Raw genomic sequence first — 57671 nt, forward strand, 5'->3', positions numbered from 1 at the left:
ACGAGGACGACGATCGCCGCAGCGATCCAGGCCGCGATGGCGACGGGCGTCGACTCGGGCTCGCCGCCGAACCGGCCGACGCCGATCCACGCGAGACCCCACGCCGAGGCGAGCGCCGGCGCGAGGCGGGCACGGGTGCCGATGGCACTGGCGGCGGCGATGAGGACGACGACGGCCAGCACCGCGATGCCCCATGCGTCGGCGGCCTGACCCCAGGACTCGGGGACGACCTCGGCCTTCAGCCACGCAGTCGTGTTCGCGACGGTCGCGAGGGTCACCCAGCCGAGGTGCAGGCCGACGGTGACGTCGGTGAAGAACGTCTCGGCGAAGGTGCGGGGCGGGTTCCGGACGAGCAGGCTGATCGTGTAGCCGAGTGCCGCGAGCAGCGCGACGATCGTGATGACCGTCAGCAGCAGCGTCGTGTACTGCGCGGCGAGCAGCCACAGTCCGTTGAGCACGGCCGTCAGCGCGATCGGGTAGCCGACGATGCGCTGGCGCGCGCTGCCCCGCTGCGAGGGCAGAGCCTGCCAGATCGTGTAGGCGATCATGAACAGGTAGATGACGCTCCAGATCGAGAACGCCGAGCTGGCGGGCGCGAGGATCGTCGCCGTGGCCGACAGCGCGCCGCCCTGCAGGTCCTGCACCGCCGTGCCTCCGAGGACCCCCGCGCCGAACAGCGCGGCGATGATCATGAACGTCACCGCCGAGATGACGACGACCTGGCGGGCGATGTCGGATGAGGCGGTGGCGGTGCTGGTGCTCATGGCGTCACGGTACGTCCGCGTCGACGCGCGCGGCGAGCTCTTGACAGCTGCAGCGCGGCGGCATCCACCCACCCCTGTCACGGACTGCAGGCGCACGCGGCGCGTCGCGACAGGGAAAGCAGCGACAGCGGAACGGGGATGCGGCGGGTCAGCCGACGACGACCGCCGAGTCGGGCGGGAGGACGAGGTGATCGCCGGATGCCTCGGGCTCGACGGTCGCGATCCAGACGTCGCCGCCGGGCACCGTCCAGGGCTCGGTCGAGAGGTTCACCAGCACGCGCGCGCCGCCGCGGTACAGGACGTAACGTCGCCCCGTCGCGTCGCCGACCTCTTCGGCGCCCCGGCCGCCCGGACCGGGATGCGTCAGCTCGGGGCGCTCACGACGCAGACGGGCCAGGCGCCGGTAGAGATCGAGCAGCCGGGCGTGATCGCCCTGCGAGACCTCGCCCCAGTCGAGCTTCGACCGTTCGAACGTCGCCGGCTCGTTCGGGTGCGGCACGATGCTCTCGTCCCAGCCCATCTTCACGAACTCCTCGATGCGCCCCTTCGCGGTCGCCTCGGCGAGCTCGGGTTCGGGGTGCGAGGTGAAGAACTGCCAGGGTGTCGACGCGCCCCACTCCTCGCCCATGAACAGCATCGGCGTCCCCGGCGCGGTGAGCGTCAGCACCGCGGCGACGGCCAGCCGATCCGTCGACAGCGTCGCCGTCAGTCGGTCGCCCGCCGCGCGGTTGCCGATCTGGTCGTGGTCCTGCGCGTAGGTCACGAGCCGCCAGGATGCCGACTGCTCCGGCACCGGCTTGCCGTGATCGCGCTCGCGGAACGACGAATACGTGCCGTCGTGGAAGAAGCCCTTCGTCCAGGCCTTCGGCAGGGCCTCCGGGTCGGCGAAGTCCTCGTAGTAGCCGACCGCCTCGCCCGTCAGGGCGACGTGCACGGCGTGGTGCCAGTCGTCCGACCACTGCGCCGTCAGCCCGTACCCGCCCGATTCGCGCGGCAGGAACATGACCGGGTCGTTCATGTCGCTCTCGGCGATGAGGGTGAGGGGCCGTCCGACGTGCGCGCTCAGCGCGTCGGTCCGCTCCGCGATCTCCTGCAGGATGTGCACCGGCTGCGTGCCCGACTCGTGCAGCGCGTGCACGGCGTCCAGGCGCAGCCCGTCGACGTGGAAGTCGCGCATCCACATGAGCGCGTTCTCGACGATGAACGACCGCACGGCCGCCTCGTCGAGGTTGAGGCTGTCGCCCCATGTGTTGCGGGAGCCGTCGCGAAGGTACGGACCGTACTCGGGCAGGTAGTTGCCGCTCGGCCCGAGGTGGTTGTACACGACGTCCTGGATGACGGCGAGTCCGGCGGCGTGCGCGGCGTCGACGAAGCGCTGGTAGGCAGCCGGCCCCCCGTAGGTCTCCTGCACGGCGTACCAGAGCACCCCGTCGTAGCCCCAGTTGTGGGTGCCGTTGAAGGCGTTCACCGGCAGCAGCTCGATGTGCGTCACGCCGATGTCGACCAGGTGGTCGAAGCGGGCGATCGCGGCATCCAGCGTCCCCTCGGGCGTGAAGGTGCCGAGGTGCAGCTCGTAGATGAGACCGCCCGCGAGCTGCCGCCCGGTCCACGCCTCATCGGACCACGCGAAGGATGCCGGGTCGAACCACGCCGACGCCTCGTGCACGCCGCGCGGCTGCCGGCGCGACCGCGGGTCGGGTCGCAGGTCGTCCCCGTCACCGAGCACGAAGCCGTACTCGTCGCCGTCCGACAGGTCGACGTCGGCGCGCCACCAGCCGTCCCCGGTGGCGGTCAGCGCGACATCCGACGCGCCCGGACGGCGCAGTCGCACGCGCTCGACGCGCGGAGCCCAGACCTCGATCACGATGCGTCCCCCTCGGTGACATCCGCCGGCGCGAGGAGCGCGACGGGATAGGTGTCCAGCAGATCCGCGAGCCGGATGGGCCCGCCGCCGAAGCGGCGCCCGGTGAGCACGTCGACCGTGGGGCCGTGGTGCCGCAGCAACACCGTGTCGCCCCATCCGCCCCGCCGCGCGAGGCCGGCAGGCAGGCGCGTCGCGACCGCGACGGCGCCGCCGCGGTCGAAGGCGACCGCGTGCTCGGCGGCCTCGCCGACGACCGTCATGGGGGTGTAGCGGGTGAACAGCTCGGGACGACCCCGCCGCAGGCGCAGGGCGCGCGAGACGACGAGCAGCTTCGCCGCACCCGACGCGTCGACCGGCGGCATCCACCCCTCGTCGAGACGGGCGAGCAGGCGGCGGCGCTCCGCGAAGTCGACCTCCCGGCGGTTGTCGGGGTCGACGAGCGAGTGGTCCCACAGCTCGGTGCCCTGGTAGACGTCGGGGACGCCCGGGCCGGCGAGCTGCAGCAGCTTGAGCGAGAGCGAGTTCGAGCGGCCGAGCGCGGCGATCTCGTCGACGAATCCCTCGACGATCGACCGCGCGTCGCCGAACGCGGCGTCGACGACGGCGTGCATCCGCTCCTCGAACGCCTCGTCGGGGTCCGACCACGTCGTGCTGTCGCCGGCCTCGCGCGACGCCTTCTCGGCGTACGCGTGCAGCCGCTCACGGCTCGCCGGCCACGCGCCGACGATCGCCTGCCAGAGCAGCGTGTCGAACGGCCCGTCGCCCGTGGACGCGACCGCGCGCAGGTCGCCGAGCACCTCGGCCCAGCGGTCCGGGATCTCGGCGAGCACCGACAGCCTGGCGCGTACGTCCTCGCTGCGCTTCGTGTCGTGGGTCGAGAGCGACGTCATCGCCGCCGGCCACGAGGCCTGACGGTCCGCGGATGCCGCGTGGAACCCGTCGACGCCGAGCGAGAAGACCGTCGGGTCGCCGCCCACCTCGGTGAGGGTGCCGAGCCGGTTCCAGCGGTAGAAGGTCGTGTCCTCGACGCCCTTGGCCATGACCGGACCGGTCGACTGCATGAACCGCCGGGTGAACTCGCCCTCGGGGTCGGCGACGAGCCGAGCCGCGATGGCGTCGAACGACCCCGCCAGCTCAGGGCGTCGGCCCGAGGCGAGCTCCACGGCGTGGTCGAGATGCTCCCGCCCCGCGGGCAGGTACGCGCGGTACACGGGGAACGCCGCGAGCAGCTCGGCCACGGCGTCGCGCCAGGTGCCGTCGTCCGCGCCGCCGCGCTCGCCCTCGGGGACGAGGGCGGACAGCCGCCGCACCTCGGCGCGGAATCCGCGGGTCGCCCAGTCGAGCTTCGCGGCGTACATGACGTCCTCGTACTCCGGGGCGTCGCCGCCGCGCAGATCGGCGTCGAGGCGCGCGAGCGGCTCGGCCCCCGCAGGATCGATGAGGACCCGGTCGAGGGCGGCCATCGCGTCGTACCCCGTGGTGCCGTCGGTCGCCCACCAGGCGGGCAGCTCTTCGCCGTGCTCGAGGATCTTCTCCACCAGCACGTACGCGCCACCGGTGGCATCCGACAGCATCTCGAGGTAGCCGCCCGGGTCGGCGAGGCCGTCGGGATGGTCGACCCGCAGTCCGTCGGCGAGCCCATCGCGGACCCACCGCAGGATCTCGGCGTGACTGTCCTCGAAGACCGCCGGGTCCTCGACACGGACACCCGCGAGGGTCGTCACCGCGAAGAAGCGCCGATAGTTCAGTTCCTCGTCGCCGCGGCGCCAGAACAGCAGCTCGTAGTGCTGACGGGCGAGCACCTCGCGGACGTCGCCCTCCGCCGTTCCCTCTGCGAGCGGGAACTCGTGGTCGAAGTAGCGGAGCACACCGGCATCCGCGTCGACCTCGATCTCGCCGTCCTCGATCGCCTGCTCGAGCTCGCCGCCGAGGATCGGCAGTCGCACCTTGCCGCCACCGAGCGTCCAGTCGATGTCGAACGCCGACGCGTGCGGCGACGCCTGCCCCTGGCGCAGCACATCCCACCACCACGGGTTCTCGCGTGGTGCCGAGACGCCCTGATGGTTCGGCACGATGTCGATGAGGATGCCGAGACCCGCCGCGCGTGCCGCGTCGGCGAACCGCTCCAGCCCCTCCGGACCGCCGCGCTCGGGGTCGACGACCGTCGGATCCGTCACGTCGTAGCCGTGATCCGAGCCGCTCGTCGCGCGCAGGAGCGGCGACAGGTAGGCCCAGTCGACGCCGAGGTCGCGCAGGTAGTCGGTCAGCTCCGCGGCGGCATGCAGGTCGAAGCCCTTGCGGATCTGCAGGCGGTAGGTCGATCGGGGGGCGACGGCCCGGGCGTGCTCGGTCACGGCATCCTCTCCTCTGGCGGTCAGTGCGGGAGCTCGGCGGGCGGCGCCTGCGCGGGGATGACGTCGATCGTCCCCGTCAGGGCGGCCAGGGATGCGGCGACCGACGGGTCGGGCTCGACGGTCTCCTCCTCGTGGTCGCGGAGGACGACGAGCGCACGTCCGCCGACCGAGACGCTGCCGCCGGGGTCCACGATGGGCGCGTCGGCGGCACCGCCGGCGGTGTCGACGATGATCTCCCACCGCGGACTCGCGGTCGCCGTCGGGATCGTGAAGTCGATCGCCTCGTCGCCCGCGTTGAAGAAGACGAAGAAGTGCCGGTCGTGGATCTCCTCACCGCGGCGGTCGCGCTCGCGGATGCCGTCGCCGTTGAGGAACACACCCACCGCGCGGCCGAAGCCGGAATCCCAGTCCTCGGGCTGCATCTCGGAGCCGTCGGGGCGGATCCACGCGATGTCCGGGAGCGGCGCGCCCTCCTCGCGGCGCACGGGGCGGCCGTCGAAGAAGCGGCGACGGCGGAACGTCGGATGGTCGCGACGCAGCCGCGCGAGCACCGAGGTGAACTCGATGAGCGGCTGGTCGATCGAGGTCCAGTCGATCCAGGTCAGCTCGTTGTCCTGCGCGTAGCCGTTGTTGTTGCCGTTCTGCGTGCGGCCGAGCTCGTCGCCGTGCGAGATCATCGGCACGCCCTGGCTGAGCAGCATCGTCGCGAGGAAGTTCCGCTGCTGCCGCGCCCGCACCCGCAGGATGTCGGGATCGTCGGTCGGTCCTTCGACGCCGTGGTTGTACGACCGGTTGTGCGATTCACCGTCGTTGTTGTCCTCGCCGTTGGCCTCGTTGTGCTTCTCGTTGTACGAGACGAGGTCGCGCAGGGTGAAGCCGTCGTGCGCGGTCACGAAGTTGATGGATGCCACCGGCCACCGCCCGTCCTGCTCGTACAGGTCAGCAGAGCCCGTGAGACGCAGCGCGAACTCGCCGAGCGTGGACGGCTCGCCGCGCCAGAAGTCGCGGACGGTGTCTCGGTACTTGCCGTTCCACTCCGTCCACTGGGGCGGGAAGTTGCCGACCTGGTAACCGCCGGGGCCGATGTCCCACGGCTCAGCGATCAGCTTCACCTGGCTGACTACCGGGTCCTGCTGCACGAGCTCGAAGAAGGCCGACAGGCGGTCGACGTCGTAGAACTCGCGGGCAAGCGTCGAGGCGAGGTCGAAGCGGAACCCGTCGACGTGCATCTCCAGCACCCAGTACCGGAGCGAGTCCATGATGAGCTGCAGCGTGTGCGGGTTGCCGACGTTGAGGCTGTTCCCGGTGCCGGTGTAGTCGGTGTAGTACCGCTTGTCGTCGTCTTCGAGCCGGTAGTAGGCGATGTTGTCGATGCCGCGCATGGACAGCGTCGGGCCCATGTGATTGCCCTCGGCGGTGTGGTTGTAGACGACGTCGAGGATGACTTCGATGCCCGCCGCGTGGAGCGCGCGCACCATCGCCTTGAACTCCTGCACCTGCTGCCCCACGCCGCCCGCGGACGAGTAGGTGTTCTGGGGCGCGAAGAACGCGATCGTGTTGTAGCCCCAGTAGTTGGAGAGGTCCTTCTCCTGGAGGGTCGAGTCGTTGACGAACTGGTGCACCGGCATGAGCTCGAGCGCCGTGACGCCGATCTTCTTGAGGTGCTCGATGACGACCGGATGCGCGATCGCGCTGTACGTGCCGCGGATGTCCTCGGGGATGTCTGGGTGGGTCATCGTCAGGCCCTTGACGTGGGCCTCGTAGATGACGCTCTCGGCGTAGGGCGTCTTCGGCTGGCGGTCGCCCTGCCAGTCGAAGTACGGGTTCACGACGACGCCCTTCATCATGGCGGCGGCGGAGTCGTCGTCGTTCGTCGAGTCGGGGTCGCCGAAGGTGTAGCTGAAGACCGACTGGTCCCACTCGATCTGCCCGTCGACCGCCTTCGCGTACGGGTCGAGCAGCAGCTTGTTCGGGTTGAAGCGCTGCCCCTTCTCGGGGTCGTAGGGACCGTGCACGCGGTAGCCGTACCGCTGCCCCGGCTGCACCGAGGGGAGGTACGCGTGCCAGACGAAGGCGTCCACATCGATCAGTTCGACGCGCGTCTCCTCGCCGCTCTCGTCGAACAGGCACAGCTCGACCTTCTCGGCGCACTCGCTGAACAGGGCGAAGTTCGTCCCGTTCCCGTCGAAGGTCGCTCCCAAGGGGTAGGCGGATCCGGGCCAAACCTGCATGCGTACTCCTGAGATAGGTGGAAGGCCACACTATCCAGGGGGTGTTTCCGGTCCCGGGCCCTTGACAGGTGGGCCCGCCGAGCCCGTTCCGCGGCGAGGGTCAGCGCAGCGAGAGCATGTCGTCGAGGTAATCCTCGAGGGGTCGCGGGGGGCCCGTGTGGCTCCATGCGACCTGCGGCACCCCGTGCGCGAGCGACAGGATGCCGGAGGTCTCGCCGCGGTCGACGGCGGCGGCATCCATCTCCGTCCAGCCGAGGTGCAGCACCTCGCCCTCGGCGAACCCGCCGCGGAAGGCGGCCGCCGCACGCTCGGACCGCGCGCGCTGCGCTTCGGCGGTGTACCCGCGGACCGCCTCGTGCCGCGCTCGCAGCACCTCGCCGGTCGCGAAGACCCGCTCGTCGCCGATGAGCAGCACCCCGACGTGCCAGGCCTCGGTCACCGGGAGGATGCGCGGGGCCCGGCCGATCCCCAGGATCCGGCGGTTCGACGCCCAGTCGCCCAGCCGCTCGCGCGGCGACCCGGCGAGCCGAGCGCGCGCCGCGTCGAGCAGGCCGCTGGTGGAGGCATCCGTCACCGTCCCATTCTGCGGGGCGCAGGGCTCGTTCTGCGTGGCGCAGGGCTCGGCGGCGTCAGACGAGGGTGCCGGGGCCGCCCGCAACCGAGCCGCGAATCTGCTGATGCAGGTCGGTCATGCGCGCGTCGAGCTCTGCGGCGGTGTCGGCGGCGTCCTTCAGCTGACCCAGCAGGTGCGCCGGCACCTGGCGCTCGAACTTGTAGTAGATCTTGTGCTCCAGGCTCGCCCAGAAGTCCATCGCGATGGTGCGGAACTGCACCTCGACGGGGACGTCGACCCGACCGGTGGAGAGGTACACCGGCACCTCGAGGATCGCGTGGAGGCTCTTGTAGCCGTTGACCTTCGGCTCGGCGATGTAGTCCTCGACCTCGCGGACGGTGATGTCGTCCTGCGCGGTGAGCAGGTGGAACAACCGGTAGACGTCGCTCACGAAACTGCAGGTGATGCGGATGCCGGCGATGTCGGTGATGTGCGACCGGATGGACTCGAAGTCGGGTTCGATGCCCCGGCGCTGGATCTTCTCGACAAGGCTGTCGGGCGACTTCACGCGACTCGAGACGTGCTCGATCGGGTTGTAGTCGTGCATCTCGTGGAACTCGTCGCGCAGGATCGAGATCTTCGTCTCGATCTCCTGCAGACCGAACCGGTACTCCATCAGGAAGCGCTGGAACTCGTCGCGCATGGATCGGAGGGCGGACGCGGACACGGTGATCTGCTGCTCGTCGAGCGGGGTGGACATGCGCCCGACGCTATCGGGATCCACTTCGAGCGCGCTGTGAGACGACGCCTCAGCTCGCCGGCGGCGCCGTCGTCGCGCGCGGGACGAGCGCCGTCGGCAGCCGCAGATGGGTGCGCGACGGCATCCCGCCACCCATCAGCTCGAGGAGCATCGTCACGGCTTCGGCGCCCAGGCGCTGCATCGGCTGGCGGACGGTCGTCAGCGCGGGCTCGGACTGGGAGGCATCCGGGATGTCGTCGAAGCCGACAACCGACAGGTCCTCCGGCACGGACAGGCCGTGCTCGTGCGCGACGCGGATGACGGTGAGCGCCGACACGTCGTTGGCCGCGAAGACGGCGGTGGGGCGGTCCTCGAGGCGCAGGAGCCTCGTCGCGGCCTCGCGCGAGATGTCCTCGTCGTAGCTGCCCACGCCGACGAGTGCCGGGTCGAAGCGGATGCGGGCGTCTTCGAGCGCGCCGCGATATCCGCCCGCCCGCAGCATCGCCGAGCGGAGGTCGGGTCGCCCGGCGACGAAGCCGATGCGTCGGTGCCCGAGCGAGACGAGATAGGCGACGGCGTGACGCGCGCCCGCGAGGCTGTCGGACTCCACTGTCGGCAGGTCGGCGGGACCCGTGTGGGGGTCGATGGCGACGACCGGCACGTCGGCGCGGACGTTCACGACCGTGGGCGTGACCATGATGACCCCGTCCACGAGGGTGCCGCTGAGCCGGCTGAGCGACCGCCGCTCCCAGCCGTCGCTCGACACCTGCCGCGAGCCGCTGTAGGCGAGCAGGTCGAGCCGCGAGTCGCGCAGCGCCGCGCCGACCCCCTTGAGGACTTCGGCGGAGAACGGCTCGAAGTCGGCGACGAGCACGCCGATCACACCGGTCTGCCGCGACCGCATGCTGCTCGCCACGAGGCTGGATTCGTAGCCGAGCTCCTCGACGGCGGCGAGCACGCGCTCGGCGGTGGCCGTCGCGACGCCGTATCGACCGTTGACGGCCTTGGACACGGTCGCCACCGACACACCCGCGGCGGCGGCGACGTCGTGGATGGTGGGGCGGCTTCGCACGGACCGAGCGTAGCGCGATGGAAAACCTTTTCGAAAACGTTTGACGTCGCTGGCAACAATTCCGACACTGGCTGAGCACCCGGCACGCACCGCCGGAACCACCCGCACCTCGATGACCGAGCGTGCACTCAATGAGGAGATTGGTGATCACATGAGGACCACACGGTTCGTCGCGGGGGCCGCAGCCTTCGCAGCCGCCGCGCTCGCGCTCAGCGCGTGCTCCCCCGGAAGCGGCGACTCCGCCGGCGGGGCCGTCGAGATGACCCTCTGGCAGAACTCGACCACCGGACCCGGACAGCAGTTCTGGACCGACGCGATCGCGGCGTTCGAGGAGGAGAACGAGGGCGTCACGATCACGATGCAGTCCGTCCAGAACGAGGACATGGACGGCAAGCTGCAGACGGCGCTCAATGCGGGCGATCCGCCCGACATCTTCCTGCAGCGCGGCGGCGGCAAGCTCACCGCCATGGCGAACGCCGGCCAGCTGATGGACCTGACCGACCTCATCTCGGACGACATCCGCAGCGAGATCTCCGAGGGCTCGTTCGCCGCCGAGACCTACCAGGACAAGGTCTGGGCGATGCCGCTGTCCGTGCTCCCCGGCGGCTTCTTCTACAGTCAGGACGCCTTCGACGCCGCGGGGATCGCGGAGACCCCAGCGACCATCGACGACCTGACGTCCGCCGTCGAGGACCTGAAGGGCACCGGCATCCAGCCGATCGCCCTCGGCGCGAAGGATGCCTGGCCCGCCGCCCACTGGTACTACTTCTTCGCGATCCGCGAGTGCAGCCCGCAGGTGATCGAAGAGACGGGCGACTCGAAGGACTTCAGCGACGAGTGCTGGACCCGCGCCGCCGAGGACCTCGTCGACTTCGCCGCCATCGAGCCCTTCAACGAGGGCTTCCTGACGACCGCCGCGCAGCAGGGCGCCGGCAGCTCGGCGGGACTCATCGCGAACCGCCAGGCGGCGATGGAGCTCATGGGCGCGTGGGACCCGGGTGTCATCGCGTCGCTCACCCCCGACGAGAAGCCCCTCCCCGACCTGGCATGGTTCCCCTTCCCCGAGATCGACGGCGGTGACGGCGAGCCCGGTTCGATGATGGGCGGCGTCGACGGCTACTCGTGCGCCGCGCAGGCACCGAAGGAGTGCGCCGACTTCCTGAACTTCGTGGCGAGCTCGGAGCAGCAGGAGGCGTACTACGCCGCGTTCCAGTCGCCGCCGGTCAACTCCGTCGCCCAGGAGGCCGTCACCGAGCCGTACCTGCAGCAGATCCTCGAGGCGTACAACAACGCCCCGTTCGTCTCGCAGTGGCTCGACACCGTCCTCGGCCAGAACGTCGGCAACGCGCTGAACGTCGCGGTCGTCGACATGCTCGCCGGCAACAGCGACCCGGCCGCATTCATCCAGACGGTCAGCGCGGCGGGCGCGCAGGGCTGACCGTGTCCACCCGCGAGATGTCCGACACGGACGCATCCGATCTCGCGCCGCACGACGGGGGCGGCAGCACGCCGCCCCCGTCCGTGCCGCGAGCCCGACCTCGTGCCCGTGGACTCGGCTGGACGGGCCGGCTCGAGGTGCTCCTGCTGGCCGGCCCGGCCGTGGTCTTCTTCCTGGGCTTCGTCATCCTGCCCGTCGGGATGGCGGCGTACTACGGCTTCTTCCGCTGGTCGGGCTTCGGTCCCGCGACCGATTTCGTCGGTCTGCAGAACTACGTCACGATCTTCAGCGACCCGAACTTCCAAAGCGCCCTCCTGCACAACGGGTTCATCGTCGTCATGTCGCTCGTCCTGCAGGGACCGATCGCGATCCTGCTGGCGCTCCTGCTGAACCGCAAGATGCGGGGGCAGTCCGTCATCCGCGTCCTCATCTTCGTCCCGTACGTCATCGCCGAGGTGGTCGTCGGCACCGGCTTCAGCCTGCTCCTGGCCACCAACGGCGCCGCCAACGGCATGCTCGACAAGCTCGGCCTGGGCGCCTTCACACAGGACTGGCTCGCCGACCCCGCGATCGCCATCTGGACCCTGATGGCGATCCTCACGTGGAAGTACGTCGGCTTCGCCGTCATCCTGTTCCTCGCGGGCCTTCAGGGCATCCCCGAAGAGCTCTACGAAGCAGCCGCGATCGACGGCGCCTCGTACTGGCAGATCCAGCGTCGCATCGCGCTGCCGCTGCTGGCCCCCACGCTGCGCATCTGGGCGTTCCTGTCGATCATCGGCGCACTGCAGCTGTTCGACCTCGTCTACATCATCTGGGGGCAGTACGTCTCGTCGGTCGCGGGCACCAACACCATGGCGATCTACATGGTCGTCACCGGCCGCAACGCCGGGAACTTCGGCTACGGCAACGCGGTCGCCGTCGTCATCTTCGTCATCTCGCTCGTCGTCGCGCTGATCTACCAGCGCGCCGTGCTGCGACGCGACACCGCCGGTGCGATCACAGAGAGGGGCGTCCAGTGAGCGCCACGATGACCCTGACGACGGCGCCGCAGGCGGATGCCCCGCGCCGCCGCCCAGCACGGCAGAGGCTCCCGTGGGGCTCACCCGCCGTCTACTTCGTCGCGCTGGTCGTCATCGCGCTGATGCTCGGCCCGGTGATCTACATCATCATCGGCGGCTTCCGCTCGAACTCCGCCATCACCGTCGACCCCGCGGGCTTCCCCGATCCGTGGAACATCGACAACTACGTCGGCGTCATCACGAGCGGACAGTTCTGGGGTCAGGTCGGGAACTCGACGATGGTCGCGCTCGCGACGACGGCGGGAGCCGTCGCACTCGGGCTCGCCGCCAGCTACGTCATCGCCCGCTACAGCTTCCGCGGTCGCGGCGCGCTCTACGCACTGTTCGCGGCGGGACTCATGTTCCCCATCACCGTCGCCATCACGCCGCTGTACATCGTGGTGCGTTCGCTGGGTCTCATGAACACCCTGCCGGGCGTCATCCTCCCGCAGATCGCCTTCGCCCTGCCGACGACCATCATCATCCTGGTCCCCTTCCTGAAGGCGATCCCGGATGAGATCCAAGAGGCCGCCTCGATCGACGGCTGCGGCCGGCTGTCGTTCTTCTGGCGGATGGTGCTGCCGCTGGCCGTGCCCGGTGTCATCACCGTCGGCATCCTCGCCTTCATCGGCAGCTGGAACGCGTACCTGCTGCCGCTGTTCATCCTGAACAACGAGGCGCAGTTCACCCTCCCCCTGGGCGTGCAGGCGTTCTCGTCGCAGTACTCCGTCGACACGGCGCGCGTGCTCGCGTTCACCTCGCTCTCGATGCTCCCCGCGCTGGCGTTCTTCAGCCTGTTCGAGCGGCGCATCGTGGGCGGACTCACCGGCGCAGTGAAGGGCTGACATGACCGATCCCACAGACACCGCATCCCCGCGCGTGCGCGACCTGCTGTCGCGCATGACCCTCGAGGAGAAGGCGGCGCAGCTCGTCGGCTACTGGGTCGACCAGGGCGGCGAGGTCGTCGCTCCGCTCGCCGACGAGATGGTGACCTCCACGAAGTACGCGGATGCCACGGCGCACGGCCTCGGCCACCTCACCCGTGTCTACGGCACACGCCCCGTCGACCCGATCGAGCGCGCCGCGTGGCTCTGGGAGGAGCAGCGCCGCCTGGTCACCGAGACGCGGCTCGGCATCCCCGCCATCGTGCACGAGGAGTGCCTCACCGGCCTCGCCGCGTGGCAGGCCGCGACGTATCCGACCCCGCTTGCCTGGGGCGCGTCGTTCGACCCCGATCTGGTCGCCGAGATGGCGGCCGCCATCGGCGGAACGATGCGGGAGCTCGGCATCCACCAGGGGCTCGCGCCGGTGCTCGACGTCATCCGCGACCCCCGGTGGGGGCGCGTCGACGAGTGCATCGGCGAGGATCCGTACCTCGTCGGCACGGTCGGGACCGCCTATGTCCGCGGCCTGCAGTCGAACGGGGTGGATGCCACGCTGAAGCACTTCGTCGGCTACTCGGCGTCGCAGGCGGCGCGCAACCACGCGCCCGTCCACGCCGGGCCCCGCGAGATCGCGGACGTCCTGCTGCCGCCGTTCGAGATGGCGATCCGCGACGGCGGAGCGCGCTCGGTCATGAACTCCTACGCCGAGATCGACGGCGAGCCGGTCGGTGCCAGCCGTCACCTGCTGAGCGACGTCCTGCGGACGCTGCTCGGCTTCGACGGCCCGGTCGTCTCGGACTACTTCTCGGTAGCGTTCCTCCACGCCACACACGGTGTCGCGGCGGATCTCGGCGAGGCGGCCGAGCTGGCCCTGCAGGCCGGGATCGACGTCGAGCTGCCGACGGGCGACGCGTTCGCCGCGCCGCTGCTGGCCCGCATCCGAGACGGTCGCACCGACGAGTCGCTGCTGGATGCCGCCGTGCTCCGCGTGCTGTCGCAGAAGGAGGGGCTCGGGCTGCTCGACGCCGACTTCGACGAGCCTCCTGCGCAGGCGGACCTCGACGGACCCCTCCACCGCGACCTGGCCCGACGCCTCGCGGCCGAGTCGGTCGTGCTTCTGTCGAACGACGGCGTGCTGCCCGCGGCATCCCCTCGGCGCATCGCGCTGATCGGCCCGAACGCGGACTCGGCCGAGGCGCTCATGGGGTGCTATTCGTTCGTGAACCACGTGCTCGCGCACCACCCCGGCACCCCGTTCGGGATCGAGATCCCCACGGTGCTCGACGCGCTGCGCGCGGAGTTCCCGGATGCCGCGATCGACCACGCGCGCGGCTGCGAGGTCGAGGGCGACGATGCGTCGGGGATCCGGGACGCCGCCACCCTGGCGGGCGGCGCGGACCTCGCGATCATCGTCGTCGGCGACCGGGCGGGCCTCTTCGGCCGCGGCACGGTCGGCGAGGGCAACGACGTCGACGACCTCGAGCTGCCGGGCGTCCAGCGCCGACTCGTCGAGACGGTCGTCGCCACCGGAACGCCGGTGGTCCTCGTCGTCTTGTCGGGCAGGCCGTACGCGATCGGGTGGGCGCTCGACGGGCCTCAGCCGGTCGCCGCAGCGCTGCAGTCGTTCTTCCCCGGCGAAGAGGGGGCCGACGCGATCGCCGGCATCCTGTCGGGGCGGACCTCGCCGTCGGGTCGACTGCCCGTCACACTGCCCCGGTCGGCGGGAGCGCAGCCGTACACGTACCTGCACCCCCGGCTCGGCGGCACGGTCGACGTCACGAGCGCCGATCCGACGCCCGTCCGGCCGTTCGGCTTCGGGCTCGGCTACACGACGTTCGGGCACGACGACCTGCGGGCGCCCGAGACCGCCGCCGCCGGGTCGACCGTCGAGGTGAGCGTCGTCGTCCACAACACCGGCGACCGCGCCGGCGATGACGTCGTGCAGCTGTACGCGCAGGACGTGATCGGCAGCGTGACGCGGCCCGTCGCGCAGCTGATCGCCTACCGCCGGGTCTCGCTCGAGCCCGGGCAGCGTGCGCGGGTGACGTTCGAGGTGCCGACGGCGCGGCTCGCCTTCACCGGGCGGGACGGCCGCCGTGTCGTCGAGCCCGGCCGCATCCACCTCTGGGTGGGCGGGTCCTGCGACGACCGCGAGACGACCGCCGCCCTCGAGCTCGTGGGCCCGGTGCATGCGGTCACCCCGGATGACGCGCGGATCGTGCCGTCCCGCGCCGAGGTGCTCGTCGAGTCGCCGGTCGGCGGCGCCTGACGGAAGCGCGGCGACTGTCGAGGTCCCCTTCCGGCCGGGAATGACGGCGTCATACCCGGCCCGATCGGGACCTCGACCGCACGGTCAGCGCAGGTCGGCCGCTCGCCGCTGCGCGACCGCGTCGTACGCGGTGCGGATGTCGGGGTGCGGGTCGGATGCCGCGGCGCGGTGCATCTCGACGGGCCAGTCCGGCAGCGCGCCCGCGAGGACGCCCGCTGCCTGACGCGCGGCGCCGAGGGCGACGTACTCGCCCGGCGCGGGGACCGCGACGGGGACGTCGAAGACCTGCGCGGCGACCGCCGCGACGGCGGCGTTCTGCGCGGCGCCGCCGACGAGCAGCACGCGCCGGGCCTCGACCCCCAGGCCGCGGATCGCGTCGACACCGGTGGCGAGCCCCGCGAGCATGCCCTCGACGGCGGCGCGGGCGAGGTTCTCGCGCGTCGTGTTCTGCAGCGAGAGCCCCTCGAGCGACGCGCGCGCCGTCGGCAGGTTCGGCGTCCGCTCGCCCTCGAACCACGGCACGAGGACCACGCCCCCCGAGCCCGGTTCGGCGGCAGCAGCCAGGTCGGTGAGGCCCGCGTGGTCGACACCCAGCAGCCGCGCCGTCGCGTCGAGCACGCGCGCGGCGTTCAGCGTCGCCACGAGCGGCAGGAAGCCGCCTGCCGCGTCGGCGAAGCCGGCGACCGTGCCGGTCGGATCGATCGTGCGCGTCTCGCTCACGGCGAAGGCGGTGCCCGAGGTGCCGATCGACACGACGACATCGCCGGTCGCGGCGCCCACACCGAGGGCGGCGCCCGCGTTGTCGCCCGCGCCCGGTCCGACGCGGCGACCGTCGGCATCCGTCACGTACTCGGTCGCACCCAGCACGCGCGGCAGCACAGCGTCGTGGCCGAGGGCCGCGGCGAGCAGCTCGCGATCGTACTCGCCCGTCGCGGGGCTCCAGTAGCCGGTGCCCGACGCGTCGGAGCGGTCCGTGACGAGCTCGCCGAGGTCGGGACGATCCGGACCGAAGCCGCGCAGGCGCCAGGTGAGCCAGTCATGCGGCAACGCGACAGCCGCGACCCGCGCGGCGTTGTCGGGCTCGGCATCCCGAAGCCATCGCAGCTTGGTGATCGTGAACGACGCCACCGGGACGAGCCCGGTCCGCTCGGCGAGGGCGTCCGCACCGAACTCGGCGATGAGATCGGATGCCGCGCCCCCCGACCGGGTGTCGTTCCACAGCAGCGCATCACGGATGACCGCGCCGCCCGCATCGAGCGCGACCATGCCGTGCTGCTGGCCCCCGACCGACCACGCCTCGACGTCGTCCATGCCACCGGCATCCGCGATCGCCTGCTGCAGCGCATGCCACCAGGCCTCGGGGTCGACCGACGTCCCGTCGGGGTGCGGAGCGCGACCGGAGCGCACGATGCGCCCGGTCGCGGCATCCGCGATCACGACCTTGCAGGACTGCGTCGACGAGTCGACGCCCATCACGAGGGTCACGTCAGCGCGCGCCCAGCAGGTGCTCGGTCGCCAACTGCTGCAGGCGCACGAAGCCGCCGCCCTTGCCGCCGAAGTACGCGTCGGCGTCGAAGTCCTCGTACGCCGACCGGTCGGCGAGGAAGTCGTCGTAGCTCTCGCCCTCGTGCAGCGTCGGGGTCGCGAGCTCGTCGACCTTGGCCGCGGCGAGCGCCTCCTGCACCTCGGGGTCGGCGCGGAACGCCTGCGCCCGCTCCTTCAGCAGCAGGTAGGTGCGCATGTTGGCGGCGGCGGAGTCCCAGACACCGGTCTCGTCCTCGGTGCGGCTCGGCTTGTAGTCGAAGTGACGGGGGCCGTCGTAGGCGGGCACGCCGCCGGGGCCGCCGTTCTCGAGCAGGTCGACGAGCGCGAACGCGTTGTGCAGGTCACCGTGACCGAAGACGAGGTCCTGGTCGTACTTGATGCCGCGCTGCCCGTTCAGGTCGATGTGGAAGAGCTTGCCGTGGTACAGCGCCTGCGCGATACCCGCGGCGAAGTTCAGCCCCGCCATCTGCTCGTGGCCGACCTCGGGGTTCAGGCCCACGAGCTCGGGGCGCTCGAGCGAATCGATGAACGCGATCGCGTGACCGAGGGTCGGCAGGAGGATGTCACCGCGCGGCTCGTTCGGCTTGGGCTCGATCGCGAAGCGGATGTCATAGCCCTTGTCGGTGACGTAGTCGCCGAGCAGGTTCACGGCCTCGCGGTAACGCTCGAGCGCCTGACGGATGTCCTTCGCCGAGTCGTACTCCGCACCCTCCCGGCCGCCCCACATGACGAAGGTCTTCGCGCCGAGCTCGGCGCCGAGGTCGAGCTGACGGAAGACCTTGCGGAGCGCGTAGCGGCGCACGTCGCGATCGTTGGCCGTGAAGCCGCCGTCCTTGAAGACCGGGGCGCTGAAGAGGTTCGTCGTCACCATCGGGACGATGAGGCCGGTCGCGTCGAGCGCACCCTTCAGGCGGTCGATCTGCGTCTGACGCTCAGCGTCGGTCGACCCGAACGCGAAGAGGTCGTCGTCGTGGAAGGTGAGACCGTAGGCGCCGAGCTCGGCGAGCTTCTCGACGGCGTGGACGACATCGAGCTGCGGACGGGTCGGTCCGCCGAACGGGTCGGTGCCGTTGTACCCGACGGTCCAGAGACCGAAGCTGAACTTGTCGGCGGGGGTGGGGGTGGGCATGACGCTCCTTCGCGGCGGCTGATGTTTGTTGCTGACAACAACCTATACCAAGCGCGTCGCCGCGCCAAGCATCGTCCGGTGGCTAATGTGGGGTCCGTGACCGAGCAGGGGCGAACCGTCGAATCCGTCCGGCGCGCGAACCTCGGGAGCATCCTCGGGACCGTGCACCGCGAGGGGCCGCTCTCGCGTGCGGCCCTCACCGAGGCGACCGGGCTGAACCGCTCGACCATCGCCGACCTGGTCGGCACGCTCGTCTCGTTCGGCCTCGTCGCCGAGCGCGCCCCCGACCCCTCGCACCGCGTGGGCCGGCCCTCACCCGTCGTGTGCGTCGACCCGTCCGTCGTCGCGATCGCCGTGAACCCCGAGGTCGACGCGCTCGAGATCGCCGCCGTCGGGCTCGACCGCGGCATCCGGGCCGTCGTGGTCCTGCCGCAGGACCAGCTGCTGTCCCCCGCCGCGACCGCCGCCCTCATCGCCGCACAGATCGACGCCTGGCGCACCGAGGAACTTGCGGACGCGCGCATCCTCGGCATCGGCCTGGCCGTCCCCGGGCTCGTCCGCACCGAGGACGGCGTCGTCCGCGATGCGCCGCACCTGGGCTGGATCGACGAGCCGCTCCGTGACGTCGTCGCCGACGCGACCGGCCTGCCCGTCGTCGTCGGCAACGACGCCACGCTCGGCACGGTCGCCGAGCACCTCTTCGGGGCGGCCCGCGGCATCCGTCACGCGGTCTACCTCAACGGCGGTGCGAGCGGCATCGGCGGCGGCATCATCGTCAACGGGATGCCGGTGGTCGGCGCCGGCGGCTACGCCGGCGAGTTCGGCCAGAACCGCCCCGGCATCGCGACCCTCGCCGACCGCCGCGCCCGCGACGGGGTGCTGGAGGACGAGGTCAGCCGCGCGCGGCTGCTGTCGGTCGTGGGGCTCGCCCGCGGCGACGATCGCGAGCTCGGGGACGCCCTCGCCGCAGGCCTCGACACCCCGTCGGTCGCGGGAGAGGTCGAGCGGCAGCGCCGCATCCTCGCCACCGCCCTGTCGAACGCGGTCAACGTCCTCAACCCGTCGGCCATCGTCCTCGGCGGCTTCCTCGCCGTGCTCGCCGGGCTCGACACCGCCGCCCTCGAGGCGGCCGTCCGCGCGCAGGCCATGCCCGCCTGCGGCGAAGACCTGCGCATCCTGCCCGCCGAGCTCGCCGAGCACCGGCTGCTCATCGGCGCGGCCGAAGCCGTCTTCGACGGCGTCCTGGTCAACCCGCAGCCGGTCTGACCGCCCGCACGCGTGCCGAGCGCAGGTGCAGCGCCCGCTCCGCGCTGCGAACTGCCCGGAACAGGGCCCTGACCCTGCATCCGGCACGCCGCCGCACCTCGACGGCATCGGGGTGCGGCCCGTTCTCCGGAGATTCCGGCCGGATCCGGGCGGCGACTGCCTCCGGCGCCCCGTTCTTCCGGAGAACGGGCAGCGCGCCGGTCAGCGGGGGCCGGGTTTGACGGACAGGTCGGTGATGACGGCGTCGCGCGGCAGGTCGAGGGCGGTGAGCACCGCGGCGACGACGGATGCCGGTTGGATCCAGGCATCCGCGTCGTAGTCCTTGCCCTCCTGCGCGTGGACCTGCGCCTGCATCGGCGTCGCGGTACGACCGGGGTAGACGGTCGTCACCCGGACGCCGGAGGCGGCCTCCTCGCCGCGCAGCGCGTCGGCGAGGGCCTTGAGCCCGTGCTTCGACGCGGCGTAGGCGGCCCACTGCGGGTGGGCCGTCAGCCCCGCGCCCGAGTTCACGAACAGCACCTGTCCGCGCGCGGCGCGCACGCGCGGCAGCAACAGTCGCGTGAGCTCCGCCGGCGCGACGAGGTTGACGGCGAGCTGGTCCTGCCAGGACTGCACCGGCAGGTCGGCGACGTGCCCGAGGTCGACGATGCCCGCCGCGTGCACGATCGCGTCGACCTCGTCGGGAAGATCGGATGCCGCGACCGCCGACGCGAGCGATTCGGGCCGCGCGAGGTCGGCGACGATCGAGCCGGCGCCCGGGTGCTCGGCGACGAGGTCTGCGGCCCGCGCGGCGTCGCGCGCGACGAGGACGAGGCGGTCGCCGCGCCCGGTCAGACGCTGGGCGAGGAGCTGCCCGATGCCCGATCCGGCACCGGTGAGGACGATGGTGTGCGGCATCCCCTCATCCTGTCATCGCGCGTCGCTCACTCGTCGAGGAGCGCACGCCGGGCCATGCCGGCGAGGATGCCGCCGGCCCGCTCACCGCTGGGGGCGGCGGAGTGCGGGGTCGAGTTCAACAGTCCGAAGGCGGCGAGCAACCGCGTCTCGCGCTCGGCGTCGTCGAGGTCGGGGCGGAGCGCCGCGAACGGCCGGTCCCACTCCTGGACGTACTCGCGCTGCAGCCTCCGCACCCGCTGATTCACCTCGGCGGGCAGGTTGGCGAGTTCGCGGTCCTGCACGCGGATGACGTCGGCGTCGCTCGTGGCGAAGTCGAGGTGGAACGCGATGAGCGCGTCGAACACCGCGCCCGGCTCGCCGCCGGCCGCCGTCAGCGCTCGCCCTCCCTCGAGCAGCCGTTCGCTCGCGTCGAGCAGCAGGTCGCACAGCAGCGCCTCCTTGCTCGCGAAGTGCCGGTACAGCGCGGGGCCGCTCATCCCGACGGCGTCGCCGAGGTCGGCGGTCGACACGGCGGCGAACCCGCGTTCGGCGAAGAGCCGCGCCGCCGAGGCCATCAGCTCCGCTCGCCGGTTCGCCTTCTGCGTCGCCCGCCAGGTGGTCATCGCGACAGCACCCGCCGCGCCTGTCGCAGCACCGGCTCGTCGATCATCCGCCCCCGGAACCGGAACACCCCGGGCTGCCGGGTCGCCTCGTCGAGCACGGCCTCGGCCCACTCGAGCTCCTCGGGCGTCGCCGAGTACGCTCGCCGGATCACCTCCACCTGGGACGGATGGATGCAGGCGGTCGCCGCGAATCCGGACGCCGCGGCATCCCTCGCCTCGTCCTCGAGACCGGCGGTGTCGGCGATGTCGAGGTGGACGGCGTCGATCGCGTCGATCCCGGCCGCGGCGGCCGCGACGAGCACGCGCGAGCGGGCATAGCGGGCGACGTCGCGGTAGCGGCCGTCGTCGAAGCGGCTCGAGCGACCGCCGATCCCGGCGACGAGGTCCTCGGCGCCCCACATGAGCCCGTCGACGAGCGGATGCCGCGCCAGCTCGCCCGCGTTCTCGACGCCCTGCGGCGTCTCGCACAGCGCCAGCACCCGGTACTCCTCGAGGGCGTCGATCTGGCCGGACTCCTCCGCCTTCGCGAGCATCAGCGTGGCGAACCGCGTGCCGCGGAGCGCCTCGAGGTCGCGTTCCAGCTCGGGGGTGGATGCCGGGTTCACCCGCACGATCACACGCCGGGGGTCGACGTCGGCCGCCACGAGCGCCTCGCGGGCGCCGGGTTTGCCCTCCGGCGCGACGGCGTCCTCGAGGTCGAGGATCACGGCGTCCGCGGCCGCGAGCGCCTTCGCATACCGCTCGGGGCGATCAGCCGGGCAGAACAGCAGCGCAGGTCCCAGGATCAAGGCAGCGACTCCGGCGACATCCGCATCAGCGTCGATCGACGCGCGGTCGCGACGACCTGGTCGTGCTGGTTGCGCATCGTGTGGACGAACTCGACGACGCCCTGTCCGGGGCGCGACCGCGACTCCCGCTTCGACGCGACGACGGTCTCGGCGTAGAGGGTGTCGCCGTGGCGGACGGGGGCCGGAAAGGTGACCTCCGAGAAGCCGAGGTTCGCGACGATCGTCCCCTGCGTGAGCTGGGCGACCGAGAGCCCGACGAGGGTCGACAGGGTGAACATGCTGTTCACGAGCCGCTCACCGAACTCGGTCTGCTCGGCCCACGCGGCATCCACGTGCAGGGACTGCGTGTTCATCGTGAGCGTCGTGAACAGCACGTTGTCGGCCTCGGTCACGGTGCGGCCGGGGCTGTGCACGTAGACCGTGCCCTGTTCGAGCTCATCGAAGTACAGCCCGCGCTGCACGATCCGGCGCGGCACGTTCTCGCTCATGCGACCTCCTCGGCCGTGGGGGTCACGACCGCGAGCGTCTGCCCGCGGCCCACGCTGTCACCCGTCGACACCCGCAGCGCCACCGTACCGGCGACCTCCGCCCGGACGACATGCTCCATCTTCATGGCCTCGACGACGACGACCGGGTCGCCGGCGGAGACCTCCGCGCCGTCCGCGACGGACGTCATCACCACCACCCCCGGCATGGGCGAGACGAGCTCGGGCACCGCCGAGGCGTCCGCGTCCCGGCGATGGTCGAGACGCGTGCGGCGCACCTCGAGGGCGCGACCACCCGTCGAGAGCCAGACGCCGTCACCCTCGACGACCGCGATGGCCGAGACGCTGCGATCCCCGATCCGCACCATCCACGGGTCGCCGATCCGACGGGCGGATGCCGGGACCACCGCGCCGTCGACGATCACCCCGTCGCCGACCAGCTCGACCACCTGCTCCTCGCCGCCGCATGCCAGCCCGTACCGTCGCGGCACGGGCGGGCCCAGACGCCAGCCGTCCGCGCGACGCCACGGATCGCCCGTGCGCGGCACCGCGGCATCCATCAGCAGCGCGGCCTCGACGAACACGCCCGCGTCGTCGGTCGCGGCGACGAGCCCGTCGAGCTCACGCGCGATGAGCCCGGTGTCCAGGTGACCAGCCGCGACCGCGGGCAGCTCGAGCAGCGCCCGCAGGAACGGGATGTTGGTCTCGAACCCCAGCACCGCGGTCTCGCCGAGCGCCGCGACGAGCCGGCGCCGCGCCTCGTCGCGGGTGGCGCCGGTCGCGATGACCTTCGCGAGCATGGGGTCGTAGTCGACCGAGACGTCGAGTCCGTCGGCGAGGGCGCTGTCGACCCGGATGCCGGGCCCCGCCGGATGCCGCACGGCCACGACGCGCCCGCCCGTCGGCAGGAAGCCGGCGGCCGGGTCCTCGGCGTAGACGCGCGCCTCGATGCTGTGGCCGGTGAGCACCACCTCGTCCTGCCCGAACCCGAGCGGCTCCCCCGCCGCGATCCGCAGCTGCGCCGCGACGAGGTCGACGCCGGTGACCTCCTCGGTCACGGGGTGCTCGACCTGCAGTCGGGTGTTCATCTCCATGAAGAAGAACTCGTCGGGGCGGTCCGCCGCGACGATGAACTCGACCGTCCCGGCGCCGCGGTAGTCGACGCTCCGCGCCGTCTCGCACGCCGCCTGCCCGATCCGGGCGCGGGTCGCCTCGTCGAGGAGCGGCGACGGGGCCTCCTCGATGACCTTCTGGTGCCGGCGCTGCAGCGAGCACTCCCGCTCGCCGAGGTGGACGACCGTGCCGTGCGCATCGGCGAGCACCTGCACCTCGATGTGCCGCGGGGTGTCGACGTACCGCTCGAGGAAGAGCGTGTCGTCGCCGAAGCTCGCCCCGGCCTCGCGGCGCGCGGCGGCGAGCGCGGCCGGGAGGTCCGCGGCATCCGTCACGACGTGCATGCCCTTGCCCCCGCCGCCTGCGGACGGCTTGATGAGCAGCGGATAGCCGACCTCCGGTGCCGCGGCGATCAGCTCGGCGTCGGTCATGCCGGCGCGGGCGACGCCGGGCACGGTGGGGACCCCGCGCGCCTCGACGGCGTGCTTCGCGGCGATCTTGTCGCCCATCGTGCGGATGGCGTCGGCGCTCGGTCCGATGAAGACGATGCCGGCCTCCTCGCACGCCGCGGCGAAGACGGTGTTCTCGGAGAGGAACCCGTAGCCGGGGTGGATCGCCTCCGCACCGGTGGCGCGGGCCGCGGCGATCACCGCGTCGATGTCGAGGTAGCTCAGCGCGGCGGGCGCGGGACCGAGACGCACGGCTTCGTCGGCGAGCGCGACGTGGCGGGCACCGGCATCCGCGTCGCTGTAGACGGCGACCGAGCGGATGCCGAGCTCTCGCAGCGTGCGGATGACGCGGCAGGCGATCTCGCCGCGGTTCGCGACCAGGACGGTGGAGAACATGCGCATCACATCCGGAAGACGCCGTAGCCCGGCGCGTCGTAGGGAGCTCGCAGGCAGACATCGAGCGCCAGCCCCAAGGCGTCGCGGGTCTCTTCGGGGGCGAGGATGCCGTCGTCCCACAGGCGCGCCGTCGAGTAGTACGGGCTCCCCTGCTCCTCGTACTGCGCACGAATGGGTGCCTGGAACGCCGCTTCGTCGTCCGCCGACCACTCCTCGCCGCGTGCCTCGATCTGCTCGCGGCGGACGGTCGAGAGGACGGATGCCGCCTGCGGACCGCCCATCACCGAGACCCGCGCCCCGGGCCACAGCCACAGGAAGCGCGGCGAGTACGCCCGTCCGCACATCGAGTACGTGCCGGCGCCGAAGGATCCGCCGACGACGACGGTGAGCTTGGGCACCGAGGCGCATGCCACGGCGTTCACCATCTTCGCGCCGTGCTTGGCGATGCCGGCCGACTCGTACTCGCGGCCGACCATGAAGCCGGTGATGTTCTGCAGGAAGACGAGCGGGATGCCGCGCTGATCGCACAGCTCGATGAAGTGCGCGCCCTTCAGCGCCGACTCGCCGAACAGGACGCCGTTGTTCGCGACGATGCCGACCCGGTGCCCGTGCAGGCGAGCGAAGCCGGTGACGAGCGTCTCGCCGTACTCCCGTTTGAACTCGTGCCAGCTGCCGCCGTCGATGATGCGGTCGACGATCGCGCGCGCGTCATACGGCGTCGTGAGTTCGACCGGGACGACGTCGACGAGGGTCGTCGGATCCGCCGCCGGTGCCGTCACGGGCTCGGGCTGCTCGCGGAGCGGCGCCGGAGCCGGCAGCGTCGCGACGATGTCGCGGACGATCTGCAGCGCGTGCTCGTCGTTCTCGGCGAGGTGATCGGTGACGCCCGAGACCTTGGTGTGCACGTCGCCGCCGCCGAGGTCCTCCGCCGAGACGACCTCGCCCGTCGCCGCCTTCACGAGCGGCGGGCCGCCGAGGAAGATCGTGCCCTGGTTCCGGACGATGACCGTCTCGTCGCTCATGGCCGGCACGTAGGCGCCGCCTGCGGTGGACGATCCCAGGACGGCCGCGATCTGCGGGATGCCGTCGCGCGACATCCGCGCCTGGTTGTAGAAGATGCGCCCGAAGTGGTCGCGGTCGGGGAAGACCTCGTCCTGCATCGGCAGGAACGCACCGCCCGAGTCGACGAGGTACACGCACGGCAGGCGATTCTCGGCGGCGATCTCCTGCGCGCGGAGGTGCTTCTTCACGGTGATCGGGTAGTAGGTGCCGCCCTTCACCGTGGCGTCGTTGGCGACGACCATGACGTGCCGGCCGTGGATCAGGCCGATGCCGGCGACGACCCCGCCGGCGGGGCAGTCGTCCTCGTACAGGTCGAGCCCGGCGAGCGCGCCGACCTCGAGGAAGGGACTGCCGACGTCGAGCAGGGTGTCGATGCGGTCGCGGGCGAGGAGCTTGCCGCGGGCGGTGTGCCGCTCGCGCGCCCGCTCGGGCCCGCCGCGCGCCGCCTCGGCGCGACGGCGCTCGAGCTCGGCGATCAGATCGGGATACGTCGTGGGGGCTGTCATCGTCGACGGCACCTCCGGGAGGATGCGATTCAGTTATCGAGTGATAACCGAAAGGCACGATATCACCGAGCGCACGCCGCGGGAAGGGCTCAGTCGTCGAGCGAGTCGACCCAGACCTGAGCGGCCTCGACGATCGTCGGCGGCGCGGCATCCACATCGACCTCGACGCCGATCTCGTCGTCGTCGAGGTCCTCGAGCGTCGCGATCTGCGAGGCGAGCAGGTTCGCCGGCATGAAGTGGTCCTTCCGGGCGGAGGCCCGCTGCTGCAGCAGCTCCCGTGAACCGGTCAGGTGGACGAAGACGGCGTCGGGGGCGTGACGACGGATGCGGTCGCGATACGCGCGCTTCAACGCCGAGCAGGCCATGACGAGACCGCCCGACGCAGCGCCCCGCTCGAGGCCCTGACCCACCAGGTCGAGCCAGGGCCAGCGGTCCTCGTCCGTGAGCGGCTCGCCGGCCCCCATCTTCGCGACGTTGGCGGCAGGGTGCAGATCGTCCGCGTCTGCCCAGCGGTATCCCAGCACCCGGGCGAGGCCCGCCGCGATCGTCGATTTGCCGGCGGCGGAGACCCCCATCACGACGATGGCGCGAGCGGGCGGGGGATCGGCGGGAGCGTCGGTCATGCCTCCATGATGGCCCGGAGCGACTCGAGATCGGCTTCGATGGCCGCCGCATCGTCGGCGAACTCCGCATCGCCGACCCCCTCCCGCCGGTAGAGCGTGAACACTACCTCGCTGCCCTCGTCGTTGCGGAGCACGCGGAGCGGATTGTGGACGACCACCCCGCCGGGGAGCGTCACGTCGTGGTCGAGCACCCCCGCCGCGACCGGCCCCACGAACGCGACCTCGATGTCGCCCATCGGCGACTCCGCCAGCCAACGGTCGTCGACCAGGCGGATCCCGCTGCTCAACCCGGCGGCCCACCTCGGCAGTTGGGCGGGATCACCGGCGAAGGCGACCACCTCGCGCGGCGAGCGTCGGATCGAGCGGGAGATGTGGAGTGCGGGCCAGGTCATGCCGGGAGGCTAGCGCGCAGCGGCGACACCCGCCTCGGGAGCGACCAGGATGGGTGCATGGCGAGTTCCCCCGATCCGGTCCTGCAGGCGATGGCGACGCGGCGTTCGCTCGCGAAGGTGGGCCCCGGAGCGCCGACCGACGACGAACTGCGCGAGTTGCTGGCCGCGGTCACGCCGGTCGCCGACCACAAGGCCCTCCGGCCGTGGCGGCTGCTCACCCTCCGCGGCGACGATCGGGTACGACTGGGCGAAGCGCTCGATGCCGCCGCCGGCACCGAGCGAGGCCCCGGAGAGCGCAACGGCAAGCCCTTCCGCGCCGACCTCCTGATCGCGATCGTCGCGAGCCCGAAGGCGCACCCGAGCGTGCCGGAGTGGGAGCAGCACGCGACCGCGGCGGGCGCCGCGCACCTGCTCGAGCTCGCGCTGTGGCGCGCCGGGTGGGGCGTCATGTGGCGAACCGGGCTGCTGGTGAACGCACCGGAGGTCCGCACGCTGCACGGTCTGCGCTCCGACGAGCTGCTCATGGGCTGGCTCTATGTCGGCAGCGTGGACGACGAGCTGCGAGCACGCATCGCCGAATCGCCGCGCAAGCCGCTCGACACCGCGCCCTTCCTCGCCGCGCTGCCGGGCTGACCTGCGCCGGCGCGACGCTCAGCCGCGCCGCAGCGTCGCCGCGGCCGGGCAGTCGAACGGGTCACGGGCGGCGAGGCCGACGCGGTTGAGGTAGTCGATCACGATCGCGTACGAGCGGCCGAGGCTCGTCTCCGTGTACGGGACGCCGAGCGTGCGGCAGTGCTCCCGCACGATCTCGCGCGCCTTCGCAAGGTGGGGGCGGGGCATGTTGGGGAAGAGGTGGTGCTCGACCTGGTAGTTGAGCCCGCCCATGAGCCACGTGGCCCACCAGCCGCCGCGGATGTTGCGGGAGGTGCGCACCTGCTTGCTGAAGAAGTCGAGCTTCGCGTCGGCGGCGATCACCGGCATCCCCTTGTGATTCGGTGCGAACGACGCCCCCATGTACACGCCGAATACCGCGAGCTGCACCCCGAGGAAGGCGAACGCCATCCCGAGCGGCAGGAGCAGGAACACCGGAACGAGGACGACGGCCAGACGCAGGGCGATCATGCCGATCTCGAGCCAGCGCGCCTTCACATCCTTCTCCGTGAAGAGGTACTTCAGTCCGAGGAAGTGGAGGTTCAGCCCTTCGAGGGTCAGCAGAGGGAAGAACAGCCAGCCCTGCCGCTTCGTGATCGCCCGGCGGAGCCCGCGAGCCGAGGCGGCGTCCGTCTCGATGAACGAGATGGTGTCGATCTCGATGTCGGGATCCTTGCCGACGCGGTTCGGGTTCGCGTGATGGCGTGTGTGCTTCCCCGTCCACCAGGCGTAGCTGATGCCGACGACACCGGCCGCGAGAATGCGGGCGAGCCGGTCGTTCCCCGGGCCCGAACTCAGCACCTGACGGTGCGCAGACTCATGCGCGAGGAAGGCGACCTGCGTGAAGATGATCCCGAGCGCGCCCGCGATGAGCAGCTGATACCAGGTGTCGCCGAGGAGGACGAAGCCGGTGACCGCACCGCCGAAGGCGACAGCGAGCGCGACGCCGACGATCAGGTAGAACCACGGTGTCCGGCCCAGGAGCCCGGTCTCGCGGACGATGCGCGAGACGTCGGTGAACGCCTTGGCCATCGGAGGGAACTGCGCTGTTCCCGCGTAGGTCTGACGGACGGGACCGAGACGTGATTCGGCGACGGATGAAGCGATGGGGGCACCTACTCGGGATCGGGTGTCCGCTGGGGCGGATGAAGAGCAACAGACGGATGCCGATCGCTGAGGGCTACGCTACGGCGTTCATCATGGCCGCGACGGTATGCGCCGACGATGCCCACGTGACTGCCAGTCACCGCACAGACTCGGACGCGTCAGCTCTCGCCGGATCGCGCCGACGCCGTCTCGGGGAAGTTCCGCACCGGGACGATGACGACGTCGTGCATCTTCCAGTCGAGGGCCCGACAATCGGCCTGCGCGCGCTCGATGTCCTCCAGCCGCGGCATCCGTCCCCGGCGGGGCCGGACGAACGCCTCGACATGGAAGAACTGGCCCTGATCCCTCGTCCGGGTGCGGACCTCGTCGACCCAGCGCAGGGAGGACAGATGATCGTGGATGCGATCGATGTCGGGATGCGGCTTCGCGTCGTCGAACGTCGTCGCGCGCGTGTCCATGAGGTCGGTGACCGCGCCCTTCGTGTTCTTGACGCCGTCCCACAGGATGCTGCCCGAGATGAAGATCGCGGCCGCGGCGTCCGCCCACCACAGCCCGAGACCGATGCCGCCGACACCCACGATGGAGCCGACCGCGGTCATCCAGTCGGCCTTGTTCATGTCCGCGTCGGCGTAGAGCACCTTGTTGTGCAGCCGGCGCGCCAAGCGCATCTTGACCCGTCCGAACCAGATCGGCAGCGGGATCGTGGCCGCCATGACGGCCATCATGAACCAGCCCAGCCACACGGACTGCCCGAACACCTCGACCGAGCCGATCGGCGGCCGCTCGCCGCGGATCAGGGTGAGCGCCGAGTCGACGAGGAGGAACGCGCCCATCGTGAACAGCGCCACCCCCGCGACCAGATGCGCGACGCCGACCGAGCGGAAGTATCCGTAGGGATAGCGCGGAGTGGCCGCGCGGGACATCACCCGTACCGCGACGAGGAACGCAACCGGCGGCGCGAGCGAGAGCATGTCCTCGATCCATGCCGCGCGCATCGCCTGCGAGCTGCCGGTCACGATGCCGACGACCGGGATGGCGACTGCGAGGAAGGCGATGGTCGCCCACTCCATCCGCACGGCGCTGCGAAGGGCTCGCCGCCCGTCGTCGTCGAGTCCGTCCCGGAGCGCGCTGCGGCCCCTCACTCCGCCTCCTCTCGGAGAAAGACCTCGAGCTCCATCAGGAGGCCGTTCTCACCGGCTCGGGTCAGCATGACGTGCTTCTCGACCTGCCCCGTCGGGCTCGGGGTCTCGAGATACACGTCGGTGACGGCTGCCTCGTCCTTCCACGGTGTCGAGTCGGTGAGCCCGCCCACGACGATGTCGAGACGTCCGGCGTGCAGCGCGTCGACGAGCACCTCCTCGGTGCTCTGACGCCATTCCACCTCGGCGCCGTGCCGGGCGGCGAATCGCTCGACGAGGGCGACCTCGGTGCCCGTCGGTCGCGCCTGCCCGAACGACGACCACGGCGGGTTGTGGGTCGCGCCTGCTCGGAGCACCCCGCTCGAGGCCACCCGCGAGAGCGTGTCATCGGTGTCGGCCGGCACGACCCCGCACCCCCCGAGAGCGAACAGGGCCACGAGGGATGCGGCCACCACCGCCCGCGCTCGACGCCCCATGACAGCCTCCTCGGCCGTCACCCTAGAGAGGGCGTCCCGACGCGTCCATCGGGGTTGACAGCGCCCCGGCCGGGCATCAGCCGACTCGCTGCTCCATGATGGGCGACGACGACGAGCGCCCGTTCACGTCGAGGTAGAGCTGACGTTCGGTCACCGAGACCGTGACGGTGTTGCGCCGTTCGAGACCGGATGCCGCGTCCTCCACGAAGTCGCGGTCGAAGCTGTACAGCGGGATGTCCGCCGCCCGGTGGATGGTCTTGCCCGACCATGCCTGCAGGAGACGGCCCGGCTCGCGCTGCGTGTAGACGGCGACGCGACCGGCGGCTCGGCTGCCCGCGTGCAGGCGCCCGGCATCCGGAGCACCCACCTCGATCCACGCCGTCAGCCGACCCGTGGCGTCGCGGACGAAGACCGCCGGCTCGTCCGTCGCGGCGACGCCCTCGCTCACGCCGATGCCCTCCTCGTACTCGAGCGCGTACGCGAGCACTCGAAGCAGCAGGTAGGACGCCGTCTCGGACGGATGCCGCGCCAGACGCAGCGACAGCTCGTCGTAGACGCCGCGGTCGACGTCGGCGAGGTGCACGGAGAACGTGTGCATCGTGGATCCGATGGCCATCCGACGAGCCTAGACGGGGTGACTCTCCAACCGCCGACAGGTCATAATGGTCATGGTCATCCGCCCGGCGAGACGAGACTTGGAGTCCCCGTATGCCGTTCCACAGCCAGGAGATGCTCGAGCAGTGGCTCGAGGAATTCGCTCAGCTGGGGTACTCGATCAGCCAGCGGGTCAAGGTCATCCCGCAGGACGGCACCGACGGCCTCGACACCGGGCTCATCGCGCTCAACCTCCTCGACTCGATGACCCTCACCTACATCCAGCCCGAGCCGCTCGGATCGGTCCACTGGGGGATCACGTTCGAAGCGCGCGAGGACGACCTCAAGCTGAACGCCGGACGCACGTTGGAGCTCGCTGGTGAGCTGACCATGGTGTCGGTGCTCTGCACGTTCCTGCAGACCAAGTCGATGGCCGAGGTCGACGCAGAGGCGGGCAGCGTCGCGCGCTGACCCGCCGACCCCGTCGCCGTGGAACTGTGCGACGATGCGGTCATGGACGATGACGTGCACGCCGAGCTGCGCGCGCTGCAGGCCCGAGCGTACGGTCCCCGCCCCGACATCGACGACGATCCGGGGGCGCGACAGCGGCTCGCAGAGCTCGAAGACGTCGCACGCCTGGGCCGCGCACCCGCCACCCGACCCCCGCACGCACCCGCACCGCTGCGCATGCCTCCGGCGGCTCCGTCCGAGCTCCCTCCCGTCCCGCCGATGCCGACGGCCGTCCTCGTGTCGGAACCGTCGCGGACGGTTGACGGGGACGCCGCTGCCGCGATCAATGGGAAGACCCGCGGCCTGCTGAGGGGCATCACCTGGGCGGGGTCGCTCGCCGTCGTCGCCACACTCGCCGTCGCGCTCACCGCGGCGTTCACGAGCCGCACCGCATGGACCGGGACCTCGATCTCCCCGGCGGCGGACGTCAGCCACGTCGCGACGCTCACGGTCGACGAGGGAGGGGAGCTCCCTGAGTACTTCGGCGGCTCCACCGACGACGCGACGGTCTACGAGGCGTTCTTCGGCCTCATCCCCATCAGCGCGGCGCTCGAGGGCGCGGACACGGAGCAGCTGTGCATGCAGGTGATCGACGAGCGGGCCTACCAGACGGGCGCGGAGGGATCGGCGACCTCCACCTGGTACTACGGATGCGGCTTCGCGCCCTTCTCGACCAACGTCTCGCTGCCGGTGACCCCCGACGCCCCGGCCGCGCTGCGCGAGCGATTCCCCGACGGCACGAAGCTGCAGTTCGTAATCGACGGCGACGTGGTCGACGTCTTCGCCTCGGACCCGCCGGTTGCGGAAGCCGCTCGCTGACCGCTCAGGGCGCAGCGTCCGCAGCGATGCGGTCGGCGATCGACGGCGCGACCGGTCGCAGGCGCGGGATCCAGCAGCGCACCCCGGCACGATAGCTGCGGAACTGCGCTCCGAACCGGTTCTCAAGATCCGCCTCCTCCTGCGGACGGATCAGCGCATTCCAGACCACCGACCCGCACACGGCGTAGAGCACGACGAGCCATGACGACAGCATGAGCCCGACGGCGACCCCCTGCGCGATCCCCGCGACGGCCATCGGATTGCGGACGAATCGGTAGGGTCCGCGGACGACGAGCCTGCGCGCGGTCGCCATCGGCAGCGGTGTGCCGTCGCCGAGCGACGACATCGAGACCGCCGCCCAGAGACCCAGCGCACTGGCGGCGACGAAGAGCGCGACCCCGGAGAGGGGGACGGCGCCCGGAACGGGGGCCGACAGCATCCAACGCCCCTCGAACCACGCGACGATCAACGGGACGACACCCAGACCGAGCCCCCAGAAGACGACGATCTGCAGGCCCGTCGCGGCGAGGTGAGCGCGGGGTCGTGACCCGGGCCGTGCGGGCCGGGTCCGGAACGGGCCGCGCATGACCCATTCGATCGGCAGTCTGCCGTGGACGAGGAGCAGTGACGCGACGAAGGATGCCGCGCTCGCCGCCGCCATGAGGACGACACCCCAGCCCGCGCGACCGGTGACGGTCGCGTAGAGCGCGAGTGCGAGGGCGACCAGCGTCGCCCATCCGGTCGTCGCCCAGGCCGCTCCTCGGAGACCGGCCGCCGCGACAGCCGATCCGCCGACGAACAGCGGGATGTCGGCGATCGCGACCGGGACAGGGTCCAGCCCGCCCAGCGTCGCCTCGCGGACCGGGGGGACGAGCGCCACCGCGGACCACCACACCATCCCGGCGACAGCCTGCAGGAGGAAATAGAGGCGACCGGCACTTCGCGTCATCCACCCCATGGCCGCATGCTACCGACGCGACGAACCCAGCCGGATCACGCCCGGCCGGGTTCTGTCGTCTGCGATCAGGCCGTCTGGTAGGTCAGGCAGTCGGCCGACTCGGCACCCGGGCCGACGCGCACGGCCGACGCGGTGCACTCGAGTGAGGAATTGAAGACGCACTCGGACCGCTGGCACGCGCCGACGTGACTGACGATCTTGTCGAGTCCGCCTTTGGTCCCGAGCGGGATGAAGGTGGCGCACTCGGCGTCGCCGGGGGCACCGCCGATCGTGACGGCCGCGGCGTGGCAGTGGGAGTGGTCGTTGTACGAGCAGCCGTGCGCGGCGCACTCGGAGACGCGGGGCAGGTCATCGAGGGTCATGCTCATGAGAGGTCTCCTTCGCAGTGGTAGGGGCGACGATACGCCCGCACCCCGCGGGATTGGACAGCCTAAGTCGCGTTTTTTTCTCCCAGGTCAGGCAGGCAATGAATGTTAGGTGAGCCTGGCCTGGGGTGGGTCGCGGGGGTCGTGCGGAATACCACACTCGGCGCGTTTTCCACAGATGCATCCCCTCGGCGTGTCACCGGTGATACATTCCGAGGGTTCTGCCGACGAGGGACGGCGGGGCCCTGCAGCGCCTGTGCGGAGCAGGTGCGGCGCACTGCCGCGACGTGAATGCGGGTGGCGGCCGACTCGCCGCCCCGGCTCACGTGCTGCTGATCGACGTCGACCGGCAGCGTGGGGGAAAGGGGTGAGCGGCATGGTCGAATCGACCACGACGGACGGGATCGACTCCGGGCCCGGCATCTGGCCCGCGCTCGCCCTGGCGCAGGTCCGCGACGCGCTCCGCGCCGACACCGCGCCCCGCGTCGTCATCGTCGGCCCGGCGGGGTCGGACAAGTCCCCGCTGGCCCGAGCGATCAGCGAGCATCGGGCAGTGCCCGCCGACCGCGCCCGTGATGGCGTCGCTGATCCGACGCTGCTTGTGGACGACGGACACCTGCTGTCCGACGCGGACATCGAGGCCCTGCATCGCCACCTCGACGGGGATGGCGCCGGCCTCGTCCTCGCCTGCCGTCCATGGCCGAGGTCCGCAGCGCTCACCACCCTCATCCGTCGCATCGAGCAGACGGGACCGGCGATCGCGCTCGGCCAGGTGGACGCGCGGGACGTGGAACGGTCCCTCCGGCGAGACGGACGGATGATCGCGGCATCCTGTCTGCAAGAACTGGTCGACTTGAGCGGCTCGGTGACCTGGCTGGTCCGGCAGGCCGTCGCCGCCCACGGCGACGATCCATGTCTCGACCCTGCTCACGAGCGGGTCGTCCGCGCCGTCGGGGAGTCGGTCGCGCTCCGCCTCGACACGATCGATCCCGCCGCCGCGGATGCCGTGCGTCGAGCAAGCCTCAGCGGTGGGAGCGATCTGCCCGCCGCGGTCGACGCGGCCGCAGGTGATGCGCTCGCCGCAGGTCACGCCGAGGGGCTCCTCCTACGAGGCGGGCACGCCGTGCCGATCGTCCGGGCGACGGTGCGACGGATGACTCCCATCGCGGAGGTCATCTCCCTCCTCGAGCAGTCCCCCGGCACACCGTTCGACGCCACCCTCATGGAGGGCCTGGGGAAGCTCCACGATCCTCGGGTGGCCCGCTCGCTGCTCCTGCACGCCGACGAGATGGCCGGATTGGACTCGGAACGCGCGCTGGAGCTCTACGACGCCGCGCTCGCGTCGGGGGCCTCCCCCGTGACGGTCGCCATCCGCAAGGCGCGGATCGCGTGGAGCAGAGGAGACGTCGACGAGGTCGCCGCGCTCATCGACGCCGTGGCCCTGGACGCCCACGAGTCCGAGCGGGCCGAGGCGATACGCCTGCTCGGTGCGACGTGGGCTGCGCGGGGCTTCCTCCGAGCGGCGGCGGCGACCTACCGGGCGCAGCCGTTGTCCGATGCGCTCATCCGCGCACACGGCGCGGTTGCCGCCTTCGGCGTCGGGGATGCCGGGCCACTGCGCCAGGAGGTCCGCGAGGAGAACGAGACACGGAACGGCTTCCCGACCACGATACGCGTCGCTCATTCCATCCTCCTCCGCGGGCTGGCGACCTCGATCTCGACGCCGCCGACCGGAGCGCTCGACGACCTGCTCCGCGCCAGTGAGACCTACGGCGAGTCCGGGGTTCACGGCGCCACGCCGGAGCTGCCCGCCGTCCTGGCCGCGATCGCCGCTGTGAACGCAGGTGAGCTCGACACCGCCGCGACCGTGCTGAGCGATGCGCTCATGGCTGAGCACGGGGGGCCCTGGGCACGCGCTCGCCTCCTGCTGTGGTCGGCCTGGGTCGCTGTGCACCGGCAGCATCCCGAGGAGTCCGCGGCGCGCCTGGCCGACGTCGACTCGTCCGTCCTCCCGCTGAGCGGGCGCGAGGTGCTGCTCCGCAACGCCGTGATGCTCGCGCACGTGCGCCGGTACGGTTCGCCGGCCGAGCTGCACTCGCTGTGGGATCGGGTGCGCGACGACATCCGTCACATCGAAATCGACCTGTTCGCTGCGCACCCGGTGTGCGAGTTCGTCGTGACATCCGCGCTCTTCGACGACGGCGAGCGCACCGCCGCCGCCTTCGACGGCATCGTCGGCATCCTCGCCGAGCTCGGCGACCCACCGCTCTGGTCGGCGCACGTGCTCTGGAGCGCCCATCAGCGAGCGGTGATCGCGGGCGACGCGAACGGCCAGGCGCAGATCGCGAAAGCCCTCACGGATGCCGCTCGTCACAGCCGCGTCGCCGCGACCATGGCGGCGGCGACCGCGGAATGGGCCCACAGCCGCGTCGACGACGGCGACGTGGATCGCATCGAGCGGGCGGCGTCACGCTTGGCAGCGGCGGGACTCGGCTGGGACGGCGCCCGCCTCGCACTCACGCTGTCGGAGCGGACCCGCGATCGCCGCGCGGCCTCGAGACTGGGGGCGTTCGCCCGCCAGCTGCATGCGAGCGCGGGGCCGACGATGGGCGGCAGCGCCTCGTCACTGGCCGACAACGGCCTCCTCAGCGCTCGCGAGCGCGAAGTCGCGACGCTGGTCCTCAGCGGCATGACCTATGCCGAGATCGGCGAGAGCATCTTCATCTCGCCTCGAACCGCCGAGCACCACATGGCCCGGATCCGGCGGCGCCTGGGCGCGACGTCCCGGACGGACCTGATCGCGAAGCTCCAGACCATCGTCGGCACCGACGACGGCGGCAGCGAGGAGCCCGGGGACCGCTAGACGAAAGAACGGACCCCCTCGAGCCGAACAGTGGGGACTGGGGCGGGAGAGGGTCCGCGTAACCATCCGGACCACCAGAAGAGACGCAAGTTTGGGGACAGTGCGTGTCGGGACCGCTTGGGGAACGGCCTGGTGGTCGTCGAGGACGGCACCCTCATGCTAACGGAAGACGGGCTTTTCCCAACAGGCGACGTGCCGGATTGCTGACGGTCACACCGCCGGACACGAAAGGCGACCGGCTCCCACCTCCACCGGTGTCAGCAGCGGAGTGTGCAGGAGCATCGGTTCGCCGTCGCCGGTCACCGTCGGGCCGGCGATGAAACGGAAGATCAGTGTTCGCGCCGCGCCGGGAGGGAGATCCACGCGTCGTGTGACGGCGTGCCGGCCGAACTCCGACGCGTCAGCGGACGCGACGGCCGCGCCGTCGAGTGTGAGACCGCCGACGAACCACCCCGGCGGTGCGACGACTGTCAGGGTCGGCGCGATGTACCCCTTCGTCGTGCCGAAGATGCCGCCTCCGGTCACGCTGATCGGAAGCGATTCCGCCTCCTGCGCCGTCAAGGCGCTGCTCAGGTCCACCTCCACCTCCACTTCGCGCAGACCGTCCGGACGGCAGACGCCGTCCCTGGTCTGCATCCCGATGCCGAGGTACGGAGTCAGCTTGCCGCCTGTGGCGTCGTTCACCCACACGCCGAACGCATCCGGACCCGCCGCCTCCAGCCGCGCGAGCGGTCCTGCCAGCGGCGTCGATTCGATCACGGCCTGCTCGCTCTCGTGCCTGCTCCACATCGAGACCCGACCCTCGCCGACGACTCCGGAGAGCGCGGCGAACGCCGACACCGGACGCGCGCGCTCGGTGATCGCACGGAAGACCGCGGATGCCGCATCCGCGAACCATCTGCTCTGCACATCGGAGGACATCGAGACGTACGGGTCGACGAGCAGCCTGTCGACGACGTTCGCCTGATCCAGCGGGCCCGCGGCCGTGTCGACCGGCCCGATCGCGCCGAGGAGCGCCGACAGCACGAGCGGGTCGACGGACAGCACGACGTCCGGGGCGGCGCCGCCGGACGAGGTCCACCACGCCGATGCGAGACGCGCAGTGAGGGAGAAGTCCGCCGTCATCGACGCGTTCTGCACGAAGCGCCCGATCCCGTCGCCCAGCGCACGCTCCTCGCCCGCGTGCAATGCCAGCAGAGGCCGGGACACGGGCTCGAACGCGGTCGAGTCGCGTTGCGCGACCAGGCGCAGCACCCCGTCGCGTGCGACCAGCTCGAGGAACGTTCCCGTGATCCCCCCACCGGTGCGCAGTTCGGCCGGGTTCTGCACGACGACCAGGATCGATCGGTCCCCACCCGCACCCAGGGTGGGCGGCAGCAGCTCAGCCGCCTGGGCCGCCCCGTCGGTCACCGCCGCGAGCGCATCGACGGCCGCCGACACGCGATCGACGCCATCTGCCAGCTGCGGGATCAGACTCGAACGATCCACGCCCGCGAGCTCGGCCGCGACGTGACGGCGCTCCTCGGCGGCGGCGCGCAGCCGAGGAGCGTGCGCCTCGAGGATCCCGACGCTCGCTGACGTGTCCGCGTCGGCCAGCGCATCGATCGCGTCCCACAGCGGAGGGGCGACGCGGTCGCCGAGATCGACGAGCGACGAGGCCGCCACCCGGGCGGCGTGGAGATTGGGTCCGATCAGCGGGACCGTCTCGGCGACAGCCCAGACCGGATCGCCCGAGGGTACGGAGCCCCGCAGGTCGGCCGCGATGCGCGTCGCCGCATCCTCGGCGCCGACCAGATCTCCGCTGGTCGCGGACTGCAGGGCTGCCGAGGCCTGTGCCTGCGCGTCGCCGAGTCCTCGCTGCAACCCGGCTGCCGTGACGCCGACGTGGACGACGGCCGCGCCGGTGCCGACGAGGATCAGAGCGCCGGCGACCAGGAGCAGTCGTCGGCGCCGGCTCACGACAGCGCCCTGCGGCGACGACGGACGACGAGGACCCCTCCGACCAGCAGCGACGCCGCTCCCGCCACCCCGACGGCGATCGGGAGCTGACCACCGGTGGCGGCGAGCCCGCCCCCGGGTGTCTCGCCCGACGATGCGACCCCGAAGGGGGTCATGCACTCGTCGGAGAAAGGCGGGTACGCGAGCGGGACGTCGAGGGATCGGTCGCCCACGCGCAGTTGTGCGCGGATGTCCCCCGTGGTCCATGCGGCGGCGTCGTCGCGCGGTTCCCACGAGCTGCCGGCGAGCCTCCACCCCGGCAGCGCTGTGACGGCGCCGTCGGCAGCGACCTCGACACCGGGCCACAGCACGCTCCCCTCGCCGTTGCCGGACGCGTCGAGCGGCAGCGGGATGTCGAGGCGGGATGAGCCGTCGATGAGCACCAGGTGCGCGGTGTCGGCACCCGGTGGGGCGGCGTCGTCTGCGCCTACGTGGACGATCGAGTACTGGATGCGCGGAGCGAGATCCACGCAAACCGCAGCGACGCTCGACCCACCGAGCCCAGGTTCTCGCGGCGTGTCGGGGAGGTAATCCCCGTCATCCGCCAACGCCGGTCCTGCGACCGCCCCCGCCAGCACCGCGCCCACAATGGCGGCGCGCCACACATTCCCCCACATCACAGCCTCCCCAATCGGCCGTCGAGCGCGCGGCCTCGGGTGAGTGCGCGCCGGATCTTCAGAACGTACCTCTCATGCCGGCGATCAGACCCCCGCTTCGCCACGTGGGGGCCCCCTAATCACCCCCGCAACGTGTCCCCCATTTGGGGGACAGCAGATTAGGTTTGTCCCCCTATTGGTGGACTGACCGCCGCCGAGTAGCGTTCCCGATGTCGCCGCTGAAGATGCTTTGGGGAGCAGAAGTCAGCACACGGCGGCAGCAGAGGAAGTGGGGGCGATCTTGGGGGCCGTACCCATGTCTGTCTGGGCTCTTCGTGCGGCTCCGTTCTCAGAACGGGCCTGCACGAAGAGCCCGAAACACGTACCGGAGGGGTCGGTGCGCACGACCCGATGACACATCGGGTGCAGTGATCGGATACGTCGAGGGGTCGACGCATCCGGGGACGGGCAACCGTCAGTTTGGGGAAACGCGGATCTGATCCGCATCGGGGGGCGTGGGCTTCGGTCCGCGTCGTGGCATTTGGGGAATGACGTTCATGGGGACAGAACGGATGGTGCGCGCGTGCCGAGGACGGCTCACCCGCACCGCGACGGCATCCCGTCGCACGCATGAGGGGGAACGACGATGACGTCGGCGACGATGCCGACGTCCATCGAGGCACCGTTCACCCTGGCGATGAAGCCGCGACCGACCGCCGAGGCGCTCCGCCGATCGCGCGAGCACCGCCGGCACCGTGCGCTGCTGCTGCTGACGGACGGGGCGGCGCTGTCGCTCATCGGTGCTGCCGCGGTCAGCGGCCTCGCCGCGGGCGGCGCCGCACCCGTCGGCCCGCTGGTGGCCGCGGGCGCCGCCATGACGGTGCTGCACCTGATCAGCCTCGGCGTCGTCCGCACGCGGGGGCAGGGGATCACCGCGTCGCGCGAGATCCGGCGCGTGCTGCTCGCCGGAGCACTCACGTTCGCCGTCGTCGCCTGCTGGGTGGCGTTCGCCCCGTCGGCCACGCTGCGCAGCGTGCTCCTGGCTGCTGTCCCGGCCGGCGCCGTCGCCGTCGTCGTGCTGCGCCTCGCCTGGCGTCGGTGGGCATCCGCGCACCGAGACCCTCTAGCACCTCGCGCAGTGGTCGTCGGGCCCCGGCGACTGCTCGACACCCTCGTGCCCGCGCTGCAGACGGGGCGCTTGGGTTACCACGTCGTCGGTCTCACTGTCGAAGGGCCTCAGCCCGCCGACAGCGACCCGCGCGCCGGGAACGCACCGATCCTCGGACCCGCCTCGGCGACCGCGGACGTCGCTCGCGCGGTGAACGCGGAGGTCGTCGTCGTCGCAGGAGCGACGCACGATCCGGACTTCGTCCGCCGGCTGAGCTGGCAGCTGGAGGGCTCCGCTGCGAGCCTCGTGCTGGCGACGCCGCTCACCGACGTCGCCGCGGGACGGATGTCGGTCGACACATCGGCCGGGCTCGCCCTCGTCGGCGTGCGCATCCCGACCTACGACGGAGCGTCCTACCGGATCAAACGGCTCCTCGACGTCGCCTGCTCGATCGTCGCGCTCGTCCCGATCCTGTGCGTCGCACCGTTCATCGCCCTCGCGATCCGGCTCGATTCGCCCGGACCCGTGTTGTTCCGGCAGCGGCGGGTGGGCTGCGACGGCCGCGAGTTCGACATGCTGAAATTCCGCACCATGCGGGTGGGCGCAGAGCACGAGGTCGACCGGCTCACGTCGCAGAACGACGCCGACGGCGCGCTGTTCAAGGTCAAGCGCGACCCCCGGGTGACGCGTGTCGGCCGCCTGCTGCGCAAGTACTCCATCGACGAGCTGCCGCAGTTCTGGAACGTGCTGCGAGGCGAGATGAGCATCGTCGGACCCCGTCCTCCGCTGCCCCGCGAGGTGCGCAGCTACGACGTCCCGGTGTTCCGGCGGCTGTACCTCCGCCCCGGAATCACCGGGCCCTGGCAGATCGGCGGCCGAAGCGACCTCTCCTGGGAGGAGAGCGTCCGCCTCGACCTCCACTACGTCGAGAACTGGTCGGTCGCCCGCGATCTGGCCATCATGATCCGCACCGCTGCCGTGGTGCTCCGTGCGAAAGGGGCCTACTGATGGCCATGCGTGTGGCGACGACGCCCATCCGGACCCGCGGTGTCACCGCCGATCTCTCTTCGACCCGTGTCGCACCACGGCCGTCCCTGCTGGGACCGCCGACCATCCACATCGCGGGGACGGACGTCCACCTCACCGACACGTCGGGGGCCTGCGACGTCATCGCCCGAGCCGTGCGCCACCCCGGGCACGCTCCGCTCGCCGTCGTGTCGGTCAACCTGGATCACGTGCATCACGCGGCATCCCTGCCCCGAGACGACGCGTCGCGCATCCGGCACCTCAATCTCATCGACGGCGCCCCGATCGCCCGCCAGGCGACCCGGCTCACCGGCACCGAGTGGCCGCGGCTCGCCGGCAGCGATCTCATCGGCGACGTGCTCGCCCGTGCCCACACGGAACGGTGGCGGGTCGCCGTCCTCGGCGGCTCGGCGGAGATCCGCGAGGCCCTGCATCACCGCGTCGAGACCGAGTGGCCGGGGGTCCGGCTGATCGGACACTGGACGCCCTCGCGCGATGAGCTGGCGTCGCCCGAGGCGTCCGCGGAGATCGCGGCGCAGATCAGACATGCAGATGTGGACATCGTCCTCGTCTGTCTCGGAAAGCCCCGTCAGGAGCAGTGGATCAACGACTTCGGTGAGGCGACAGGCGCACGCGTCCTGCTCGCCTTCGGAGCCGTCGTCGACTTCCTGGCAGGTCGAGTCTCGCGCGCACCCCGGTGGGTGTGCGACGCGGGATTCGAATGGATGTGGCGGCTCATGCTCGAGCCGAAGCGATTGGCGAAGCGGTACCTCGTCGAGGGACCCCCGGCCTACATGGCCGTCCGCCGATCCTCGGGTCGTCAGGGTGCATGAACCGTCGCCCGCACGCGGGCACGGCCGGACGTCCCCCCCGTCCGTCCGTGCCCGCCTGATGGATCGACTCGGCATCCGCTGAGCGACCACCACATCGACAGACCGCTCAGAGGGGGTAGCGGAATGGAACAGCAGACACGGGAACACCGGGGCGCACGGCGTCGCCGCACGATCGGTCTCGGCGTGGCCGTCGGCGCCGTCGCGCTGGTCGCCGGCGCCGCCGTCGTGGCGTCCCTCGTCCTGCAACCGGACGCCGGCCGGCAAGCGACCGCGGACACGTCCTCGACGCCGACTCCGAGCTCCGCGCCGGGACCGGCGCCGGACGCGACGCCGGTCGACGGCAGCGAGGTGCTGCCGCCCGAGCCATCCACCGACCGTCGGACGGCCGGGGTGCCGCTCCTGACGCCGGCGCCGCCACTGATCACCGGACCACTGCCCGAGGACGCCTCCGCGGACGGCGCGCTCGTGAAGGGGTACCCCGCCGACCTCGCCGGGCCCGCAACGGGGGACACGGTGCTGCAGAGCTCGGTGTCGTCCGAAGGCCGCACCATGCAGGCCGCGCTGACGGCCCGCACGGACGCGGAACCGGATGCCGTGCGGGAACACTTCCGCGCGCTGTGGGACGAGCTCGGGCTGACCCCTGACGCACCTGCAGGCGACGACCAACTGACCTACCGCGGTCCGTCCGCGACCGTCACCCTCGCGGTCGAGACCGGAGGCACCGGCACCGTCTACTCGGTCTTCACGGTCGTGACGGCGGGCTGAGCGTGTACATCTCGCTGACCAACACGCCCACCCCGTCGACGCCCCGGCAACGGGGACCGCGCGGGGTCCGCACCGTCTCGTCGACCGTGGTGACCCTAGGTCTCGTCTCGCTGCTCACCGACGTCTCATCGGAGTCGGTCTCCGCAGTCCTCCCCCTGTACGTGACCGGGATGCTGGGGCTCTCGACGATCGCGTTCGGCCTGCTCGACGGGCTGTACCAGGGCGTCAGCGCGCTGGTCCGGATCGCGGGCGGATACACCTCGGATCGGGTCGGGCGACCGAAATGGATCGCGTTCGGCGGGTACGCCGTGGCGGCCGTGGCTCGGATCGGTCTGCTGTTCGCGTCCGGGTTCGGTGCACTCGCCGCCGTCCTCACCGCGGATCGGATCGGCAAGGGGCTGCGGACCGCGCCGCGGGACGCGCTGATCGCCGCGGCATCCGACCCCGACAGCCGCGGCCGGGCCTTCGGCGTCCACCGGATGCTCGACAACATCGGCGCCGCCATCGGGCCGCTGCTCGCTTTCGTCATCCTGTGGGCCGTGCCCGACGGCTACGACGTCGTGTTCGCCGTCTCGCTCGCGTGCGCGATGATCGGCGTGCTCATCCTCGCCGTCCTCGTCCCGAACATGCGCACCCGCCCTCCGGTGGCGGAGCGCGCCGAGCGTCGGGAGGAGCGGAGAGCCGCCTGGGCGACCCTGCGACGAGGTCCGTTCCGCCGCGTGCTCGCCGCGGCGGGCATCCTCGGCATCGTCACGATCGGCGACGGCTTCGTCTACCTCGCCCTGCAGGGACGCAACGACTTCGCCGCCCAGTGGTTCCCGCTCCTCTACGTGGGCACGAACATCGCGTTCCTCGCCCTCGCGGTGCCGCTCGGACGCGCAGCGGACCGCATCGGACGCGCGCGGGTGTTCGTCCTGGGCCACCTCGCCCTCCTCGCCGCGTACGTCGTCGCCGCGCTCGCCATCGACGACCTCGTCGCGACAATCCTCTGCCTCGCGTTCCTCGGCGCCTTCTACGCCGCGACCGACGGGGTGCTCGCCGCCCTCGCCGCCGACCTCACCGGGCCCGAGACGCGGGCGACCGGGATCGCCGCGGCCCAGACGGTCGTCGCGCTCGCGCGCTTCGGGTCGGCCGCACTGTTCGGCGTCCTCTGGTTCGCCGTCGGACGGGAGTCCGCCTTGCTGATCGCCGCGGGCGTCCTGGCCGCAGCGGTCGCCGCGGCCGTCGTCATCCTCCGCCCGCTCCTCCGGACGGTAGCACCGTGAGCGGCTCTCGCACGCGAGTGGCCGTGGTGGCCGGTGTCAGCGCCGTGCTGCTCGGCGGGACCGCAGCGTTCGGGGTGTCGGCGTGGGCCGACCGGCGGGAGTCGACGGACCCCGCGGCGTCGGCAGCCGCGCCGGGCACCTGGGCGGGCGAGGGCCGCATCGTGTTCCGGACGACTGCGCCGGGCGACGACTACGGCCACGTCGCCAGCGTCGACATCGACGCACCCGCCGCGGACCGCCGGGTGAGCAGCGAGGTGTGCGATCGGGTCGACGCGACCCCCGGCATCCTGTCGTGCCTTCGGATCGTCCGGGGCGTCGTCCCCGCCTACTCCGCGACCGTCTCACGGCCGGACGGCTCCGTCGTCGGAGCATGGCCGCTGCCCGGCATCCCGAGTCGAACGAGGATCTCCCCGGCCGGCGACCTGGTTGCCACCACGGCCTTCGTGAGCGGGCACTCCTACGCCACCGTCGGATTCTCGACGGCGACGGTGATCGCACGGCAGGACGGCTCCTCGCTCGGCAACCTCGAGGACTGGCGGCTCACCCGCGACGGGACGGCGATCGCACCGTCGGACCGGAACTTCTGGGGCGTGACCTTCGCTGACGACCAGACGTTCTATGCCACCGTCGGCATGAGCGTGTCGGGGACGACATGGCTCGTTCGCGGCGACATCCCGTCACGCGCGCTGGAGATGATCGCCGAGAACGTCGAGTGTCCCTCGCTCTCGCCGGACGGGACGCGGATCGCTTTCAAGCGTGTGACCGGCTCGGACCCCGGCGGACCGCACTGGACACCCGCCGTCTACGACATCGCCACGGGCCGGATCGACCTGCTGCCCGAGGCGCGCGGGATCGACGATCAGATCGAGTGGCTCGACGGCGACACGATCCTGTACGGGATGCCCCGCGACGACACCCGCGGTGACAGCGACGTGTGGGCGCTCGACGTCGACGGTACGGGTGAACCGCGTGTGCTCATCGAACACGCCTGGTCGCCCGCGGTCGTCCCGGACGGGAGCGGCGGATGAACAGCCAGGCCAGGAGCACCCCCGCGGCCGCCCCGAGGCTGTTCGCGAGCACGTCGCGCACGCTCGGCAGGCGAGCCGGCAGGACGAACTGCACGAGCTCCACGGCAGCGGAAAGTAACACGGCCAGTACGAGCGCGATCCACGCACGACCGAGCAGCAGCGTGAGCAGCACTCCGAGCGGGAGGAAGAGCACGATGTTCGCGACGAACTCGATCCATCCCTGCCCGAACCCGACCAGACCGAGGTCCTCCCTCATCCAGGAACCGAGCGCTTCGACGATGGCGCCCGGCGACACCGGCGAGACCAGGACCGCGACGGCGGCAGCGGCATATGCGAGCAGTCCCGCCACGGCGAGGCGACGTCTGCGTTCCGGGGCCGGCATGCGACCACTCTCGCACGCGGGGAGGCGATCGTGAACGATCGGGATGCCGCGGTGACCGCGGTCGTCGTCACCTACAACAGCGCCGACACGATCGGCGCACTGCTGGACTCGCTCGCGCAGGGCACCGTGGTCCCGCGCGTCGTCGTCGTCGATAACGGGTCGATGGACCGGACCCTCGAGCTCGCCTCGGCGCGCGCGGGCGTGGAGGTGATCGCGACCGGCGCGAACCTCGGGTACTCGGGCGGCATCAACGTCGGGCTGCGACGCGTCGCCGACGGTGACGACGTGCTGATCCTGAATCCCGACCTGACGGTCTCCCCCGCGATGGTCGAGCGGATGAGGGACGAGCTCGCCGACCCGACCGTCGGGATCGTCGCTCCGCTGCTGCGCGATGCGGGGACCGGCCGGCGGTACCACAGCCTTCGACGCGATCCGTCTCCCCTGCGGGCACTGGGCGACGCCGTCCTCGGCGAGCGCTGGCCGACACGACCCGCCGCGCTCGCCGAGACGATGCGACGCGACGCCGAATACGCCGCCGCTCACGACGTCGCGTGGGCGGGCGGCGCAGCCCTGCTGATCTCCGCCCGGTGCCGTCGGCAGGTCGGCGACTGGGATGCGGCGACCTACTTCCTGTACGCGGAGGAGACCGACTACGCCGAGCGCGCACGTGCGCACGGTCTGCGCGTGCGGTTCACGCCGCGAGCAGAGGCTCGGCACGTCGGCTCGGGATCGGGCCAGCCCGCGGCGCTGGTCGCCCTGGTCTCGGTGAACCGGGTGCGTTGCTACGCGCGTCGGCACGGCGCCGTCCGGACGGCGCTGTTCCGCGGCGCGATCGCCGCCCAGCATCTGCTGCGCCTGCGAGACGCGCGGCACCGCTCCGCCCTGCCGGTGGTGCTGGACCGGCGCCGGTGGGCCGCGCTGCCCGCGGGCGATGCGGTGCCGGACCATCTGACGATCCCCCCGGCGGAAGCGAGGCCGACAGCATGATGTGGACCGACGACGGACGCGGACGCGCCGTCATCCTCAACTTCCACGGCATCGGTGAGCCGCAACGGCCCATGGAACCGGGCGAGGAGCGCTTCTGGATCTCAGCGGCGGCCTTCGAAGAGATCCTGGATGCCGCCGTCGCCCACCCGCGGCGGGTGCAGATCACCTTCGACGATGCGAACGCCTCCGACCACGCCGTCGCGCTGCCCGCGCTGCGCGGCCGAGGCATCCGGGCACGGTTCTTCGTCATCACCGACCGCATCGGCCGGCCCGGGTCCCTGGGCACCGAGCAGCTGGTCGAGATGGCGCGCTCCGGCATGCGCTTCGGCACGCACGGCGCGAGTCACCGACCGTGGCCGGAACTCGCCCGCGCTGGGCGGCTGCACGACGAGCTCATCGGATCCGCGAGCCGGCTGGGGGGCATCATCGGCGAGCCGATTGACCATGCCGCATTCCCGCAGGGACTGTACGACCGGACGACCCTCGCCGAATTGCGGCGGACGGGATTCCCGCACCTGTACTCGGTCGACGAAGGCTGGAATCGGGCGAGCGCGACCGTCCGGACGCGGTACTCGGTCATCCACACCGATACCGCCGCCAGCATCCGGCAGCTGCTCGACCGTCCGATGCGGACGTCGGCGCCATGGCCCGTGCGCCCCGTGAAGCAGGCGGTGAAGAGATGGCGGTGAGCGGCGCCGTCGTCCTGATGGGCTTCGCGGACGCCTTCGCCGCCGTCGAGACCGCCTGGTCGCTGCAGCGGGCCGGGATGCGTGTGCTGGCGGTCGAGCGCGAGGGGCGGCGGAGCGCACTGCGCCGTGTCCGCGACGTCGAGGTGGTGCCGATCACCGCACCCGAGACCGACACCGCGCGGTCGCGTGCCGATCTCGAACGAGTCATCCGGTCCCGGCGACCCGACGCCGTGCTGCCGCTCGACGACGCCGCCCTGTGGCTGGCGTCCGGCGCGGATCTCGCGGGCGCCGTCTTCGTGGGCCCGTCGGCCGCCGGTGCGGCACTGGCCCTCGACAAGGGGGCGCAGCTGCGGGCCGCAGCCGCCGCGGGACTCGCCGTGCCGGCCACGCAGACCGTGGACGCCGGCGACGTCGCCACCGACGCGAACTGGCCGGTCGTCGTCAAGTCCTCCGCTGCGGTCGCCGAGGTGGACGGGCGCCTCGTCCGCCCAGGCGGCGCCATCTTCGCCGACGCAGAGGAGTGCGACCGAGGTCGGGCCCGGCTGCAGGGCACCCTCCTGCGCCAACCGCTCATCGCCGGCACGGGCGAGGGCGTCTTCGGCTACATCGACGAGCGCGGACCCGCCGTCCTCAGCGCACACCGACGCGTCCGGATGGTCAATCCGCACGGCTCCGCATCGTCGGCCTGCGCATCCATCGACGTCGACCCGACCCTCGTGGAACCGATCACGAGGCTGCTCACCTCGATCGGCTGGCGCGGGATGTTCATGATCGAGTTCCTCCGCGACGACGCCGGCGTCCCCTGGTTCATGGAGGTGAACGGCCGCGCCTGGGGAAGCATGGCGCTCGCACGGCGACGCGGGCTCGAATACCCCGCCTGGGCGACGCAGTTCGCGCTCGGTGAGGCGCGGACGCCCCCCGCCCCGAGCGCGCCGCCGCAGGTCGTCGCGCGGCACCTCGGGCGCGAGCTGGCGCACCTCGTGTTCGTCCTCCGCGGACCGCAGTCCCACGCGGTCGCGGCATGGCCGTCGCCGTGGGCCACCGTGCGGGACCTCCTGACGGTGCGCCGCGGCGACCGGCTGTACAACTGGTCGGCCGGTCAGCCCGGTGTCCTCGTCGCCGACACGGTCGGAACGCTCACCGCGCTCGTCACCGGGCGGAGGCGGCGCGCATGACGACGCTGAGGCTCGCCGCACACATCCACACCGCTTGCTCGGACGACTCCGACTGGGGTCTGTCCCGGCTCGCCAGGATCCTCCGGCGGTCGGGGTTCGGCGGGGCGCTGGTCTGCGACCACGACCGGACCATGGACGACGCGACCTGGGCGGCGCTGCAGGCGGAGTGCGACCGGGTCGGCGATGCCACCGGATTCGTCCTCGTGCCGGGGATCGAATATCAGGACCCCGATCACGTCGTACACCTCCCGGTGTACGGGCGGGCCCCGTTCTACGGGGCGTCGCCCGAGATCTCGGATGTGCTCTCGCGCGTACGCGGAGACGGCGGGGCCGCGGTGTTCGCCCATCCGGGCCGCCGCGAGGCGTGGCGCCGATTCGATCCGTCGTGGGCCGACGGTCTCGCGGGCATCGAGGTGTGGAACCGCAAGTACGACGGCATCCGACCCTCCGAATGGGCCGCCCGCACGGCGCACGGATTCGGCATCCCCGCCTTCACCGCACTGGACTGGCACGGACCGCGTCAGCTCTACCCGCTCGCCGTCGAGGTGGCCTCGCCCACCACGACCGGCAATCGGGCTCGAGCCGATGGCGTGGTCGATGACCTCCTGACCGGCCGGCTGCGGGCCACGGCCTTCGGGGCGGACGTCGCGCGGTTCTCCTCCGGACCCCTGGGTCGCGCCGCGCGAGGGCTCGAGTCGTCACGGCGCTGGATCGCGCCGCACATCCGCCGCCTCGAAGCAGGGATCCGATCACGATGACCGCCACTGTCGACCACGTCGTCCTCACCCGATTCAATCTGCCCACGCCGGGGCCCGAGAGCCTCGTGCGGGCACAGGACGGGTGGCTGCGGAACCGGGTCGAGCTGTTCGAGCGGTACACGGTGCCGTCGATGCGCGGCCAGACCGTCGGCGATCTCACCTGGATCGTGTACCTCGATCCGGACAGCCCTCGGTGGCTGCAGGAGCGGCTGCAGCCACTCGTCGACGACGGGGTCTTCCACGCACTCCACCGCGAGCGGGTCGAATGGCAGGACGTCGTGTCCGATGCCCGAGCGCTCACCGGTGGTCGCGGTGACATCCTGCTCACGACCAATCTCGACAACGACGACGCGGTCGCGCGCGACTTCGTCGAGCGGCTGCAGCACGAGGCACGCCGCCACGTGGGCACGGCCCTCTACCTGCGCACCGGCCTCATCGTGCAGGACGGACGCCTGTACCGCCGCGACGATCCCGAGAACGCCTTCTGCAGCGTCAGCGAGACCTGGGCGCGGCCCGTGACCGCATGGCGCGACTGGCACAACCGGCTGCACGAGCATCTGCCAGTCGCGAGCGTGGGCGGATCGCCGGCGTGGCTGCAGGTGGTGCACGGACAGAACGTCAGCAACCGCGTACGCGGCGCGCTCGTCGACCCGTCGGCGCACCGCGACGACTTCCCCGGGCTCCTCTCGGACGCGGCCTCACCGAGCGCGACCGCGCTGTTCGGTGACCGGATGCTGCGCCGCCCCGCCCGCGCCATGCGGGACGGGCTCCGCGGCATGGCACGCGACGTGCTGCTGCGACTGTGGGGCAAGGACGGGCTCGACCGGCTGAAGACCGGCATCCGGCGCCTGCGCGGCGGAACCCGTCAGCGCGGGAGTGCCATCACCCGCTGACGCGCCGTGACCGGGGCGGCGGAGACCGTATCGGCGCGGACGGTGTCGGGCAGCATCCCGACCGTCGTCGCCCAGCTGTCCGAGAGGCCGACAGTCCGAGCGGCTGCACACATCCCTACGACGAGGAACGCGGTGCCCGCCGAGATAGGGAAGGCCAGCCCGTCGAACAGCCCGAACAGGACACCGACGGTGACGACGCACGCGCACAGGCACCGACCCACCACCTGCAAGTCCTCGAGATGTGAGCGCCGGGTGGCTCGCCAGGCACTCCAGATCGCTGCCAGCAGGACGCCGGCGAACGCTGCTGCACCGAGGACGCCGATCTCCACGATCATCTGCGCCCACTGATTGTCGAAGATGTAATAACGCGGCAGGAAGGTGCCGATCCCTGCCCCGATGAGGGGCGAGGAGGCGAGGAAGGTCGGCAGCAGGTCGAGGGCTGCCGTTCGCGAGAGCGCGCTCGGATCGTCGCCGACCCCGAGGAACATGCCCACGATGGTGCCGTACAACCCGGGCACGGCGACCATTGCACCCGCGAACGCGATCAGGATGACCGAGCCTGCGAGGGGGCGGAATCGCGCGGGAAGCCCGGGCACGGCCGCCACGACGGCGATCCCGAAGCCGATGACCGCGGAACGCGAGACGGCGAGGAATGAGGCCAGCGCGATCACCGCGACTGGCAACCACCAACGCGCGCGTCTGCGACCGGCGTCGCCGACGATCGTGCACGCGAGCGCCAGCGGAAGCGCGACGGCGATGGCGGTTGCGTACTCGAGGGGATGCGTCGCCGTCCCCGCCGGGCGCACGAACCCGCCGCGGCTGTCGATGCCGCCGGCGTCACCGGAGAATCCGGGGAGACCGGTGAGGAAGTCGATGATCGGCTGGTCCGTGAGGAACTGGAGGAGGCCGAGGGCCGCCATCGCACCGCCCGCGAAGGCGAGTCGCCGGACGAGCTTCATCAGATCGCTCATGCTGCGGATGCCGTCCATCGCCACGAGCACGACCCCCGTCCACGAGAGCAGCCGCACGAGAGCGGATGCTGCGGGGCTGATCTGGTCCACGGGCTGGCCTCGCAAGAGGGCGTGGGCGAAGCTGACGAGGCAGATCACGAGGAACAGCCCGAGTGCGATCCGGACCGGTTGGGGCACCGAGCGGACGCTCTGGGTGGGCTGCAGCCGCGCGAGCAGCCACCAGCCGAGGAGGACGAGCCCCCACAGGAACTGCGGGCGACCGAACGATCCGAGGAAGGAGATCGAAAGGCTCGACGGGAAGCCGTACAGCAGGACGATGTAGATGGTGAGCATCGTCACCGCGTCCGTGCCCGCGGGTCGCCAGCCCGTGTGTCCGCGGGCGGCAAGGGGGGCCGGCGCCGTCGCCAGCGGACGGAGGATCATCCGGCTTCCCGCTCCGACTCGAACGGCCCCATCGGTCCCGCGACGAACGCGTCGTCATCAGCCGCGGGATGCGGCGCCTGCCAGTTTCGTCGGCGCGCACCGACCGGTCGACCCTTTCGCGGGCGGCCCCCGGCGGACCCGCCAGGCATGTTCTGGACCGCTTTGCCTTCAGGCGTCGCAGACGTGTCCCCCCGATCCGGCTCGACCGCTTCGTCGGGGTCCTCGCCTGCGTCGGCCAGCGGCGCTGACGACGCCTCCGCGCGGACGACGCGCTCAGGCGCCCCGACGTCCGGCGAGTCGGCATCCGCTCGGTCGGCGTCGCTCGTCGCGGCCTCGCCGTCCTCCATCGCGGACCCCGCGGCGCCCGCGTCGATGATGACCTCGTCCGCGGTGGCCCGCAGGGGGGTCTGCTCCGACCGACTGCGCCGTCGACGACGCAACCGGATGAGGGTGTCGCCGAGGACCGCGATCGCGACGCTGAGCATCGCGATGACGAGCCCGACGACCCCGGTCACGAGGATGCGGTTCTTCTGCACGACGACACTTGCCGAGTCGTGCGTCAACGGGACGAGATCGACCCGCTCGTCTGTCGGAATGCCCTGCTCGTCCTGCAACTCCCCGAGCCTCGTCTCGATGAGTTGCAAGGCGGTAGCGAGGACGACATCGGCATCCTCCTCACTCGATGCGGAGACCGTGACCAGCATCACCGCACCGGCAGCGGTGTCACGAGACACAGCGATGCTGGCGCCTGGCGCATCCGCCGTCGCCTGGGCGATGTCATCCGGACCGATCGCGCGGACAAGGATGTCGGCCACCTGATAGAGGCCCCCGACGAAGAGGTACGGGTTGGCGTCGTCCGGAATGGTCGCCTCACCGGGCAGGAGCAGCTGCGACGCCGACCTCTCGTATTCCGGCGGGATGACGGTCCACGCACCGTAGGCTGCGGCGGCCGCGACGATCACCCCCACCACCAGGACGTACCACCGTCGACGAAGTGCGCCGATGACATCTGCGAGCTTCATGAAATCCCACTTCCCCCCACCCAACGGCGCATCCCCCTGATGCCGCCGGAACGTTCTCGGCTCTCCCGAGCCAGCCGATCCGCAGTCGACGCGAACCAGCCCCCCACGAGCAGACCCACTGCCCCCAGCGCTCCAGCGGCGAGGGCCGTGCCGGAGCGGCTCGGAGTCACGTGCTCGATTGTCTCGCTGAGCGGCTCGACCGCGACCGCGATGCGGTTCTCCGCCGAGATCCCGGTTTGACGGTCATCAGCCGTCGCGAGCACGGAGCGGATGGCAGCAGTCTGCTGCTCCTCCACCCAGCCCCGATCAGGAGAGACGACATCGATCGTGATCGCCGCCTTGTTGTAGACGACCTCCCACTGCCCGCCCGTGTCGGGGACCGCGACGCGGAGCCCCTGGCGGATGCCCGCACCGTAGAACGGCGCGTCGGCCTGCGAGTAGGTCACAGGTTCGGCACCGCCGTTGACCTCGGTGGCGACGGCGGAGGCGAACATGATCACCCCGCGATCCGCGCTTCCACCCTCCTCCCACGGCCCGGCATCCGGCGCCTCGAAGGTCACGAGGGTGCGGGTCACATAGAGCCCGCCATCACGGAGGAACAGCCATCCGAGTCCCGCGGTCAGGCCGAGCACGACGACCATCACGTACCAGCGGCGAAACAGCACCCGGGTCAGGTCGTAGAGCGTCATGCCGAGACCTCCCCGATGACCCGTGCGACGGTCTTCCATTGCCGCTGCACCGTGAATCGTGCCCGCACGTCGTCTCTCGCGCGCTCCCCCATCGACCGACGTCGCCCGTCGTCGCGCAGGAGCTCCGTGACGGTGCCGGCGAGCGCCTCGCAGTCGCCCGGCGGCACCAGCTCGCCGGTCGACCCGGGCACGACGTAGTCGCGCATCGCAGCGGAGTCCGTTGTCACCGTGGCCGCGCCCATCGCCATCGCCTCGAGGACGACCGTCTGACCGCTCGGGTAGGCCGGCGCTGTGGTGGTGGTCACGACGAGGTCAGCGCCGTGCAGCAACGCGCGGTAGTCCGCGTCGAAGACGCTCACGAGCCTGATCCCGGGCGGGATGCGCAGATCGGTGACGTTGCGCGGTCGGCAGGCGACGGTCATCGGGATGCCGGTGCGCTCGGCCATGCGGAAGAGGGTGGCGTAGTCCCGCCGCGAATCGCTGCCGACCGCGATGACCCCACCCCCGCCCCTCGGGCTCCTAAGGCGCCCGGCGTCGAAGTAGTCGACGTCGATCCCGAATGGGACGACACGGATCCGATCGGCCCCGACTCCCAAGTACTCCTCGAGGATGACCGCCTGATTGGCGGAGTAGACGCACACCGCCGCGACCGACGACAACGATGCGCGGACGGACGCGGCGGCCGCCGGCCGATCGAGGACATCCTGGGCGAGCCAGCACGACACCATGACGTGCGGTGACCGGTCGCGTCGTCGACCCGCCCGGCGTGCGTGAGCGAGACCGGCGTCCTCGAACACGGAGAGCACGGGACCGCGTGCGCCGCCGCGGGCGGCGCGAGCCAGCATCCATCCCCTCCTCCCCGGGGACAGCCGGCGGATCGCGCCGTCCACGCGCGTCGCCACGTGGCGTCCGAGCGGGCCGAGACTCGGAACGACCCAGTCCACGTCGAAGTCGGACTGCAGCGCGCCCATGCCGTAGGGCAGCGGTCCCCCGGGCTTGTCCTCGCCGGGCGTCCGAGGCGGAGTCGCGCAGAGGACCGTCAGCGGGATCACCGACGCACCTGCTGGGCGGAGGCGGCCAGCACGTGCGTGCGAACCGCATGGACGAAGTCGGGCGTGCGGTGCAGCCGCAGCACCTCGTCACGGCCGCGCCGGCCCATGCGAGCGGCCTCCTCCGGGTCGTCGCGCAGACGCTCGATTGCCGCGCGCAGCTCCTGGACGTCCCCCGGGGTCACATAGAGCCCCGTCTCGCCGTGCCGGATGACGTCCACCTGTCCCTCCGTGCGGCTGGTGATGACAGCGCGACCCATCGCCATCGCCTCGAGGATGACGCTGATTCCGGCATTGTTCTCCGACTCGACGAGCGGGACGACCACGACGAATGCCGACGCGTACGCCTCCCGGAGCGCGGGCGGCTCGAGCGGACCGACCTGGATGCCGTCCGCCGCAACGAGTGCGTCGCGGGCATCGACCAGCCGGGTGCGGACGCCGTCGAAGGTGCCCAGCAGGTTCGCCGCGACGATCGTCGGCACACCGAGAGCCGCCACCGCCGCCATCAGTGTCGGAAAATCGCGCTGGGTCTCGCCCGCTGAGACGACGGGGCGCTGACGGGGATCGACCATCGACTCCTGCGGCGCGAAGAACTGCTCGTCGACGGGATGCTCGATGCGGTGCACCTGCTCGGGAGCGAAGCCGACGCGGTCCACCGCGACGCGCGCCTGCACGCTGCTCCAGGTCAGGACGTCGTCCACGCCCGAGCGGACGATCCGCAGCGGCACCCGCACGATCGGCTTCGACACCCAGTCCAGGATCGCGACGTGTCGTGGACGCCGGCGCCGTAGACACAGCGTCCCCGCGACGCCGACCGTGTACTTCTCCGCCCAGGTCAGGATGACGTCGTAGTCCTTCGCGCGCCGCGATGCTTCCAGTGCGAGCGCGATGAACATGGGCAGGCGGCGCAGGAAGGTCCCGCGCAGGCCCGGGAGCGCGCGGATGTCGGACTCGCCAAGCAGATCGAAGCCGAACGCCTCCTCGACGAGCACGCGCCGCGGCGCAGCACCCGCCGACTCCTGGGCCCGTCGCTCCGCGCGCGAGATCGCGGCGCGGCCTTCGGTGCGCACGTAGAGCGCGCGGACGCCGACGGCAGCGTCCCCCGCCTCGTTCCCCAAGTGGGCGCGCAAACGCCCGTCCCCCAAAAAGCTCACCGTAGGTCCCCAAACCACTCGGATCGTGGGGCAACTATACCTCCGGCAGGCTCGGTGCGGTAGCCTCGGTCGAGCGGGCCGTCTGGGGACGACTGCCCGATGGGACGCATTTTTGGGGGATGCATGTCTGTTCGACGACGCCGTCTGTGGGCACGGGTGAGGGGACGCTCACCGAGATATCTGGCGCAGTTCGCAGCGTTGCGCCTGGCGGCGCATCTGGAGGCGCGCGAACTCGAGTTCCCGTTACTGACGCACGACCTCGCGGACTCGCTCGCGCTCGCTCCGCCGCCGGCACGGACGGGTGACGGCGCCGAGCGCGTCGCGTGGCTGGCCATCCCGCCCAGCGCGGGATCCGGAGGCCACACGACGCAGTTCAGGATGATGCAGGCATCCATCGACGCCGGCGTCGACACGACCCTGCTGCTCTACGACCGGCATGCGGGAGACTTCGAGCGCAACGCGGACACTATTCGGCACGCCTGGCCGTGGATGACCGCCGAGATCCTGCCGGTCGGCGAACGGATCACCGGCTACGACGCCGTCGTCGCGACGTCGTGGCCGACGGCGCACGTCGCCGCCTCCCGAACGGACGAGGGCAGACTGCTCTACTTCATCCAGGACTACGAGCCGTACTTCCTCCCCCGAGGCGCAGAGTTCGCCCTCGCGGAAGACAGTTACCGGTTCGGGTTCCGTCACATCGCCCTCGGTGAGATGGTGCACGATCTGCTCCGCGACGACGCGGGGGTCGACGCGGACCTCGTCCCGTTCGGATGCGACACCGAGGTGTACCACGCTCTCGGAGACGGACGCGAGCGCTCCGGGATCGTCCTGTACGCCAAGCGCGGGAACGACCGGCGCGGGTACGCACTCGCCGTCCGGGCGCTCGAGCTCTTCCACGCGGCGTGCCCCGACGAGCCGATCCACGTCTACGGCGACATCGTCGACGACGCCCCCTTCCCGGTCGTCAATCACGGCAATCTCCCACCGGCTCTGTTGAACGAGCTGTACAACGGCGTCGTCGCCGGTCTCGCCCTCTCGTTCACCAACATCTCGCTCGTCGCGGAGGAGATGCTCGCCGCCGGCGTGATCCCGGTGATCAACGACTCGCATCTGGCCCGAGCAGATCTCGGCAATCCTCATGCGGCGTGGGCGCGACCCACGCCGACGGGCCTCGCGCGAGCGCTCGTCGACGCGGTGCGGCGCCCGAGACGCGACGCGCACGGCCAGGCCGTGGCCGCATCGGTGGCGGGGCGGTCCTGGACCGAGACCCAGCGCGCGACCGTCGCGATCATCGGCGACGAGCTGTCACGGGCGCGATTCGCGCGGTCCCCGAGATGACGCTCGAAGGATGCCGACGGTGAAGGCCCGTCGCGTGCGCCCACGACCTCTCGAGCGTCGACCGCTCGTGAGCGTCGTGATCCCGTGTTTCAACTACGTGTCGTATGTGACCGAAGCCATCGACAGCGCACTGTCGCAGCGGGGGGTCGAGGTCGAGGTGATCGTCGTGGACGATCACTCCACCGACCGCAGCGTCGAGGTGGTCGCAACCGTCGCCGCGCAGGACGAACGAGTGCGTCTGGTGCGCCACACCAAGAATCTCGGCGCGGTCCGCACGTTCAACGACGGCCTGGCGTGCGTGAACGGCGAGTATGTGGCACGGCTCGACGCGGACGACCTGCTGACACCGGGGTCGCTCGCCCGAGCGGTAGCCGTCATGGAGGCCCATCCGGGCGTCGGGCTCGTCTACGGCCACCCACTGCACTTCTCCGGTCCGGCCCTGCCGAGGGCGCGCCACCGGGCTCGGCGCTGGATCGTGTGGCCCGGTGCGCTCTGGCTCGAGGGGCGCTGCCGCACGGCGGTAAACGTCATCACCTCGCCCGAAGTCCTCATGCGACGATCGGTCGTCGACGACGTGGGCGGACAACGCGATCTGGCGCACACCCACGACATGGAGATGTGGCTCCGGATCGCCTCGGTGTCCGATGTCGCCTATGTCCGGGGCGCTGATCAGGCCTGGCACCGTGAGCACGGCGCGAGCCTCTCGCAGTCGCTCGATCCCGCCTTCGGTGACCTCGAAGATCGACGGGACGCGTTCGACACCCTGTTCGCATGGGCGACTGCGCGGGTGCCGGATGCCTCACGCCTGCACGACCTCGCACGTCAGGCACTCGCGGACGAGGCGCGTCGCAACATCGCCCACATGATCGACCGCGGCCGAGTGGACGAGCCGCTGCGGCGCCGCTACCGCGAGTTCGCGGACGCGACGTGGCCCGGACAGACACCGCACGCCGAGGCCGCGATCCGCGCGGAGGCGGAGACGGTGTCAGGGCGGGATTCCGCGCGCTCCTTCCGAGCGGCGGTGCGCCGCATCCGCTCGATGCGGCAGTACGCCCGCTGGCACCGCACCGGCGTCTTCACGCCTGATCCGTGACGGGCTCAGCGATGGCGGTCCTGGTCGCCCGCGCGTTGCGAAGCCGCGTGAACAGCCATGGACCCGCAACTGCCGCATAGGTGACGAGCGCGCCACTGCCTGCAACGAGCAGCGCCGTCAGCAGGTCATCGAAGAGCGAGCGCAGCAATCCCGCGATCGCCATCGCAGCGGCCGCGCCGACCGACGGCCACACGCACGAACGCAGGATGGCTCCGACGGGCGCGCCGGCCCGCGTGAGGGCCAGGAGGTAGCAGGGCAGGATGACGAGCACTGCGACGACCACGTGCGCCCACCCGGCACCGGAGATGCCGAACATCTGCACCCCGGCGAGGACGGCGAGGACGATGGCGACGAGCCATACGAGCTGTATCCAGAGGACCGGACGCGAGCGCCCGCGCGCGTACAGATAGCCCGCGAACACATCGAAGACCACGCGGAGCGCGCCGTACACCCCGAGGGCCGCCAGAA

Annotated in this window: 53 protein-coding genes (2 of these 53 running past the window's edge); 21 read left to right on the plus strand and 32 right to left on the minus strand. The window is 71.4% G+C overall.

Going from position 1 to position 57671, the window contains the following annotated elements; genetic code table 11:
- The 7 genes from KZX17_RS02450 to KZX17_RS02480 form a co-directional block, all read right to left on the minus strand.
- Positions 1-764, minus strand: partial view of a tryptophan-rich sensory protein gene (locus KZX17_RS02450; protein ID WP_248170935.1) — the 5' portion only. The gene continues 61 nt to the left of window position 1, outside the view; the window shows 764 of its 825 coding nt (coding positions 1-764); it begins with the start codon at positions 762-764; its stop codon lies off the left edge, out of view.
- Between the two features lie 148 nt (positions 765-912).
- Complete coding sequence (gene treZ, locus KZX17_RS02455; RefSeq protein ID WP_248170934.1) at positions 913-2628, minus strand: malto-oligosyltrehalose trehalohydrolase; 1716 nt, start codon at positions 2626-2628, stop codon at positions 913-915.
- The gene (gene treY, locus KZX17_RS02460; protein ID WP_248170932.1) at positions 2625-4982 is read right to left on the minus strand and encodes a malto-oligosyltrehalose synthase; all 2358 of its coding nucleotides are present in this window, start codon (positions 4980-4982) and stop codon (positions 2625-2627) included. The genes treZ and treY overlap by 4 nt, the downstream gene beginning before the upstream one ends.
- A gap of 20 nt (positions 4983-5002) precedes the next feature.
- A complete protein-coding gene (gene glgX, locus KZX17_RS02465) occupies positions 5003-7213 on the minus strand; it encodes a glycogen debranching protein GlgX (RefSeq protein WP_248170931.1) in 2211 nt (736 codons plus the stop codon).
- Between the two features lie 100 nt (positions 7214-7313).
- Complete coding sequence (locus tag KZX17_RS02470; RefSeq protein WP_248170930.1) at positions 7314-7787, minus strand: glutaminase; 474 nt, start codon at positions 7785-7787, stop codon at positions 7314-7316.
- A 55-nt stretch (positions 7788-7842) separates the two neighbouring features.
- Complete coding sequence (locus KZX17_RS02475; RefSeq protein WP_248170929.1) at positions 7843-8526, minus strand: GTP pyrophosphokinase family protein; 684 nt, start codon at positions 8524-8526, stop codon at positions 7843-7845.
- Positions 8527-8575: 49 nt separating this feature from the next.
- Positions 8576-9577 carry a LacI family DNA-binding transcriptional regulator gene (locus KZX17_RS02480; protein WP_248170928.1) on the minus strand — a complete coding sequence of 334 codons (1002 nt, stop codon included), beginning with the start codon at positions 9575-9577 and terminating at the stop codon, positions 8576-8578.
- Between the two features lie 151 nt (positions 9578-9728).
- Here KZX17_RS02480 and KZX17_RS02485 point away from each other — a divergent pair, with 151 nt between their 5' ends.
- From KZX17_RS02485 to KZX17_RS02500, 4 genes are read left to right on the plus strand one after another with little or no spacing between them, the layout of a single operon-like run.
- On the plus strand, positions 9729-11015 hold the full coding sequence (locus KZX17_RS02485; RefSeq protein WP_248170926.1) for an ABC transporter substrate-binding protein: 1287 nt from the start codon (positions 9729-9731) through the stop codon (positions 11013-11015).
- 17 nt (positions 11016-11032) lie between these two features.
- A complete protein-coding gene (locus tag KZX17_RS02490) occupies positions 11033-12034 on the plus strand; it encodes a carbohydrate ABC transporter permease (protein WP_248170925.1) in 1002 nt (333 codons plus the stop codon).
- 8 nt (positions 12035-12042) lie between these two features.
- Positions 12043-12918, plus strand: coding sequence for a carbohydrate ABC transporter permease (locus KZX17_RS02495; RefSeq protein ID WP_248171669.1), 876 nt, complete (start codon positions 12043-12045; stop codon positions 12916-12918).
- Position 12919: 1 nt separating this feature from the next.
- On the plus strand, positions 12920-15226 hold the full coding sequence (locus tag KZX17_RS02500) for a glycoside hydrolase family 3 N-terminal domain-containing protein (RefSeq protein ID WP_248170923.1): 2307 nt from the start codon (positions 12920-12922) through the stop codon (positions 15224-15226).
- Positions 15227-15310: 84 nt separating this feature from the next.
- Here KZX17_RS02500 and xylB read toward each other — a convergent pair whose 3' ends face one another.
- Both xylB and xylA read right to left on the minus strand, forming a co-directional pair.
- Positions 15311-16711: a xylulokinase gene (gene xylB / locus KZX17_RS02505; protein ID WP_248170921.1), complete on the minus strand. Its 1401-nt coding sequence runs from the start codon at positions 16709-16711 to the stop codon at positions 15311-15313.
- Between the two features lies 1 nt (position 16712).
- Positions 16713-17900 (minus strand): xylose isomerase, encoded by a 1188-nt coding sequence (gene xylA / locus KZX17_RS02510; RefSeq protein WP_248170920.1) that lies wholly within the window; start codon positions 17898-17900, stop codon positions 16713-16715.
- 87 nt (positions 17901-17987) lie between these two features.
- Here xylA and KZX17_RS02515 point away from each other — a divergent pair, with 87 nt between their 5' ends.
- Positions 17988-19166 (plus strand): ROK family transcriptional regulator, encoded by a 1179-nt coding sequence (locus KZX17_RS02515; RefSeq protein ID WP_248171668.1) that lies wholly within the window; start codon positions 17988-17990, stop codon positions 19164-19166.
- A gap of 201 nt (positions 19167-19367) precedes the next feature.
- Here the strand turns inward: KZX17_RS02515 and KZX17_RS02520 are convergent, their stop codons facing one another.
- From KZX17_RS02520 to KZX17_RS02555, 8 genes are all read right to left on the minus strand, one after another.
- On the minus strand, positions 19368-20063 hold the full coding sequence (locus tag KZX17_RS02520) for an SDR family oxidoreductase (RefSeq protein ID WP_248170918.1): 696 nt from the start codon (positions 20061-20063) through the stop codon (positions 19368-19370).
- Positions 20064-20089: 26 nt separating this feature from the next.
- Positions 20090-20665: a TetR/AcrR family transcriptional regulator gene (locus KZX17_RS02525; RefSeq protein WP_248170916.1), complete on the minus strand. Its 576-nt coding sequence runs from the start codon at positions 20663-20665 to the stop codon at positions 20090-20092.
- Complete coding sequence (locus tag KZX17_RS02530; protein ID WP_248170914.1) at positions 20662-21453, minus strand: CoA ester lyase; 792 nt, start codon at positions 21451-21453, stop codon at positions 20662-20664. Before KZX17_RS02530 ends, KZX17_RS02525 begins: the two co-directional genes overlap by 4 nt.
- On the minus strand, positions 21450-21941 hold the full coding sequence (locus KZX17_RS02535) for a MaoC family dehydratase (RefSeq protein WP_248170912.1): 492 nt from the start codon (positions 21939-21941) through the stop codon (positions 21450-21452). The genes KZX17_RS02530 and KZX17_RS02535 overlap by 4 nt, the downstream gene beginning before the upstream one ends.
- Positions 21938-23902, minus strand: a complete 1965-nt coding sequence (locus KZX17_RS02540; protein WP_248170911.1) for an acetyl-CoA carboxylase biotin carboxylase subunit — start codon at positions 23900-23902, stop codon at positions 21938-21940. Before KZX17_RS02540 ends, KZX17_RS02535 begins: the two co-directional genes overlap by 4 nt.
- Positions 23902-25464, minus strand: coding sequence for a carboxyl transferase domain-containing protein (locus tag KZX17_RS02545; RefSeq protein WP_248170910.1), 1563 nt, complete (start codon positions 25462-25464; stop codon positions 23902-23904). Before KZX17_RS02545 ends, KZX17_RS02540 begins: the two co-directional genes overlap by 1 nt.
- Before the next feature lie 89 nt (positions 25465-25553).
- The gene (locus tag KZX17_RS02550; protein WP_248170909.1) at positions 25554-26087 is read right to left on the minus strand and encodes a gluconokinase; all 534 of its coding nucleotides are present in this window, start codon (positions 26085-26087) and stop codon (positions 25554-25556) included.
- Positions 26084-26479: an SRPBCC family protein gene (locus tag KZX17_RS02555; RefSeq protein WP_248170908.1), complete on the minus strand. Its 396-nt coding sequence runs from the start codon at positions 26477-26479 to the stop codon at positions 26084-26086. Before KZX17_RS02555 ends, KZX17_RS02550 begins: the two co-directional genes overlap by 4 nt.
- A 57-nt stretch (positions 26480-26536) precedes the next feature.
- Here KZX17_RS02555 and KZX17_RS02560 point away from each other — a divergent pair, with 57 nt between their 5' ends.
- Positions 26537-27112, plus strand: a complete 576-nt coding sequence (locus KZX17_RS02560) for a nitroreductase family protein (protein WP_248170907.1) — start codon at positions 26537-26539, stop codon at positions 27110-27112.
- An 18-nt stretch (positions 27113-27130) separates the two neighbouring features.
- Here the strand turns inward: KZX17_RS02560 and KZX17_RS02565 are convergent, their stop codons facing one another.
- The 4 genes from KZX17_RS02565 to KZX17_RS02580 all read right to left on the minus strand — a co-directional run bounded on the left by KZX17_RS02565 (position 27131) and on the right by KZX17_RS02580 (position 30468).
- Positions 27131-28162: an acyl-CoA desaturase gene (locus tag KZX17_RS02565; RefSeq protein WP_282443378.1), complete on the minus strand. Its 1032-nt coding sequence runs from the start codon at positions 28160-28162 to the stop codon at positions 27131-27133.
- 233 nt (positions 28163-28395) lie between these two features.
- Positions 28396-29379 (minus strand): cation diffusion facilitator family transporter, encoded by a 984-nt coding sequence (locus tag KZX17_RS02570; protein ID WP_248170906.1) that lies wholly within the window; start codon positions 29377-29379, stop codon positions 28396-28398.
- A complete protein-coding gene (locus KZX17_RS02575; protein ID WP_248170905.1) occupies positions 29376-29852 on the minus strand; it encodes an ABC transporter substrate-binding protein in 477 nt (158 codons plus the stop codon). The genes KZX17_RS02570 and KZX17_RS02575 overlap by 4 nt, the downstream gene beginning before the upstream one ends.
- Before the next feature lie 76 nt (positions 29853-29928).
- On the minus strand, positions 29929-30468 hold the full coding sequence (locus KZX17_RS02580) for a YaeQ family protein (RefSeq protein WP_248170904.1): 540 nt from the start codon (positions 30466-30468) through the stop codon (positions 29929-29931).
- Positions 30469-30560: 92 nt separating this feature from the next.
- On the opposite strand from KZX17_RS02580, the gene KZX17_RS02585 reads away from it, so the two are divergent.
- Complete coding sequence (locus tag KZX17_RS02585) at positions 30561-30917, plus strand: hypothetical protein (RefSeq protein WP_248170903.1); 357 nt, start codon at positions 30561-30563, stop codon at positions 30915-30917.
- A 42-nt stretch (positions 30918-30959) separates the two neighbouring features.
- A complete protein-coding gene (locus KZX17_RS02590; RefSeq protein ID WP_248170902.1) occupies positions 30960-31775 on the plus strand; it encodes a hypothetical protein in 816 nt (271 codons plus the stop codon).
- Between the two features lie 4 nt (positions 31776-31779).
- Here the strand turns inward: KZX17_RS02590 and KZX17_RS02595 are convergent, their stop codons facing one another.
- A complete protein-coding gene (locus tag KZX17_RS02595; RefSeq protein ID WP_248170901.1) occupies positions 31780-32733 on the minus strand; it encodes an isoprenylcysteine carboxylmethyltransferase family protein in 954 nt (317 codons plus the stop codon).
- A 65-nt stretch (positions 32734-32798) separates the two neighbouring features.
- On the minus strand, positions 32799-33101 hold the full coding sequence (locus KZX17_RS02600; RefSeq protein WP_248170900.1) for a DUF1540 domain-containing protein: 303 nt from the start codon (positions 33099-33101) through the stop codon (positions 32799-32801).
- A 373-nt stretch (positions 33102-33474) separates the two neighbouring features.
- Between KZX17_RS02600 and KZX17_RS02605 the strand changes: the two genes are divergently transcribed.
- A complete protein-coding gene (locus KZX17_RS02605; protein ID WP_248170899.1) occupies positions 33475-35961 on the plus strand; it encodes a helix-turn-helix transcriptional regulator in 2487 nt (828 codons plus the stop codon).
- 210 nt (positions 35962-36171) lie between these two features.
- On the opposite strand, the gene KZX17_RS02610 is transcribed toward KZX17_RS02605, so the two are convergent.
- Positions 36172-37920 carry a DUF4012 domain-containing protein gene (locus tag KZX17_RS02610; RefSeq protein WP_248170898.1) on the minus strand — a complete coding sequence of 583 codons (1749 nt, stop codon included), beginning with the start codon at positions 37918-37920 and terminating at the stop codon, positions 36172-36174.
- Positions 37917-38429, minus strand: a complete 513-nt coding sequence (locus KZX17_RS15155; RefSeq protein ID WP_248170897.1) for an LPXTG cell wall anchor domain-containing protein — start codon at positions 38427-38429, stop codon at positions 37917-37919. Before KZX17_RS15155 ends, KZX17_RS02610 begins: the two co-directional genes overlap by 4 nt.
- 772 nt (positions 38430-39201) lie before the next feature.
- On the opposite strand from KZX17_RS15155, the gene KZX17_RS02620 reads away from it, so the two are divergent.
- The 5 genes from KZX17_RS02620 to KZX17_RS02640 all read left to right on the plus strand — a co-directional run bounded on the left by KZX17_RS02620 (position 39202) and on the right by KZX17_RS02640 (position 44580).
- Positions 39202-40671: a sugar transferase gene (locus KZX17_RS02620; protein ID WP_248170896.1), complete on the plus strand. Its 1470-nt coding sequence runs from the start codon at positions 39202-39204 to the stop codon at positions 40669-40671.
- Positions 40671-41522 (plus strand): WecB/TagA/CpsF family glycosyltransferase, encoded by an 852-nt coding sequence (locus KZX17_RS02625; protein WP_248170895.1) that lies wholly within the window; start codon positions 40671-40673, stop codon positions 41520-41522. The genes KZX17_RS02620 and KZX17_RS02625 overlap by 1 nt, the downstream gene beginning before the upstream one ends.
- A 123-nt stretch (positions 41523-41645) precedes the next feature.
- Entirely contained in the window at positions 41646-42287 is a 642-nt protein-coding gene (locus KZX17_RS02630; protein ID WP_248170894.1) for a hypothetical protein, read from the plus strand.
- A 2-nt stretch (positions 42288-42289) separates the two neighbouring features.
- Positions 42290-43552 (plus strand): MFS transporter, encoded by a 1263-nt coding sequence (locus tag KZX17_RS02635; protein ID WP_248170893.1) that lies wholly within the window; start codon positions 42290-42292, stop codon positions 43550-43552.
- Positions 43549-44580, plus strand: a complete 1032-nt coding sequence (locus tag KZX17_RS02640) for a hypothetical protein (protein ID WP_248170892.1) — start codon at positions 43549-43551, stop codon at positions 44578-44580. The genes KZX17_RS02635 and KZX17_RS02640 overlap by 4 nt, the downstream gene beginning before the upstream one ends.
- Here the strand turns inward: KZX17_RS02640 and KZX17_RS02645 are convergent.
- Complete coding sequence (locus KZX17_RS02645; protein WP_248170891.1) at positions 44528-44962, minus strand: VanZ family protein; 435 nt, start codon at positions 44960-44962, stop codon at positions 44528-44530. The two genes, KZX17_RS02640 and KZX17_RS02645, sit on opposite strands and share 53 nt — an antisense overlap.
- Positions 44963-44992: 30 nt before the next feature.
- On the opposite strand from KZX17_RS02645, the gene KZX17_RS02650 reads away from it, so the two are divergent.
- The 5 genes from KZX17_RS02650 to KZX17_RS02670 are packed head-to-tail and all read left to right on the plus strand — an operon-like array spanning position 44993 to position 49464.
- Entirely contained in the window at positions 44993-45949 is a 957-nt protein-coding gene (locus tag KZX17_RS02650) for a glycosyltransferase family 2 protein (RefSeq protein WP_248170890.1), read from the plus strand.
- Positions 45946-46638: a polysaccharide deacetylase family protein gene (locus KZX17_RS02655; protein ID WP_248170889.1), complete on the plus strand. Its 693-nt coding sequence runs from the start codon at positions 45946-45948 to the stop codon at positions 46636-46638. The genes KZX17_RS02650 and KZX17_RS02655 overlap by 4 nt, the downstream gene beginning before the upstream one ends.
- Positions 46635-47813, plus strand: a complete 1179-nt coding sequence (locus tag KZX17_RS15160) for an ATP-grasp domain-containing protein (protein ID WP_248170888.1) — start codon at positions 46635-46637, stop codon at positions 47811-47813. The genes KZX17_RS02655 and KZX17_RS15160 overlap by 4 nt, the downstream gene beginning before the upstream one ends.
- Positions 47810-48571, plus strand: a complete 762-nt coding sequence (locus KZX17_RS02665) for a PHP domain-containing protein (RefSeq protein ID WP_248170887.1) — start codon at positions 47810-47812, stop codon at positions 48569-48571. Before KZX17_RS15160 ends, KZX17_RS02665 begins: the two co-directional genes overlap by 4 nt.
- A complete protein-coding gene (locus KZX17_RS02670) occupies positions 48568-49464 on the plus strand; it encodes a glycosyltransferase (RefSeq protein ID WP_248170886.1) in 897 nt (298 codons plus the stop codon). Before KZX17_RS02665 ends, KZX17_RS02670 begins: the two co-directional genes overlap by 4 nt.
- On the opposite strand, the gene KZX17_RS02675 is transcribed toward KZX17_RS02670, so the two are convergent.
- The 5 genes from KZX17_RS02675 to KZX17_RS02695 are packed head-to-tail and all read right to left on the minus strand — an operon-like array spanning position 49437 to position 54772.
- Entirely contained in the window at positions 49437-50858 is a 1422-nt protein-coding gene (locus KZX17_RS02675) for an O-antigen ligase (protein ID WP_248170885.1), read from the minus strand. The two genes, KZX17_RS02670 and KZX17_RS02675, sit on opposite strands and share 28 nt — an antisense overlap.
- Positions 50855-51880 carry a hypothetical protein gene (locus KZX17_RS02680; RefSeq protein ID WP_248170884.1) on the minus strand — a complete coding sequence of 342 codons (1026 nt, stop codon included), beginning with the start codon at positions 51878-51880 and terminating at the stop codon, positions 50855-50857. Before KZX17_RS02680 ends, KZX17_RS02675 begins: the two co-directional genes overlap by 4 nt.
- Positions 51877-52569, minus strand: a complete 693-nt coding sequence (locus KZX17_RS02685; protein ID WP_248170883.1) for a hypothetical protein — start codon at positions 52567-52569, stop codon at positions 51877-51879. The genes KZX17_RS02680 and KZX17_RS02685 overlap by 4 nt, the downstream gene beginning before the upstream one ends.
- Entirely contained in the window at positions 52566-53621 is a 1056-nt protein-coding gene (locus KZX17_RS02690; RefSeq protein ID WP_248170882.1) for a glycosyltransferase family 4 protein, read from the minus strand. The genes KZX17_RS02685 and KZX17_RS02690 overlap by 4 nt, the downstream gene beginning before the upstream one ends.
- Positions 53618-54772: a glycosyltransferase family 4 protein gene (locus tag KZX17_RS02695; protein ID WP_248170881.1), complete on the minus strand. Its 1155-nt coding sequence runs from the start codon at positions 54770-54772 to the stop codon at positions 53618-53620. The genes KZX17_RS02690 and KZX17_RS02695 overlap by 4 nt, the downstream gene beginning before the upstream one ends.
- A 156-nt stretch (positions 54773-54928) precedes the next feature.
- Here KZX17_RS02695 and KZX17_RS02700 point away from each other — a divergent pair, with 156 nt between their 5' ends.
- Together KZX17_RS02700 and KZX17_RS02705 are read left to right on the plus strand one after the other, a co-directional pair.
- A complete protein-coding gene (locus KZX17_RS02700; protein WP_248170880.1) occupies positions 54929-56110 on the plus strand; it encodes a glycosyltransferase family 1 protein in 1182 nt (393 codons plus the stop codon).
- Between the two features lie 67 nt (positions 56111-56177).
- Positions 56178-57203 (plus strand): glycosyltransferase family 2 protein, encoded by a 1026-nt coding sequence (locus KZX17_RS02705; protein WP_248170879.1) that lies wholly within the window; start codon positions 56178-56180, stop codon positions 57201-57203.
- Here the strand turns inward: KZX17_RS02705 and KZX17_RS02710 are convergent.
- Positions 57187-57671 carry the 3' end of a lipopolysaccharide biosynthesis protein gene (locus KZX17_RS02710; protein ID WP_248170878.1) on the minus strand. Its footprint extends 967 nt past the window's final position, so the window shows 485 of its 1452 coding nt (coding positions 968-1452); the start codon falls outside the window, past its right edge; its stop codon occupies positions 57187-57189. The genes KZX17_RS02705 and KZX17_RS02710 overlap by 17 nt on opposite strands.

This window comes from Microbacterium sp. EYE_78 (genome assembly GCF_023149035.1).
Lineage (GTDB): Bacteria > Actinomycetota > Actinomycetes > Actinomycetales > Microbacteriaceae > Microbacterium.

What these genes read in the sequence shown, in the direction of transcription:
- glgX (WP_248170931.1), bottom strand. Translation starts at nt 7,213, where the DNA reads ATGCAGGTTTGGCCCGGATCCGCCTACCCCTTGGGAGCGACCTTCGAC.
- KZX17_RS02475 (WP_248170929.1), bottom strand. Translation starts at nt 8,526, where the DNA reads ATGTCCACCCCGCTCGACGAGCAGCAGATCACCGTGTCCGCGTCCGCC.
- KZX17_RS02485 (WP_248170926.1), top strand. Translation starts at nt 9,729, where the DNA reads ATGAGGACCACACGGTTCGTCGCGGGGGCCGCAGCCTTCGCAGCCGCC.
- KZX17_RS02490 (WP_248170925.1), top strand. Translation starts at nt 11,033, where the DNA reads ATGTCCGACACGGACGCATCCGATCTCGCGCCGCACGACGGGGGCGGC.
- KZX17_RS02495 (WP_248171669.1), top strand. Translation starts at nt 12,043, where the DNA reads ATGACCCTGACGACGGCGCCGCAGGCGGATGCCCCGCGCCGCCGCCCA.
- KZX17_RS02500 (WP_248170923.1), top strand. Translation starts at nt 12,920, where the DNA reads ATGACCGATCCCACAGACACCGCATCCCCGCGCGTGCGCGACCTGCTG.
- xylA (WP_248170920.1), bottom strand. Translation starts at nt 17,900, where the DNA reads ATGCCCACCCCCACCCCCGCCGACAAGTTCAGCTTCGGTCTCTGGACC.
- KZX17_RS02520 (WP_248170918.1), bottom strand. Translation starts at nt 20,063, where the DNA reads ATGCCGCACACCATCGTCCTCACCGGTGCCGGATCGGGCATCGGGCAG.
- KZX17_RS02525 (WP_248170916.1), bottom strand. Translation starts at nt 20,665, where the DNA reads ATGACCACCTGGCGGGCGACGCAGAAGGCGAACCGGCGAGCGGAGCTG.
- KZX17_RS02535 (WP_248170912.1), bottom strand. Translation starts at nt 21,941, where the DNA reads ATGAGCGAGAACGTGCCGCGCCGGATCGTGCAGCGCGGGCTGTACTTC.
- KZX17_RS02540 (WP_248170911.1), bottom strand. Translation starts at nt 23,902, where the DNA reads ATGCGCATGTTCTCCACCGTCCTGGTCGCGAACCGCGGCGAGATCGCC.
- KZX17_RS02545 (WP_248170910.1), bottom strand. Translation starts at nt 25,464, where the DNA reads ATGACAGCCCCCACGACGTATCCCGATCTGATCGCCGAGCTCGAGCGC.
- KZX17_RS02550 (WP_248170909.1), bottom strand. Translation starts at nt 26,087, where the DNA reads ATGACCGACGCTCCCGCCGATCCCCCGCCCGCTCGCGCCATCGTCGTG.
- KZX17_RS02555 (WP_248170908.1), bottom strand. Translation starts at nt 26,479, where the DNA reads ATGACCTGGCCCGCACTCCACATCTCCCGCTCGATCCGACGCTCGCCG.
- KZX17_RS02560 (WP_248170907.1), top strand. Translation starts at nt 26,537, where the DNA reads ATGGCGAGTTCCCCCGATCCGGTCCTGCAGGCGATGGCGACGCGGCGT.
- KZX17_RS02565 (WP_282443378.1), bottom strand. Translation starts at nt 28,162, where the DNA reads ATGGCCAAGGCGTTCACCGACGTCTCGCGCATCGTCCGCGAGACCGGG.
- KZX17_RS02575 (WP_248170905.1), bottom strand. Translation starts at nt 29,852, where the DNA reads ATGGGGCGTCGAGCGCGGGCGGTGGTGGCCGCATCCCTCGTGGCCCTG.
- KZX17_RS02580 (WP_248170904.1), bottom strand. Translation starts at nt 30,468, where the DNA reads ATGGCCATCGGATCCACGATGCACACGTTCTCCGTGCACCTCGCCGAC.
- KZX17_RS02585 (WP_248170903.1), top strand. Translation starts at nt 30,561, where the DNA reads ATGCCGTTCCACAGCCAGGAGATGCTCGAGCAGTGGCTCGAGGAATTC.
- KZX17_RS02590 (WP_248170902.1), top strand. Translation starts at nt 30,960, where the DNA reads ATGGACGATGACGTGCACGCCGAGCTGCGCGCGCTGCAGGCCCGAGCG.
- KZX17_RS02595 (WP_248170901.1), bottom strand. Translation starts at nt 32,733, where the DNA reads ATGGGGTGGATGACGCGAAGTGCCGGTCGCCTCTATTTCCTCCTGCAG.
- KZX17_RS02600 (WP_248170900.1), bottom strand. Translation starts at nt 33,101, where the DNA reads ATGAGCATGACCCTCGATGACCTGCCCCGCGTCTCCGAGTGCGCCGCG.
- KZX17_RS02605 (WP_248170899.1), top strand. Translation starts at nt 33,475, where the DNA reads ATGGTCGAATCGACCACGACGGACGGGATCGACTCCGGGCCCGGCATC.
- KZX17_RS02620 (WP_248170896.1), top strand. Translation starts at nt 39,202, where the DNA reads ATGACGTCGGCGACGATGCCGACGTCCATCGAGGCACCGTTCACCCTG.
- KZX17_RS02625 (WP_248170895.1), top strand. Translation starts at nt 40,671, where the DNA reads ATGGCCATGCGTGTGGCGACGACGCCCATCCGGACCCGCGGTGTCACC.
- KZX17_RS02630 (WP_248170894.1), top strand. Translation starts at nt 41,646, where the DNA reads ATGGAACAGCAGACACGGGAACACCGGGGCGCACGGCGTCGCCGCACG.
- KZX17_RS02645 (WP_248170891.1), bottom strand. Translation starts at nt 44,962, where the DNA reads ATGCCGGCCCCGGAACGCAGACGTCGCCTCGCCGTGGCGGGACTGCTC.
- KZX17_RS02655 (WP_248170889.1), top strand. Translation starts at nt 45,946, where the DNA reads ATGATGTGGACCGACGACGGACGCGGACGCGCCGTCATCCTCAACTTC.
- KZX17_RS02665 (WP_248170887.1), top strand. Translation starts at nt 47,810, where the DNA reads ATGACGACGCTGAGGCTCGCCGCACACATCCACACCGCTTGCTCGGAC.
- KZX17_RS02670 (WP_248170886.1), top strand. Translation starts at nt 48,568, where the DNA reads ATGACCGCCACTGTCGACCACGTCGTCCTCACCCGATTCAATCTGCCC.
- KZX17_RS02675 (WP_248170885.1), bottom strand. Translation starts at nt 50,858, where the DNA reads ATGATCCTCCGTCCGCTGGCGACGGCGCCGGCCCCCCTTGCCGCCCGC.
- KZX17_RS02680 (WP_248170884.1), bottom strand. Translation starts at nt 51,880, where the DNA reads ATGAAGCTCGCAGATGTCATCGGCGCACTTCGTCGACGGTGGTACGTC.
- KZX17_RS02685 (WP_248170883.1), bottom strand. Translation starts at nt 52,569, where the DNA reads ATGACGCTCTACGACCTGACCCGGGTGCTGTTTCGCCGCTGGTACGTG.